Here is a 57,671-nt window from a genome sequence, read left to right as displayed (position 1 = left end):
GATCACGACGACGTTCGCGCCGTAGTCGGCGAGGTAGAGGAGGCCGTCCCCGGAGCACTTCATCAAGGGCGCGCCCTCACCAGTCATCCAGTCGCGTGCGATCTGGCGGACGGCCGGCGGGTTGGGCTCGTACTGGATGAAGCCTTCGTAGGCGATCATCGACCCCACTCGTGCGAACAGGTCGTTCCCGGTCTGCATGGCGACCTTCAGCATGTGGTCGCCGTGGTTCTCCATGCGGGCGGTGAGGGGTGCGGAGGCGTAGCCCGCGAGTGGCTGGTTCATGACGGGCTCCCTCTAGACCTCGTACGGCTGGACGACGATGAAGTTGCCGGGTGCGCCCCGGAACTGCAGGTTGATGCTCTCTCCGGTGTCGCCCGGGTAGGCGTTGCGGCGCATGCGGACCTGGCTGGAGACGATCACCTGGGAAGCGGCCGACCAGGCGACGACAGCGTTGCAGTCGGCGAAGGTGGTCGGCGTGACCGGCAGGACCACGGGCGTCCCGTGCGTCTTCACGACGATCGTGCCGGTGCCCTGGAACTGCATCGTGAACAGGGCCCCGCCCGGGATGCCATGGCCCTCGATGCGACGGACCTCGTACTGCAGGCTCTCGTCGAAGGCGAGGACGTTCTCGGCGGAGACGCAGATCGCGTCGCCCTGGAGCTCGACGGGGTGCAGGTAAGTGGCGTTCTCGGCGAGGAACACCTGGCCCTGGCCGGTGCAGCGCATCAGCTGCATCTCCTGACCGGTGGCGTTGCCGACGATCCGGCCCATGACACCGGCGCCCTTGTAGCCGAAGTCGACCTTGCCCTGGTAGAGCACCATGCTGCCCTGCTTGGCCAGCACCGGCTGGCCGCCGATGCCGAGGTCGACACGGACGAGTTTCTTGTTCTGCAGCGTCCAGCGCTGCCCGGTGGGTGTCTCCTTGAACACCTGGAGCGCGGCCGTCACGCCAGCAGCGCCCTGTGGCACGGCCCGCGGCGCAGCGTAGGGTGCCGCAGGCTGGCCGGGGACCTGACCGTAACCCGGGGGCATGGGCGGGGCCGGCTGACCAGCAGGGGCCGGCGGCCGACCATACCCGAGTGGTATCGGTGCCCCGGGCAGGTGCGACGGCTGTTGTGGCGGCTGACCGTAGGGCGCGGGGGTCGGGGGCGGGACGGTACCGCCCCCGGGCGGGGTCAGGGGGGCGATCAACGTCGGCGCGGCATGCACGTTCAACGCGGGGGCCGGCGGCGGGGTCTGGCCGGGAGGTACGGGGGGCGACGGGGCGAAGCCCTGGGGCACGGGAACCTGCGTGGGCGCAGGGGCGGGCGTGGGCGCAGGGGCGGAGGCTGGGGCCGGGGCGGACGGGACGCCGAAGGCGGGCGGCTCCGCGGCCTGGGCTGGCGGGGCGAAGCCCGGGACGGCAGCGGACTGCTGCTGCGGGGCGGGCGCCTCCTCCTCCAGTACTTCGCCGCCGAAGTTCTTCAGCAGCGCCTCCAGACCGCCGTCGAAGCCCTGTCCGACCGCGGCGAACCGCCAGCCGTCCTTGAAATAGACGTCGCCGAGCATCACGGCCCGCTCGGTGGAGAACTCCGAGCCGCTGAACGAATACCGGGCGACTTCCTCGCCACCCGCCACGATGCGCAGGTAGCCGGGGCCGATCTGCGCCATCTGCCCGGCGCCGTCGATGGTCGCCGTGAAGGACAGCTTGCGGATCTGCGACGGGATCCGGTCGAGCGTGACCCGGAACGACTCCGTGTCGCCCGCCTGGGCACCGAGCAGTTGGATCGACTCCTCCGGGGACTTCGGCTGGTTGAAGAAGACGAAGTACCGGTCGTCCGACAGACGCTCATCGGCGTCCAGACCAAAACAGCTGATGTCGAAGGTCAGTCCGGGGGCGGCGATCTGCACGCCTACATACAGATCCGTGCCCGCCGTGAGGTCGCTGATCCTGGCCTTGTGGCCGCGCTGGAATTCCCTGGCCATGCGTGACGACCGTCCCCCATCCCGAAACGTGAGTGCGTCGCGCCAGGCTAACGGCTGTGGCCGGCAGCGACTCCGATCGGCCCCGGTCGGTACAGACCCGGTACACAACCGCAGCCGCTCGCTCACCTGGACGGACACCGGGCTCAGGGTCCGGGCCGATCACCGGGGCCGCACGACCGGGCCGCAGGGCCCGGCCGCTCACTCACCGCGTGTGTCGGGAACGTGCGGCAGCCGTCCGGCGGCGACCACCCCTTCGAGGTAGCCACGGGCACGCTCGGTACGCGGATAGGCCTCCAGCAGACGCCAGAAGTCGGGCCCGTGCCCGGGGACCATCAGATGCGCCAGCTCGTGGCAGAGCACGTAGTCGACGACGTACTCGGGCATCCCCTGCAGCCGGTGCGAGAGCCGGATGCTGGCCTCGGCGGGGGTGCATGAGCCCCAGCGGGTGTTCTGGTTGGTGACCCAGCGCACGGAGGCAGGGCGGGCCCTGCCCTCGAAATACTGGGCCGACAGTCGCTCGGCGCGATCGACCAGCTCGGCATCGCCGAGCAGCCGCTTGCTCTCCTGGGCCGCGAGTTTGTCGAGCATGACCGTCACCCAGCGCTGCTCCTCCGCCTTGGACATCCGGGCGGGGATCAGCACGATGGTGCGATCGCCCTCGCGGTACGCGGACACCGTCCGGCGGCGCCGGGCACTCCTGCGTACCTCGATCGCGCTCGCCCTCGAACCGCCGGGCGGCTGGCTGGTCGTGCTGCGCTGCGGCTTTCCGGCGTGGTGAAGTGGGTCGGCGGGCACGCCCCGACGTTACCCGCTGGACACGGCCGAAGTCCCGGCTCCGGGCGGTTCGACGCCGATCCCCCCACCATGCGTTGGATTCGTACGACCAGTTCTCACATCCGCCGACCAGGCCTTACGTCCGTTGTCCAGCACTTCACCCCAAACCGCTTATACGACCAATATCCACCACCTGTGGATAACACCCGGCACTCGGCGCGCGGGCCGGGCATGCTGGCAGGCATCGGCGGAGCGTGACGGTTCCGCCGCCGAAGGGTAGTCCGGATGCCTTGGATGCTGTCTTGCTCTTGACATCCCGGTTACCCCGCGAATGTGCCGATGGATACGGGGGCCAGATATGCATCCGATGGTGAAGCCGGCGTTGCGGCGCGGTTGGCGCGATCTCCACACCGTGCAGTTCGGGATGACCCCGGCGCACGCACTGACGCTGGGGCCGATGGACATGGCGACGGGCAGCTTCCTGGAACTGCTCAACGGCACCCGTGGACTGCCGCTGCTCCGCGAGGAGGGCCGCCGCCTGGACCTGCCTGACGGCCATGTCGACGCGCTGGTGGATCGCCTGTCCCGCGCGGGCCTCGTCGACGACGCGCGCGGCGGGGGTCCGGCCGCGGACGCCCTGCGGGAAAAGGAGGACGTCCTGCAGCGGCTACGCCCCGACCTCGCCTCGCTGGCCCTGACCACGTCCGAGCCTGGCGGCGCGCTCGCCCGGCTGGCCGCCCGCGGCGCGCTGCGGGTGCAGGTGCGCGGCGCCGGGCGGGTCGGCACCCTCCTGGCGTCGGTGCTGTCGGGCGCCGGCGTGGGCGGGGTCGACGTGTGCGACGTGGGGCGTGTGCAGCCCTGGGACGTGGCGCCGGGCGGCCTGCCCGCCGAAGCCGTCGGTGAGCGCCGGGAAGCGGCGGCGCGGACGGCCGTTCGGCGCGCAGCACCGGACCGTCCCGCGCGCCGCCCCCGCTCACCGGGGTCTGAAGCCGAGACCACCGGCCTCTCCCTGGTGGTCCTCACCCCCCGCGACGACGTTGCCGTGCACGCTCCGGATCCGCTCACCGCCGAACCGCTCATGGCCTCTGGCACGCCCCACCTGTACGCCGGTGTCGTGGAGGGCACAGGCGTCGTCGGACCGCTCGTCCTGCCCGGTGAGTCGAGTTGCGCCGGCTGTCTTCACGAGGACCGCACGGACCGGGACGCGGCCTGGCCGCGGTTGATCGCCCAGTGGCGTTCCGGCAGGGCCCGACGGATCGGGGCCTGCGATCTGACGCTGGCCGCGGCCGTCGCCGGATTGGCTGCGGCGCACGCCCTGGCCTTCCTCGACGGGGAGCCTCCGTCCAGCGCGGGAGCCCGCTGGGAGGTGTCCCTGCCCGGACTGAACTGGCGTGCCCGACCTCTCCGGCCGCATCGGGCATGCACGTGCGGTGCAGCGGAGAGAGGTAAAGGGGAGCACTCCTCAACCGACAAGGGACCCCGCGAGACAATGGCAGTGCAACGGCCGTCGAAGGAGCGGCGACGCGAGGTAGGCGCGGCGCGGACGACTGGGACTTGGAGGACGCATGTCTGATCTTCCCCGGAAGGCGGTCACCCGTACCGCCAAGCTCGCCGCGCTCCCGCTCGGCTTCGCCGGCCGGGCGACCTGGGGGCTGGGCAAGCGGATCGTGGGCGAGTCCGCGGAGATCGTCGGCCGGGAACTGCAACAGCGCACGGCTGAACAATTGTTCAAGGTGCTCGGCGAGCTCAAGGGCGGTGCGATGAAGTTCGGGCAGGCCTTGTCCGTCTTCGAGTCCGCGTTGCCCGAGGAGATCGCCGGCCCCTACCGTGCGGCCCTCACCAAGCTCCAGGAGGCAGCACCGCCCATGCCGACCCGTACCGTGCACACGGTGCTTGAGGAACGGCTGGGGCCGGGCTGGCGCGACTTCTTCGAGGAGTTCGAAGACAAGCCGGCCGCTGCTGCCTCAATCGGCCAGGTGCACCGGGCCGTGTGGCACGACGGCCGCGAAGTGGCGGTCAAGGTGCAGTATCCGGGCGCCGGTGAGGCTCTGCTGTCCGATCTCGGACAACTGAGTCGCTTCGCCCGGTTGTTGGGTCCTCTCATTCCGGGCATGGACGTCAAGCCGCTCATCGCCGAGCTGAAGGACCGCGTTTCGGAGGAACTGGATTACGAACTGGAGGCCCGGGCCCAGACGGCACATGCAGAGGAGTTCGCCGGCGACCCGGACATGGTGGTCCCGGCGGTGGTCCACCAGTGCGAGCAGGTTCTGGTGACCGAGTGGATCGACGGCATCCCGCTGTCGGAGATCATCACGGACGGCACCCAGGAGCAGCGCGACCGGGCCGGTCAGCTCCTCGCCCGCTTCCTGTTCTCGGGCCCGGCCCGCACCGGCCTGCTGCACGCCGATCCCCATCCGGGCAACTTCCGTCTGCTGCCCGGCGGCCCGACCGGCAAGGAGGAGTGGCGTCTGGGCGTCCTGGACTTCGGCACGGTCGACCGGCTCCCCGGCGGACTGCCCCTGCCGATCGGCGTCTCCCTGCGGATGACACTGGGCGGCGATGCCGAGACGGTCTACGAACTCCTCTGCGCGGAAGGATTCGTGAAGGACTCCATAGAGCTCGACCCCGACGCGGTCCTCGACTACCTCCTGCCGATCATCGAGCCGGCTCGGGTCGACGCGTTCACCTTCACCCGCTCCTGGATGCGCAGCCAGGCCGCGCGGATCGCTGACCCGCGCTCCCCCGCCTATCAGCTGGGCAAGCGGCTCAATCTGCCGCCCGCCTATCTGCTGATCCACCGGGTGACGCTGAGCACGATCGGGGTGCTCTGCCAGCTGGGTGCCACGGTGCAGCTGCGGGAGGAACTCCAGGCGTGGCTGCCGGGATTCGCGCCGGAAGGCGACCCGCAGGAGGAGGAACCGGCTGCGGGGGCTTGATCCCGGCGGTGCCGGGCGAAGGAAGCCAGAGGAGGGCGCCTTCCCGGACTCCTCGGGTTTCCGGACGTGCCCGAGGAGCCCGCGACCGGCGGGTGACCACGCGCGGCGCGGGGGCCGGTCCGTTCGTACGGACCGGCCCCCGCGGGTACGTCTTCGCCCCCTTGGGTCGGGAGGCCGCCGCTGCTCAGGTGTGGCCGCTACTGCATGACGGCCATGGCAAGCGCGCGGCGGGCACGCAGCGAGGCGCGCTCGGCTCGCCGCTGCATCCTCTGAGCCACCATCAGGCGCAGGGCCCGTCGCTCGCTCGCGGCGCTGTCCAGCCGCTCGTGCATATGCGCACGGGCCAGGGCTTCTTGCATGAGTTGCATCTCTCGGGTCCTGTTCTGGCGCGCTTCGGTCGCGCTGGTGGTGGTGAAGTCTGTGGAGGTGGAGCCTGCGGGCTCGCTGGTGGAAGGCTTCATCGGGGCCTGCTTCTTGGGGTCGTGCGTGAGGGGACGGTCGATCGTTCCTGCGGTGTTCATGCCGTGACCGGGTTCTTCCGCGGGCGGCCACGCGGCCGCTTCCGGGCGACGACAACACCCTGGACGAACAGCTCGCCGCCCCAGACGCCCCAGGGCTCGCGCCGCTCCTTGGCACCGGCGAGGCAGGCCTCGACCAGCGGGCAGGTGCGGCACAGGGACTTGGCGTACTCAACGTCCGCGGGAGACTCGGCGAAGAAGACCTCCGGGTCGTAGGAGCGGCACGGGACGGGTACGCCGAGGTTCTCGATGGCGTCGTCGAGCGCGGTGAGCGCGGTGAGGGGGGTCAAGGTGCAGTCCTTCGTGAGGCCGGGCGGGGGGATCGTTTGGGAAGGCGGTACGGACGGGGCGTGCGCTTCGAGTTGCACGGTTGGTCTTCCTCGTCTGGTCGGTCCGGCCGGTTGACCGGGATTCGGCTTGGTACCGGGTTCTTTTCTTGTCCCGAGGCTCCTTCGCTCCGTGTCCCCGTTCGGGGAAACAGAAGGGCCGCGGATCCCGGATGGGGTTCCGCGGCCCTGAAGGCGCCGGCCTGATCGGCGATCAGGCTGGATCACTCCAGGGGTCTGGCCCGCGGAAGGCCCACATCAGGTGGTGCTGCGTCGTCTGCTTCCGGAATCCGGCACCGGCCGCCGCAAGGGCATAGGCATGTGCCTGTGCCGCTACCGCTTCCAGTGCCTGGGTCGGTCGCTCATTGCGCTCACAAGTGGGAAGACCTGCGAGGGCAGGGAAGGACACCGGGCGGACGGCACGAACGCCGGACAGACCGGTGGCCCTACGGGAGGCGCCGAGCATGCACGTGGAGACGGCCGAGCGATCGATCAGTTTGGCCGTGCTGATGGTGCTGGTGTTGATGCTGATCACTGGACTCGCCTCCTCTCGGCGTCTCATGGACTGGGGTGAGCCAGTCCGTCACGGATATGTAAGTACAGCACGGAACCAGTGCCTTGGAGAAGGCGACCGCTCCCGTGCGATAGAACCTATGGGGATTGCTGGGGCATGCGCAAACTATTTTTTCGATGAGTTCGTATCAGGCGTCCTCGACGTCTGCGTCGGCCTGTCGGCCTGCGCAGATGGCCAGTACGTCAGGTCCGTAGCTGCGCAGCTTGCGGCTGAGGACGCCGGGGATGCGTGAGAGTCCGGCGGAGTTCTCCGGTCGCGCCTCTGCGATGGCCATCAGGGTCCGGTCCGTGAAGACACAGAAGTCCGGCTGCCCACTGCGCTCGGCCTGGACCGCCCGCCATTCCCGGAGTCGCTCGTAGAGTCCTTCGTCCATGTCCGAGGGGCAGTCCTCGCAGCGCATCAGCTTCATCTCACCCGCGTCGGTGAGCGTGCGGCCGCAGACCCGACAACGGGCCGGGGTGCGCTGGGTGCGCTGCGTGCGCCGGGGAACGGCAGCGGCGCCTGCGGTTGCCCCCCGCTCGACGCCTCCGCCGGCGGACGCGCCGGTGTGGCCGACGGTGGCGGTGGTGCCGGGGCGCAGGCCGTCGAGGAACCGGCTGGGCCTGCGGCCCGGGCGGCCACCGGGTGCGCGGGAGAGCGCCCAGGAGATGTGGAGCCGTTCACGGGCGCGCGTCACGCCGACATAGAGGAGGCGGCGTTCTTCCTCGATCTGTTCGTCGGTCTTGGCGTAGGTGATGGGCAGCATGCCCTCGGCGATGCCGACCAGGAAGACGGCATCCCACTCCAGACCCTTGGCGGCGTGCAGGGAGGCGAGCGTGACGCCCTGCACGGTCGGGGCGTGCTGGGCGTTCGCCCGCTCATCCAGTTCCGCCACGAAGTCACCGAGGGTGGCGCCGGGTGTGGCGACGGCGAGGTCGTGGGCGAGGTTGACCAGGGCGGCCAGGGACTCCCAGCGCTCCCTGACGGCGCCCGACCCGGCCGGCGGCTCGCTACTCCACCCCTCCCCAGACAGGACGGCCCGCACCTGCGAGGGAAGGTCCACGGCGTCGTCCAGAAGGGAATCGTTGCCACCGAAGCGTGCCGCGCCACGCAGCGCGATACCGGCTTTGCGCACCTCGGGCCGTTCGAAGAAGCGCTCGGCACCGCGCAACTGGTAGGGAACCCCGGCATCGGCGAGGGCCTGCTCATAGGTCTCGGACTGGGAGTTCGTGCGGAACAGGACGGCGATCTCGGCGGCCGGAACGCCCGAATCGATCAGCTCACGAATGCGGCGGGCGGCTCCCTCCGCCTCGGCGGGCTCGTCGGTGTACTCGGTGTAGGCGGGTTCGGGTCCCGCGGGACGCTGGGAGAGCAGTTCCAGCCGGTGGCCGGCAGCGCGGCCACGGGCCTGGGTGAGCAGGCCGTTGGCAAGGTGGACGACCTGCGGGGTGGAACGGTAGTCGCGGACGAGTTTCACCACGGTGGCACCGGGGTGCCGGCCCTTGAAGTCGAGAAGATGGTCAGGCGTTGCACCTGTGAACGAGTAGATCGTCTGGCTGGCGTCGCCGACGACGCACAGGCTGTCCCGGTCGCCGAGCCACAGTTCCAGCAGCCGCTGTTGCAGCGGGCTGACGTCCTGGTACTCGTCGACGACGAAGTGCTGGTACTGCATGCGGACCTGTTCGGCGACATCGTGTCGGTCCTGCAGGATGGCGACGGTCAGCAGCAGCACGTCCTCGAAGTCGATGACCGCGCGGGCACGCTTGAGGTCTTCGTAGGCCGCGTAGAGGTGGGCGACCTCGGCCGGGTCACGCGGGATATCCCGGCCGGCTTTCGCAGCCGCGTAGGCGTAGTCGGCGGGGATGGTCTGGGTGACCTTGGACCATTCGATCTCAGCAGTGACATCCCGCAGCTCGCCCCGGTCGAGTCTGGTGCCCATGGCAGCGGCCGCATCTGCGACCAGTTTGACCTTCCGGTCGACGAGCCGGGGCATGGAGCCACCGATCGCTTTCGGCCAGAAATACTGGAGCTGGCGCAGGGCAGCGGAGTGGAAGGTGCGAGCCTGAACACCCTGGGCGCCGAGCTGGCGCAGCCGACCGCGCATCTCCCCAGCAGCACGGTTGGTGAAGGTGACGGCGAGCACGCTGGACGGCTGCAGGATCCCGGCGCGCACCCCGTAGGCGATGCGGTGCGTGATCGCCCGGGTCTTGCCGGTGCCCGCTCCGGCCAGCACGCACACCGGCCCGTGCAGGGCGGTGGCCACCTCGCGCTGCTCGGGATCGAGCCCTTCGAGCACCGCGTCGGCCGTGTCCGGTGCCTGCGGGAAGAGGGTGGAATGCGTTGCTGCTGTCACCCCGCCATGCTGCCAGGTCGCCCGGGACGGCTGTGTCGGTTGTCCACAGGCAGCGGCCCATAGTCGTATAACAGGGCAGGCCGATGCGGGGGGCGTCACAGCCGGGCACCGTGCCGCGGGTGGGAATGGCGGGCCGGTGGCTTATGTTCTTGCCCTGGACGACCTTTCCGAATTGCCTGAGGAGCGCAACAGACATGCAGGGCACTGTGACGATGTACAGCACGACGTGGTGCGGCTACTGCCGGCGGCTGAAGAGCCAGCTGGACCGGGAGGGGATCGCCTACACCGAGATCAACATCGAGCAGGACCCGGAGTCCGCCGCTTTCGTGGAGAAGGCGAACGGCGGAAACCAGACCGTCCCGACCGTTCGGGTACTTCCCACCAGCGGTGGCGACGAGGTCGTCATGACGAACCCGAGCCTTGCCCAGGTGAAGCAGGCTCTCGCGGTCTGACGCTTTCCGGCACTGCGCCCCCTCTGACCGAGGTCAGTAGGGGGCCGCTCTGTAGGAACGGTACGCACGGCCGGAGGGCGGCTCCCGGAGCCGGTTGGGGGTTCAGGAGCCGCCGTTCTGTGTCTTGTCCCACACGACGGTGTAGCGCCAGAGCAGTCGCCGCCGGAAGCGGCAACCGGGCAGCAGCAGCCGGACTGCCCCGCGGACCTCGCTCCAGTGCATGGGCGGATCTTCCACGGGCATGCCGACCGGATCGTGCTTGCCGCCGCGCAGGCGCGCGCACAGCAGGCTCGCGGGTAGCCCGCAGCCGCTGATCACCCGGTCCAGCGGCGTGTGGTTGTACGCCAGCCCGACGGCGATCAGTCGGCCCCCGGGTGCGACGAGCCGGGTCAGCGCGTTGATCGCGTCACCGAAGCGGGCATGGTGCACGACGGCGACCGCGCTGACGAAGTCGTAGGCGCAGGCCGGGAGCGAGGCGCCGTCGAGGTAGTCGGCCTCGACGTAGGTGACATTCCGCGGCTGGCCGTTCCCAGCCTGCCGCGCGCGGGCCTGCCGGATCATTTCCGGTGAGCGGTCCACGCCCGTCACCCGCTGCGCACGGGCCGCGAGCCGTCCGGCGAGGAGGCCGTCACCGCAGCCGACGTCCAGAGCCGTGCGGCAGCCGCTGGGCACGGCAGCCAGCACGGTCCGGTGGTAGTGGACGTTGTGGTTCCAGTAGGGGGCTCCGGTCACCGGTTGATCAGACTGGACTGCGCGTCGGCAGCGGCTTGCCGTACCACATCTCGATGAGGCGGGCCGCGATGGAGATCCCGTACGGCGGCAGCACCTCACCGGACTCGAAGGCCTCATGGAGCTCCTCACGGGAGAACCAACGGGCCTCGTGGATCTCGTCACCGTCGACGTTGATCTCGGTCGAGGTGGCGCGGGCCATGAAGCCGAGCATCAGGCTGGACGGGAAGGGCCAGGGCTGGCTGGCGACGTACTCGACCGGGCCGACGGAGACGCCCGCCTCTTCGTAGACCTCGCGGCGCACGGCCTGCTCGATCGACTCCCCGGGCTCGACGAAGCCGGCGAGGGTGGAGAAGCGGCCTTCGGGCCAGTGGACCTGGCGGCCCAGCAGGATGCGGTCGTCGGCATCGGTCACAGCCATGATCACTGCCGGGTCAGTGCGCGGGTAGTGCTCGGCACCGCAGGCCGGGCAGCGGCGGATGTGGCCAGCGGCGGCGATGACCGTGCGCTCGCCGCAGCGCGAGCAGAACCGGTGGGTGCGCTGCCAGTTCTCCAGGCCAACCGCGTGCACCATGAGTCCGGCATCGCGCGGGGACAGCAGCAGGCCCGCCTCGCGCAGGCCCGCGGGTCGGGCCGACTGGTCGATACGGCCGGGCAGCGAGTCCTTCTGCAACGCGAAGTAGCTGACGCTGTCCTCGTCGATACCGAGGAAGTAGCGGTGCGCCTCGGTGAGCGGGGCTTCGAACGAGGGGATCATGACGAGTTCGGTCCGGCCGTCCGGGGTCTCGTCGATGAGTACCTGGCCGCCAGAGACCACGAAGCAGCGGGTGGTGGGGTGACTCCACGCCGCCGCGAGCCAGGCCTCGTCCAGCCGGTGGTGGGCGGCGCGGTCGATACCGCTCGCGGCGGTCAGCGAGATGGGACGGTCGGCTGTGTGGTCGGTCCAGGTGGTCACGGGTGCTTCCAACTCCCCCAGTGCAGCGGTTCGTATCGGCGGGACGGTTCGGCGGGACGTAGAGCGGGAGGGGACCGGGCGGGGGCGGTACATGCGGGCGGTGCTGTCAGCGTGCCCCGCATCCGCTGCCCGTCCGCCCAGCGCGGCCCGTCAGGGCGCGGGACGCCAGTGGTCGGCCAGGTCACCCCACAGGTAGGCGCTGGTCTCGACGCCCTTGAGGAGGAGGTCGAGTTCGACCTTCTCGTTGGGGGCGTGCCAGCCGTCGGAAGGGACGGAGACGCCCAGGAAGAGCACGGGGGCTTCGAGGACCTCCTGGAGGTCGGCGGCAGGTCCGGACCCGCCCTCGCGGGTGAAGCGGACCGGGCCCTGGAAGGCGCGGCCCATGGCCCGGACCACGGACTGCAGTGCGGGGTGATCGAGCGGCGTCAGGCACGGTCGGGTGGCTGAGCCGAAGTCGATCTCGCAGCGGATGCCCGCGGGCACCTGCCGGGTGGTCCAGGCGCGGACGATCTTCTCGATGTGGTCGGGTTCCTGGCCGGCGACCAGCCGGAAGGACAGCTTCACCGTCGCCGAGGACGGGATGATCGTCTTGCTGCCGGGGCCCTGGTAGCCACCGCCGATTCCGTTGACCTCGGCGGTCGGACGGGCCCAGATGCGCTCCAGGGTGGTGTGCCCGGCCTCGCCATGGACAGCGTGCGACTTCGCGGTGCGCAGCCAGCGCTCTTCGTCGAAGGGCAGTTCGGCGAAGAGCTCGCGCTCGCGGTCGGTCAGCTCGACGATGCCGTCGTAGAACCCGGGGACTGCCACCCGGGCGCGCTCATCGTGCAGGGCCGTGACCAGGCGGGCGGCGACGCTGGCCGGATTGGGTACGGCACCGCCGAAGGACCCCGAGTGGATGTCTTGGTCGGGGCCGTACAGTCGGATCTCGCACTCGGCCAGGCCCCGCATACCCGTGCACACGGTCGGGGTGTCTTCGGACCACATCCCGGTGTCAGAGACGATCACGGCGTCGGCAGTGAGCCGCCTGGCGTGCTCTTCCACGAGGCCACGGAAGTGCGGGGAGCCGGACTCCTCCTCACCTTCGATCAGCAGTTTCAGGTGGACCGCCGGGGCGGTGCGGCCGGTGGCGGCCAGGTGGGCGCGGACACCGAGTGTGTGGAAGAAGACCTGGCCCTTGTCGTCGGCTGCCCCTCGCGCGTAGAGACGGTTCCCGCGGACGACGGGCTCGAAGGGGTCACTGTCCCAGCCGTCCTCACGGGCGGCGGGCTGGACGTCGTGGTGACCGTAGACGAGGACGGTGGGGGCCCCGGGGTCGCCCGAGGGCCACTCGGCGAAAACGGCCGGGGCGCCCGGAGTTTCCCAGATCTCGGCGGTCGGGAAGCCGGTTTCCTTCAGCTTGGCGGTGAGCCACTCGGCGCTGCGGCGTACGTCGGGCGCATGGTCGGGCTGGGCCGACACCGACGGGATGCGCAGCCACGCCGTGAGGTCGTCGAGGAAGGCGGCGCAGTGCTGCCCGATGTACGTGTGGACGGCGCTGTCCGGGGTCTGGCTCATGCTCACGAGCCTATCGGCCCGCACCGCCACCGTAGACGGGGGTTCGTCACACTCAGGACGTCTCCGTCACTGATTGCGTCCCGTCCGTGAGCAGCCGCTCCAGCGCCGCCCGGTCGGGCAGGTCCGGCGGGCGCACGACCTCACCGCTGCGTACGTACAGGAAGGCGGCTGTGACGGACTCGGGCGGTACGCGTTGTTGTTCGGCCCAGGCCAGCCGGTACACGGCGAGCTGGAGCGGGTCGGCGGTGCGGGTGCGGTTGGTCTTCCAGTCCACGATCTCGTAGGTCGCATCGGCCCCATCACCGTTCTTGTAGACGGCGTCGATGCGGCCCCGTACGACGCGGCCGGCAAGGCTGAGCTGGAAGGGAGTCTCGACCCGGTACGGAGTTCGCCGGGCGTACTCGGTGCGTTCGAACGCGTCCTTCAAGAGCTCCAGGTCGCGTTCGTCGGCGATCTCGGCATCGGCGCCGGGCAACTCGTCCGGTTCGAGCAGGGGCAGCGTCAGCTCCTCGAAGCGCGCTTCGACCCAGGCATGAAATCGGGTGCCCCGGCGCGCGGCCGGTTGCGGAGGGCGTGGCATAGGGCGCGCGAGTTCCTGTGCAAGCCGGTCCGGGTCCTCGGCCAGCAGCAACAGCTGGGAAGCGGTCAGCGTGACGGGCAGCGGGACGTCCGTGACGGTCCGCCGGGTGCGCAGCAGCTCTCCGGTGAGCGCGTCCAGGTCCCGGTCCCAGGAGGCGACGGTACGGGCCTCCTCCGGACTGAGGGCGGTGGGCTGCTGCGGCCCCTCGGGGAGGGGGCGGTCCTGCGGGGCGGTCGCCTGGTGGGGAAATCTCGGCCGGCCGGTGCCCTGGGCGCCCCGGTCGCCCAGACCGCCGTCCGGTACCGGCGCAGAAGCCCCGGCAGTGACTTGGTCGCGCGACTCCGCTTCGCCGTGGGGCTCTGCTTCGCCCTGGACATCGTCGTCCGGCGGCGGGGGCCAATCCGGGTCTTCGGCGACGGTCTCGTCGCCGGCCGGCGGTGGGCCGGCGTCCTGCGCGGTGATCGCCGTCAGGTGGGCGAGCACGGTCCCGGCCGCCTTCCGGCGGCGGGCCAGGGCGTCGGCGTCCAGCGGGAGCGGCCACACGTGGTCGGCAGCGGAACCGCGCACGGCCGGGTTCTCCTCACCCTCGGCGGGTTCCTCCGCCCAGACCTCGGTCTCGCCGTACCCGGCGGCGCAGTGGTCGTGCAGGGCCTGGAGGAAGTCGGACGGGCCTCGGGGCTTCTTCTGACTGGGTCCCCACCAGTGGCCGGAGCCGAGCAACAGGGATCGGGGCCGGGTGAAGGTGACGTAACCGAGGCGGAGCTCCTCGGTGTGCTGGTGGTCCTTCATGGCCTCGTGGAAGGCTTTCATACCGCGCGAGTCCCAGGTCTCGACGTCGGGCAGGGTGTCGGCGTCACCGCGCAGGGCGTGGGGGATCACCTTGGCCTGTGCGGTCCACTTCTCGCGGCCCTGGGCGCTGGGAAAGGTACCGTTCACCAGTCCAGGGACGGCCACGACGTCCCACTCCAGGCCCTTGGCCTTGTGCGCGGTGAGCACCTTGACGGTGTTCTCGCCGCCAGGCAGAGCGTTGTCGAGGCCCTTCTCGTACTGGGCGGCTGTGCGCAGGAAGCCGAGGAAGGCGAGCAGGGTGGCCTCACCGTCGCTCGCCGCGAAGGAGGCGGCGACGTCCAGGAAGTTCGACAGGGTTTCGCGGCGGCGCGCGGCCAGGGCCTGCGGGGAGGCGGACAGCTCCACCTCCAGACCGGTGACGGCGAGCACGCGGTGCAGCACGTCCATCAGCGGATCGGACAGGGAACGACGCAGTTCACGAAGTTCGGCGGCCAGCCGGGCGAAGCGCACGCGCGCCTCCGGGGAGAACGGCAGGCCGTCGTCGCCCCACTGCTCGAAGACGCCCTCCATCGGTGTCTCAAGGAAGGTGTCGAGGGCGTCCGCGAGCGATATCACCTCGGACGGGTCGACGCCCTCGACGGCGGCGGCGAGCCGGCGGTCCGGGTCGTCGGTGTCGGCCGCGACCGCGTGGGCGACGAGCATGCGGGCACGGCGGCCCAACAGGGCGAGGTCGCGGGGGCCGATGCGCCAGCGCGGGCCGGTGAGCAGGCGCACCAGGGCGGCGTTGGCGCCGGGATCCTGGAGGACTTCGCAGACGGCGACCAGGTCGGCGACCTCGGGCAGGTGCAGCAGTCCTGAGAGGCCCACCACCTCGACGGGGATGTCACGGGCGACGAGGGCACCCTGGATCTCGGCGAAGTCGGTCGCCGTGCGGCACAGAACCGCGACCTCACCGGGGGCCGTTCCGGTGCGCACCAAGTGAGCGAGGGAGTCGGCGAGCCAGTCGATCTCCTCGGTGTGCGTGCTCAGCAGGGCGCAACGGACCGTGCCGTCACGTTCGGCACCAGGGGCCGGGCGGAGGGCCTCCACGCCCGCGTGCAGGGCGCGCAGGGGCTCGGCGAGGCCGTTGGCCAGGTCGAGGAGCCGGCCACCGCTGCGGCGGTTCTCACTGAGCGCCTGCCGGGGGGCGGGGCGTCCGTCGGCCTGGGGGAAGTGCGTGGGGAAGTCGTCCAGGTTGGCGACGGATGCGCCGCGCCAGCCGTAGATGGCCTGGCAGGGATCGCCGACGGCGGTCACGGGGTGACCGGTGCCCGCGCCGAACAGCCCGGCCAGCAGGACGCGCTGGGCCACGGAGGTGTCCTGGTACTCGTCCAGGAGCACCACGCGGAACTCCTCGCGCAGCATGCGGCCCACTTCGGGGATGCGGGCGAGCCGGGCGGACAGGGCGATCTGGTCGCCGAAGTCGAGCAGGTCCCGTTCGCGCTTGGCGGCCCGGTAGCGCTGCACGAGGTCGGCGAGCTCCCGGCGGGCCGCGGCCGTCTCGGGGACCTTGCGCAGGTCGGCGTTGGTGAGCCTGGCGCTCTGGAGGGTGTGCAGCAGGTCGGCGTCCCAGGCGCGCAGTTCCTCCGGGTCGACGAGGTGTTCGGCGAGTTCGGAGTCGAGGTTGAGCAGGTCGCCGACGAGGTCGGCGAAGGAGCGGGTCAGTGCCGGGTAGGGTCCGGGGGCCTCGCGCAGTACACGTGCTGCGAGCTGGTAGCGGGTGGCATCGGCCAGCAGCCGGGAGGTGGGTTCCAGGCCGATGCGCAGGCCGTGGTCGGTCAGCAGCCGGCCGGCGAAGGCGTGGTACGTCGAGATGACCGGCTCACCCGGCAGGTCGTCCGGGTCCGGCCAGAGGGTGTCGGCACCACATGCTGTCGTCGAGGGGGGCCGGCCGGGTGACGGGAGGGGGCCCGGGGCGCTGACACCGGCCTTGACCAGTGCCTTTCGGACGCGTTCGGCCAGTTCACCGGCGGCCTTGTTGGTGAAGGTCAGACCGAGGACCTGTTCGGGAGCGACCTGCCCGGTGCCGACCAGCCAGACCACACGGGCCGCCATGACGGTGGTCTTGCCCGACCCCGCTCCGGCCACGATCACCTGGGGGGCCGGGGGCGCGGTGATGCAGGCCGTCTGCTCCGCGGTGAAGGGGATACCGAGGAGCTCCTTGAGCTGCTCGGCGTCGGTGATTCGGGCAGGCATGTCGCAAGAGGCTAGCGGCGCGTACTGACAGCCGAGCTCGAATCTGCTGCCGGGGAAGGAAAAGGCCAGGTCAGCGACTATGGTGCCGTACGTCACGTGGGCCGTGCATCACTCGACCACGTGGCGTCCCTCGGGACGGGCGCTGCACGAGGCGCGGAATGCGCAGTGCGTGCAGTGCTGGCCGGTGCTCGGTGTGAACCGCTCGTCGAGGACCCTTCCGGCGGCGTTGGCCAGCAGCTCACCGGCCCACTCCCCGGTCAGCGGCTGCTGGCTCTGCACCTTGGGCAGACTGTCGCCACCGTCGCGTTTGGCGGCCCCCTGCCTGAGGTGCACCAGTTCGGCGCCGCCCGGTTCGGGGCGCACGCCGTCGAAGGCCGGGTCGACGGCGCCTTCCCGGACGGCCAGCTGGTAGACGGCGAGCTGCGGGTAGTGGGCCACCTCGGCAGCGCTGGGCACCTGTTTGCCGGTCTTGAAATCGACCACGTAGGCCCGCCCGTCCGCGTCCGTCTCCACCCGGTCCACCTGGCCACGGATGCGGACCTGGTAGTCGCCCGCGTCGAGGGTGACGTCGAAGTCCTGCTCGCTGGCGACGGGGGCACGGCCGGCGCGGTCCAGTACATGCCAGTTGAGGAAGCGTTCGAGCGCCGCGCGCGCGTTGTCCTTCTCCTGCTGCGACTTCCAGGGCGCGTCGAAGGCGAGCGCGTTCCACACCGAGTCCAGGCGTTCCATGAGGACATCGAGGTCGGCCGGGGTGTGGCCGGAGGCGACCTCGTCGGCGAGGACGTGCACCACGTTGCCGAAACCCTGAGCGGTGGTGGCGGGGGTGTCGGCGCGCACCTCACGCCCGAGGAACCACTGCAGCGCGCACGTGTTGGCGAGCTGGTCGAGGGCGCTGCCGGAGAGCGCCACGGGACGGTCCCGGTGGCGCAGCGGCACCTTGCTCTCGGTCGGTTCGGACATGCCCCACCAACGGTAGGGATGTGCGGACGGCACCAGTGGGCGGCCGTCCTCGTCGGTGAGTGCGGCGAGCCGGGCCAGACGGTGGGCGGCGGCCTCCCGCAGGACGGCGGACGCGCGCGGGTCGACGGTGGTGGCACGCAGCTCGGCGACGAGAGCGGCCACGGACAGCGGGCGGCGGGGGCGGCCGGAGATGTCCCGGGGTTCGACGCCCAGCTCGTTGAGGAACCGGGAGGGCTGGTCCCCGTCGTCGGCCGGTGCCCGCACGGCGGTGACGACGAGGCGTTCACGCGCGCGCGTGGCGGCCACGTAGAACAGGCGGCGTTCCTCGGCGAGCAGCGCGCCGGGGGTGAGCGGTTCGGCCAGTCCGTCGCGTCCGATGCGGTCGGCCTCCAGCAGGGAGCCGCGGCGGCGCAGGTCGGGCCACAGCCCCTCCTGGACTCCGGCCACGACGACCAGCCGCCACTCCAGGCCTTTGGCGCGGTGCGCGGTCATCAGACGGACCGCGTCGGGGCGCACCGCACGGCGCGTGATCGTGTCGGCCGCGATGTCCTCGGCCCCGGTCTCCGCAAGGAAGTTCAGGGCGCCACGACCCCCGGTGCGCTGCTCCGCGCGCGCGGCGGTGGCGAACAGTGCGCACACGGCATCCAGGTCCCGGTCGGCGTTGCGGCCGGCTGCGCCGCCGCGCCGGGCGGCCCGTTCCAGACGGGCGGGCCACGGCGTGCCCTCCCACAGGTCCCACAACGCCTCCTCGGCCGTGCCTCCGCCCGCCAAGCGTCCACGGGCCTTGCGGAGCAGTGCGCCGAGGCGCTGGGCCCCGCGCGCGTACGCGGGATCGTGTACGGCCAGGCGCTCGGGCTCGGCGAGCGCTCGCGCGAGCAGTTCATCGGACGGAGGCGGCAGGGGGTTCCCCGCGGCCCGTTCCTCCTCGCGCAAGGCCCGTCCGAGGCGGCGCAGGTCGGCGGTGTCCATGCCGGCGAGCGGGGAGGTGAGCAGGGTGAGGGCGGTCTCGGTGTCGAGCCAGGCGGTGTCCGGTTCCGCCGCTTCGGAAGGTTCGTCTCCGCCGGGCACCGGTACGACCGCGTCCCGCTCCCCGGGGCGCTCCAGCTCGCTTTCGCGCCCCGTCTCCTCCGCTGCGTGCGCCTTCTCGACGCGCCCCGCCTCCGCCCGGGCCACCACGCGCAGGGCTGTCAGCAGCGGTGCCACCGCCGGCTCATGGCGCAGCGGCAGGTCGTCTCCGTCGATGTCGAGTGGGACGCCGGACGCGGTGAGGGCGCGGCGGAGGACGGGGAGGCTACGGGCTCCAGCGCGTACCAGGACGGCCATGTCGCTCCAGGGGACGCCGTCCTCCAAGTGCGCACGGCGCAGGATGTCGGCGACGTTGTCGAGTTCCGCGCCTGCCGTCGGGTACGTGTAGACCTCGATGCGGCCGCCGTCCCGTACGGCGGTCGGCTCCCGGTGGGCGCGCACCTTGCCGGCGGGCAGTCGGGAAAGGGGCATGCGCTGGGTGATCAGCCTGGTCGCGGCCAGCAGGGTGGCGCCGGAGCGTCGGGCGGTGCGCAGCACCTCGACCGGTGCCGGCCCGCCGTCCACGCGCGAGAAGGCCTCGGGGAAGTCGATGATGCCGTTCACATCAGCGCCCCGGAAGGTGTAGATCGACTGGTCGGGGTCCCCAAAGGCGACCAGGGTGCGCCCGGCGCCGGCCAGCGCGTGCAGCAGCCGTACTTGGGCGGGGTCGGTGTCTTGGTACTCGTCGACGTACACGGCGTCGTACGGGGCGGCGAGCCGTGCTGCGACCTCGGGGCGGCGGGCGAGCAGGACCGCGCGGTGCACGAGTTCCGCGTAGTCGATCACGCCCTGCAGGTCGAGCACGTCGAGGTACTCGGCGAGGAATGCTGCGGCCGCCTGCCAATCGGGGCGGCCGATGCGGCGGGCGAAGGCATCCAGGGTGCCCGGACCGAGGCCCAGTTCGCGGCTGCGGGCGAGGACCGCGCGGACCTCGTCGGCGAAGCCGCGCGTGGTCAGGCAGGCACGCAACTCGTCGGGCCAGCGCACATGGGCCAGCCCGAGCCGCTGTAGCTCCGGCTGGCCGGCGAGCAGCTCACGGACGGTGACGTCCTGCTCGGGGCCGGAGAGAAGACGCAGCGGCTCGGCGAACAGGGTGCTGTCCTGGTGGGCGCGCACCAGGGCGTAGCAGTACGAGTGGAAGGTGGTCGCCCGGGGGACGCGCGTGGCACCCATGCGCAGTGCCATCCGGTCGCGCAGGTCGACGGCTGCCTTGCGGCTGAAGGTCAGCACCAGGATTCGTTCGGGGTCCCCGCCCCGGGCGATCCGTGCGGCCACGGATTCGACCAGAGTGGCGGTCTTTCCGGTGCCGGGGCCCGCAAGGACGAGCAGCGGACCGGACCGGTGATCAACCACGGCGCGCTGTGCCGCGTCCAGAGAAGGGGGATCCACCTTGGCCGGCGGAGTACGGACCAGTCGGTAAGCGCCATGGCTCCCCTGCCGCAACTGAACGTGCGGCGGGCGCCTGGTGGAGGAAGAGGAGCTCACGTGGTTGGCCGGTCCTGGTGGTTGTGCTGGCGGTCAGGCGGTCACTCGCGCAAGGCGGTGGCCGCGGGGTGAGGAGGGCATGCGCAGCAGACGTTACGCCGCCACCGGGAACGGAAGCAGAAATTCCGATTCTTCCCTTGCGGCACTCGGGCCGCACGTGCCCCACACCTCACGAACGTACGTCATGCCACAGGCGTCCCCCATGTCCCCCGTATGGACCACGAGCCCTCCCAGAGGGCCTCCGATGGCGGAAGCTGTCAGGTGTGACCCTCCGCGTCCGCGCCACCGTCCCATCGTGCCCGCCGCAGGTCGAGCCGCGGCAGATGGCCCTCGGCTTGCCTGCTCGCCTCCCTCAGCGGTGTGTCCTCCTCGCGGTAGTGCGCGAGCGCGCGCAGCGCGTGTCCGGGCAGCAGCACTCCGTCGGCACGCACGACGCGCCACCACGGGACAGCGCCTCCGTAGAGAGCCATCACCCGGCCCACCTGACGCGGTCCGCCCTCACCAAGCCACTCGGCGACGTCGCCGTACGTCATGACCCACCCCGGCGGAATCCGCTCGGCGACCTGAAGGACCCGCTCCGCGTACTCCGGCAGCGCGTCCTCATATGCGTCGCCTTCCTCACGGATCTCCCCGGCAGACCTCTGCTCGCTCATTCGTCCCATCCTGCCGCACCCGGCCGACACGGCGGCGTGGCGCGCACACCCTGCTCCCCTCGCCCCCGGAGTGCACTTCCGGCAGACTGTGCGCCCGCGCATCCGCACCCTGATGGCCGCGCGTGTCGGTGGGACGTGCCACCATCATGCGGGCGGTGACTGGTGATACGAGACCAAGAAGAGACCATGGAGCAGCAGGGCGTGCACCCCGAGGACGCGGCGGGCACACCTGACGCCGCCGCACACCCCAACGCCGCCCACACGGGCGAGGACAGCGCCGAGGCGCACCGGGAGAAGGCCGGTCCGCACGCGGACGACCGCCCCGATGCGCGTGGGGACGGCACCGGGGCGCGCGAGAACGCGGTCGACGCCACGCGCGCGCACCGGGACGACAGTGACCTCGGCGAGGGGGCGCAAGTGCCGGAGAACAGGCTCCCCGACCGGGGCAGGGGCAGCGGAGACGGCTCTCACGACCCTCACTCGGACGAGGTCGAGGGGGACGAACCGCTGCTCCCCGCGCGCGTGCACCGCCCCTCCGACCTCATGCGGCTGCTGGTGGGCGTGCTCGCCATCGTGGTGGTTCTCGCGATCGCCGCGTTCGCGCACGGCACCACCTCAGGTCTCGAACAGGACATCAACAAGGGCACCGGCCAGGCCCCCGATCTCCTCATCAAGATCGCGGGACTGGCGTCCAGCATCGCGATCCTCCTCGTCCCGGTCGCCTTCGCGATCGAGCGGCTGATCAAGCGGGACGGGCTGCGCATCGCCGACGGTGTTCTCGCGGCCGTACTCGCCCACGGAGTGACCCTCGCCGCCGACCTGTGGGTCGCCCAGGCCGCCCCGAACTCGATCCAGGAGGCGCTCACCCAGCCCGCACCGGGCGACGTGCACGCCCTGACCGACCCCGTGCACGGCTACCTGGCGCCCGTGATCGCATACATGACGGCCGTCGGCATGTCCCGCAGACCCAGATGGCGCGCGGTGCTGTGGGTGGTGCTGCTGCTCGACGCGTTCTCGATGCTCGTCACCGGCTACACGACCCCCTTCTCGATCATCCTGACGGTGCTGATCGGCTGGACCGTCGCCTACGGCACCCTCTACGCGGTCGGCTCCCCCAACGTGCGGCCCACCGGCCAGACCCTGATGGCGGGCCTTCGGCACGTGGGCTTCCGCCCCGTCAGCGCGGCCCGCGAAGAAGCCGCCGAGTCCGAAAACGGCGACCGCGGCCGACGCTACTTCGTCACCCTGGAGGACGGTCCGCCACTCGACGTCACGGTCGTCGACCGGGAACAGCAGGCGCAGGGCTTCTTCTACCGCACGTGGCGCAACCTGACCCTGCGCGGCTACGCCACCCGTTCCAGCTTCCAGTCGCTGCGTCAGGCGCTGGAGCAGGAGGCACTGCTGGCATACGCGGCGATCGCAGCCGGCGCCAACGCGCCCAAGCTGATCGCCACCTCCGAACTCGGCCCCGACGCGGTCATGCTCGTCTACGAGCACATCGGCGGACGCATGCTGGACTCGCTGGCCGACGAGGAGATCACCGACGCGTTGTTGCGCAACACCTGGCACCAGGTCCAAGCGTTGCAGTCACGACGCATCGCGCACCGCCGGCTGGCTGGTGACGCGATTCTGGTGGATCGTTCCGGCAGGGTCATCCTCACCGAACTGCGCGGCGGCGAGATCGCGGCCGGCGAACTCCTGCTGCGCGTGGACGTCGCCCAGCTGGTCACCACGCTGGCACTGCGGGTCGGCGCCGAGCGGGCCGTGGCCTCGGCGGTGGGCGTACTCGGCCCGGACGCGGTCGCCGACTGCCTGCCGATGCTCCAGCCGATCGCGCTGACACGCTCCACGCGCGCGACGCTGCGCCGACTGGCCCGGGAACGGTCCCAGCGAGAACGCGAGGCCATGCTCGAAGCGTCCAGGCAGGCCAAACTGGCCCGCCTGGAGGAGACCTCCGGAACCAGCCCGGCCGCCCTCGAAAGGCCCGACAAGAAGACGGTCCGCGCCGCACAGCGTGCGGAGAAGCGGGCCATGGACGAAGCCCTCGAAGAGGCCCGCGAGGAGGATCTGCTCACCCAGATCCGGCACGAGGTGCTGCGGATCAGGCCCCAGGCGCCCGTGGAGCCGGCCCGCCTGGAGAGGGTGCGGCCACGCACGCTGATCAGCTTCATCGCCGGCGCGATCGGCGCGTACTACCTGCTGACGCAGCTCACCCACATCGAGTTCGGCACGCTGTTCGCGCAGGCGCAGTGGATCTGGGTGGCCGCCGCGGTGCTGTTCTCCGCACTCAGTTACGTGGCCGCGGCGATGTCCCTGCTCGGCTTCGTTCCGGAGCGGGTGCCGTTCCTGCGGACCATCGCGGCGCAGGTCGCCGGCTCCTTCGTGAAGATCGTGGCACCGGCCGCGGTCGGGGGCGTGGCGCTCAACACACGCTTCCTGCAGCGTCAGGGCGTGCGCCCCGGGCTCGCGGTGGCGAGCGTCGGCGCGTCCCAGCTGTTCGGGCTCGGCGCCCACATCCTGATGCTGCTGTCGTTCGGCTACCTGACCGGCACCGAGAAGACACCCTCCCTGTCTCCGTCCCGCACGGTCATCGCGGGCCTGCTGACCGTGGCGGTGCTCGTCCTCGTGGTCACGTCCGTACCGTTCCTGCGGAAATTCGTCGTCACACGTGTGAGGTCGTTGTTCGCCGGTGTCGTACCCCGCATGCTCGACGTGCTGCAGCGGCCCCAGAAACTCATCACGGGCATCGGTGGCATGCTCCTGCTGACCGCCTGCTTCGTGATGTGCCTGGACGCCTCCATCCGGGCCTTCGGCGACAACTCGGCCTCGCTGAGCATCGCCAGCGTCGCCGTCGTCTTCCTCGCCGGCAACGCCCTCGGCTCCGCGGCGCCCACCCCTGGCGGCGTGGGCGCGGTGGAGGCGACCCTCACCGTGGGACTGATCGCCGTCGGCCTGCCCAAGGAGGTCGCCGCCCCTGCCGTCCTGCTGTACCGACTGCTGACGCTGTGGCTGCCGGTGCTGCCGGGCTGGCTGGCCTTCAACCACCTGACCCGTAAGGGCGCGCTGTAACCCGGCCCGCGCGGCTGGGCAGTCCGGTGCAAGCGGGCTGCGCGGGACGTACCTCGTACGGCCCGTGCCCCGCGCGTTACGGTGCGCACGGCCCCAGGATGGGATCATGGCGAACCCTTCCCGACTGCGTGCCGTCGCCCTGACCACCACCGCCGTGCTGCTGTCCGCCCTGCTGGCCGGCTGCGGCGACAGCACCGACGACGGGGACCTCACGGCGCAGAAGCTGGATTGGAAGGACTGCCCGGCCCCGTCAGAGGCGGAGGGCGGCGGCAGTGCCCCGTCCCCGCTGCCGAACGGCACTTCGTGGCAGTGCGCCACCTTGAAAGCTCCGCTGGACTGGAGCGAGCCCCAGGGTGACACGATCGGCATCGCCCTGATCCGGGCCGGGACCAGTGGTCCGGCAAGCGAACGGATCGGTTCGCTCGTGTTCAACTTCGGCGGCCCCGGCGGCAGCGGCGTCAGCACGCTACCCGCGTTCGGCGAGGACTACGCCGCCCTGCGCACCCGCTACGACCTGGTCAGCTTCGATCCGCGCGGGGTGGGCCGCAGTGAACCGGTGAAGTGCGAGAGCGACCCCCAACTGGACGAGTACTTCCAGCAGGACGCCACCCCCGACGACAGCGCCGAGCGCGCCCAGCTCCTGAACCGCACCAAACAGTTCAACGCAGCCTGCGAGAAGCACTCCCAGAAGATCCTTCCACATGTGCGCACCACGGATGTGGCCCGTGACATGGATCTGATGCGCCAGGTCCTCGGCGACGACAAACTGCATTACTTCGGCATCTCATACGGCACCGAACTCGGCGGCGTCTACGCCCATCTGTTCCCCCAGCACGTCGGCCGGGCCGTCCTCGACGCCGTGATCGACCCCACGCAAACCCCCGAACAGGGCGCACTCGGTCAGGCCAGGGGCTTTCAGCTCGCGCTCGACAACTTCGCCGAGGACTGCACGTCGAAGGCGTCGGGATGCCCGATCGGGGACACCCCGCAGGATGTGAAGGACCGCATCGCGAAACTGCTGAACGACCTGGAGCAGAACCCGATCCCCGGCATCTTCCCGCGCCGCCTCACCCAGACCGACGCGACCAACGGCATCGCCCAGTCCTTGTACTCGAAGGACTTCTGGGAGTACCTCACCCAGGGGCTGGAACAGGCCTACGCCGGTGACGGCCAGATCCTGATGCTGCTCTCCGACTCGATGAACGGCCGCAGCGAGAACGGCGAGTACAGCAACATCGCCGCAGCGAACATCGCGATCAACTGCGCCGACGAGAAGCCGCGGTACACCGAGCACTACGTCCAGCGGAAACTGCCCGAGTTCCGTGCCGCCTCCCCGGTCTTCGGGGACTACCTGGCCTGGGGCATGGTCAGCTGTACCGACTGGCCCGTGCCGGGTGCGGCTGACCATCCCGACGTCAGCGCCCCCGGATCGGCGCCCATCCTCGTCGTCGGCAACACCGGGGACCCGGCGACCCCGTACGAAGGCGCGCAGAAAATGGTGAACGCACTCGGCAAGGGCGTCGCCGTCAAGCTGACGTACAAGGGGCAGGGACACGGCGCGTACGACAGCAAGAACAGATGTGTGCAGAGCACGGTGAACGCCTATCTGCTGGACGGGAAGGTACCGAAGCCGGGTACGGTCTGTTCTTGACCCGCCGGGGACGACCGGAGAAATCCGCAGGTCGGAGGGTTTTCCACAGGCTTCCACGGGCGGTGCCCGGTGCGCCTACCATGGCCTGAACGCCCGCCGCGGCACGACGCGAAGGGCCTTGCCAGGGGGTGCGTATGGGGCGAATGCCGCGCTGGACCGTCGCCGTGACCGCGGCGTTGCTGGTGGCCGGCTGTGGCAGCGGCTCGCCGGACGGGGCCGGAGGCAAGGGCCAGGCCACGGATACGGCCGCCCCGTCAGCGTCGCGGCCCTCGGCGCCATCGGCCCCGGTGGCTCTTCCGGCCTCCCTCACCTCGCAACATCTCGACTGGCACCACTGCACAGCCACCGAGGACAGCCCAGCACCGGGTGACGACTGGCGGTGTGCCACGCTCAAGGTGCCGTTGGACTGGTCCGAACCGGACGGCGCGACGATCGGCCTGGCCCTCATCCGGGCGCGGGCCACCGGCGCCGACCGCATCGGGTCGTTGCTGTTCAACTTCGGCGGCCCGGGCGGTTCGGGCGTGTCGACGATGCCGTTCTACGCTCCCACCGTCGCCCGGCTCCGGGAGCGCTACGACCTGGTGAGCTGGGATCCGCGGGGGGTCGGAGAGAGTGAGGGGATCCGCTGCCGCGGCGACCGGGCGATCGAGGCGGCCGAGGACGTGGACACCACCCCGGACACCCCGGCCGAGGAAAAGGCCTACCTGCAGGACGCGGCCGACTTCGCCAAGGGTTGCCAGAAGGCCGCCGGCCGGTTGTTGTCCCATGTGTCCACCACTGACACCGCTCGCGACATGGATCTGATGCGCCAGGTCCTCGGCGACGCACGGATGCACTACTTCGGCATCTCGTACGGCACCGAACTCGGCGGCGTCTACGCCCACTTGTTCCCGAAACAGGTGGGACGCGTCATCCTCGACGCGGTGGTCGATCCGACCGCCGACGCAGTGGGTCACGCCAAGAACCAGACCCGCGGCTTCCAACGGGCGCTGGACGACTACCTGAAGTCCACCGGCCAGGACCCCGCACAGGGAACACGGAAGATCGCCGACTTGCTCCGGCAGATCGATGCCAGGCCGCTGCCGACGTCGTCCGAGCGGAAGTTGACCCAGACACTCGCGCTCACCGGAATAGTCCTGCCGCTCTACAGCAAGTCCAGCTGGCCACGGCTGACCAGCGCGCTCCAGTCGGCACAGCAGGGGGACGGTTCGCAGTTGCTGGCGCTGGCCGACGATTACGACGAGCGGGATTCCTCGGGCCACTACGGCACGATGTCCCACTCCCAGCGGGTCATATCCTGCCTGGACGACAGGCAACGGCCGACGCCCGCCGAAACGAAGAAGCGATTGGCTGCGTTCGAGCGGCTCTCACCGGTGTTCGGGGACTTCTTGGGATGGGACACGGCCGGCTGGTGCCATGACTGGCCGGTGGCGGGCCAATTCGACACTCCTGAGGTCAGCGCAACGGGCGCAGCACCCATACTGCTGGTAGGCAACACCGGGGACCCGGCGACCCCCTACGAGGGTGCCCGCAAGATGGCCGACGCACTGGGCAAGGGGGTCGGCGTTGAACTGACCTGGAAGGGCGAGGGTCACGGGGCGTACGGCAGAGGCAGTGACTGTGTCGACTCGGCGGTGAACTCCTACTTGCTGAACGGGACGGTGCCGAAAGACGGCACGGTCTGCGAATGACAGCGGCGGGGGCGGGGGCGTCGACCGTCCTGGCTCATTGCGTCCATGAGCACGGACAGCGGGTGTTCACCGCTCCGGGAGGCACCACTGCCGTTTCAGCTCCCGGCGCGTGCCATCGGCGCGAGTTCCAGGCCGCCCCTGGGCCGTGCGAGGTGCCCCGACACCAACCGACAACAGCAGAAGCCCACGGCACCTGCACTGGTCAGAGCCGTGGGCTTCTTCTGTCCCGCTGGTCAGCGGAGCCGACTAGTAGACCGGTTTGTGCGGTTCGATCTGGTTCACCCAGCCGATGACGCCGCCGCCGACGTGCACGGCGTCGGAGAAGCCCGCGGACTTCAAGACCGCGAGGACTTCCGCACTGCGGACACCCGTCTTGCAATGCAAGACGATCTTCTTGTCCTGGGGGAGGGCCTCCAGAGCGGCCCCCATGAGGAATTCGTTCTTCGGGACCAGCGTGGCGCCCGGGATGGAGACGATCTCGTACTCGTTCGGCTCGCGAACGTCGATGATCTCGATGTTCTCGCCGCCGTCGATCCACTCCTTGAGTTGCTTGGGAGTGATCGTGGAGGCTGCGGCGGCCGCCTGGGCCTCCTCGGAGACGACACCGCAGAAGGCCTCGTAGTCAATGAGTTCGGTGACGGTCGGCTTCTCGCCGCAGACCGCGCAGTCCGGGTCCTTGCGGACCTTGACCTGGCGGTACTGCATCTCCAGGGCGTCGTAGATCATCAGTCGGCCGACCAGCGGCTCGCCGATGCCCGCGAGAAGCTTGATCGCCTCGTTGACCTGGATGGAGCCGATGGACGCGCACAGCACGCCCAGGACACCGCCCTCGGCGCAGGAGGGGACCATGCCGGGGGGCGGGGGCTCCGGGTACAGGCAGCGGTAGCAGGGACCGTGCTCGGACCAGAAGACGGAGGCCTGGCCGTCGAAGCGGTAGATCGAACCCCACACGTACGGCTTGTTCAGCAGCACGCACGCATCGTTGACCAGGTAACGGGTCGCAAAGTTGTCCGTGCCGTCGACGATCAGGTCGTACTGGCTGAAGATGGCCATCACGTTGTCGGCTTCCAGCCGCTCCTCGTGCAGGACCACGTTCACGTACGGGTTGATGCCCTTGACGGTGTCACGCGCGGACTCGGCCTTGGAACGACCGATGTCGGACTGGCTGTGGATGATCTGGCGCTGCAGGTTCGACTCGTCGACCTCGTCGAACTCCACAATGCCGAGGGTGCCCACGCCCGCGGCGGCCAGGTACATCAGCGCCGGCGAGCCCAGGCCACCGGCCCCCACACAGAGCACCTTGGCGTTCTTCAGCCGCTTCTGCCCGTCCATGCCCACGTCGGGGATGATCAGGTGGCGGGAGTACCTGCGGACCTCGTCTACGGTGAGCTCGGAAGCCGGCTCGACCAGGGGTGGCAGCGACACGGGGACTCCGTTGGTCGGTCGATCACTACGGTTGTTCTTGTCGTAACACTGCCACGCCCTTCTTCATTCCGAGACACCTGTTCCGATACGCGAGACAATTTCGTCCCAGTAGCCGGGCACCGTCTCCCAGGGGTCGACACGACCGCCGCAGTCCGTGCGATCGGTGAAGTAGATCGTTGCCGCGCCCTGCCAGCGCGCGATGCGCAGCGCTTCCTCCAGGTGTCCGCGGGGCAGGCCGTGCACGAAATGGCAGAAACGGTCGGGCGGGTACTCGGCGGTCCACTCGGCAGCCTGCGACCAGCGGTAGTCGGCCCAGGGACCGGAAAAGGTCACCAGCTGATTGGCGTCCTCCGCGTACCCGGGATGCGGATGGCCCGCATGGCCGAGGACAACGTGGGCATTGTCACTGATCGTCCGGAGCGTGGTGATCGTGCGGCGGACCTCGGGCAGCAGGGTCCGCTCGCCGGGACAGCGGTCCAGCAGGAAGCCGTCGACCTGGTACCAGTCAAGGTAGCGGTGCGCGTCGCGGAGGAGGTTGCCGAGAGCTCGGGCCCCGTGGACGAGATCCAGGTGGCCCAGGACCCGGACACCGGCGCCGCGCAGCAGGCTGGTGGCCTCCAGACAGCGCGGGTCGGACCGGATGCCGGGCCCTGCTGCAACGTTCAGCACCACCCAGTTCAGCGGGGTGCCAGGACGCGCGAGTTCCACCCATTGGGCCGGCGCGACCAAAGGGTGGGCATAGCCGGGAACGCCGAGGGCGGTATGGACGCCGGTGCTCGTGGTGTCCGCTGCGGTGCTGGTCAGATGCGGCATGCCGCCTCCATCCAGATGTCGGCGAGGGATTCCTCAAGGTTGATCCGCGGTCGCCAGCCCAGCCGGTCACGGGCGGTGCGCACATCGGCCTGCTGCCAGCTGCCGCAGCCGTCCGGATAGGGGTAGGCCACCGGCGCCACGTGATCGGAGTCGGCGCGCGGATGCCCGAGGGCACTGCGCAGGGGGCCGGGCGGGGCGTCGAGTTCGTGCAGCGCGCCACCGTACCCGGCCACGCGGGCGAGGATGGCGGCGGCGTCCCGGAGCCGGACGGCACGACCGGAACCGATGTTGATGACGCCCTGCGCGGCGGAGAGCGAGGCAGCGTGCACGGCGCGCGCCACGTCGCGTACGTCGACGAAGTCGCGCTGGGCTCCGAGTCCGCCGAGTTTGAGTTCACCGTCGCCGGACTGCATGGCCCGGCGCATGGCCTCGGCCAGCCGGCCGAGCGGGGAGCCCGCCGGGGTGCCGGGGCCAGCGGGCGAGAAGACGCGCAGCACGACGGCGTCCAGGCCGGAACCGAGGACCAGTTCGGTCGCCGCGAGTTTGCTGACGCCGTACGGGCCGCCCGGGCGGGGCACCGCGTCCTCGGCGGTGGACGAACCCGGTTGGCTGGGGCCGTACTCGGAACCGCACCCGATCTGCACCAGGCGCGCGCCACAGCTGCTGCGGCGCAGGGCCTCACAGACGGTGGCGACGGCGACGGTGTTGTGCCGGGTGAGGTCGCGGGCGCCGCCACGGGTGGCACCTGCGCAGTTGACGACGACTCCGGGGTGGACCGCATCGAGGAAGCGGGTGAGCGCTCCTGGACTGCCGGTGGCGAGGTCGAAGCGGACGTCGGCGTCGTCGCCGCGGCCGAGTGCGGTGAGCTGGACGGCCGGGTCGGCGAGCAGGCGGTCGGCGACGAAGCGGCCAAGGTATCCGTTGGCTCCGATCAGCAGGACCCTCATCGAACGGCTCCCGGGGTGTGCGTGCCGGCGGCGCTGGCGGGGGCTGCGGTGGCTGCTCCGGGCGTGTCGGCCGTTCCGGTGGTGCCGAAGGCTCTGGGGCGGGAGATGGTCATCTGGCGTTCTCCTTCAAGAAATGGGGGTGTACGGGTACCTCCGCCCACGGCATCGGGCGCCGGTGGCCGCCGCCCGGTGCCGTGGGCGGAGGACGGAGGGCGAAGGGCGGGGGACGAGGTCTCGGGTCAAGTCGGTGGCGGAAGATTCATTCGGGCGCTCCGGTGGGCGCGTGGGCCGAAGCCCGGGTGAGCGTGCGGGTGGCGTGCAGGAACAGGGCCAGGGCCGCGGCGCCGCAGGCGAGTGTCGGCATGGCGGCCTCTCCCCAGGAATCCGTCAGGGTCTGCACGGGGACCGCCAGAAAGGCGCAGCCGGGCAGCCGGCCGGCGAGCGGCAGGACCAGGGCCGCGGCCTCGACGGCCACGGCGGCGCTGAGAGCCAGGGCGGCGGCATACCGGTGGTGGTGCACGGTGAGCAGACGGGCGAGTAGGAGCAAGGCGCCCAGGGCGAGGGCTTGCGGGTAGGCCGCGGGTTCGCGCAGAACGGCGCCGCACAGCAGGAGCAGACCGGTGAGCGCGCCCAGGAACAGCACGAACGCACCGAACAGCAGCGGCTTCGCGGCGGTCGCGAAGTCCTCAAGGCCCCGGCTGCCGGCGAGTCTGCGACGGGCGCCGACGGTGAGGAGATGGGCGCACCAGGCCGCCGGGGCGCAGGACAGGGCGAGGGCCAGGACGGGCGCGGTGGCCGTGGGCCACGGTCCGTGGGGGGCTCCGGCGGGCAGGCCGTCGGAGCCCCCGGCCAGCGCCGCGCGGAGGAGACCGTCGCCGAGAAGGACGTACCCGAGCAGCCAGCACGTGCACGCGTACGCACCGCCCGCCACCCACCGTGCACGGGTGGCGGGAGAGCCGGCCAGCGGGCCGCGGCGCAGTGCCGTGCGGGTGGAGAGCGCGGCGGCGAAGATGCCGCCGAGGGCCACCAGCAGGCGGGGGTGTCCATGGGTGAGGCGCAGTCCGGCCACGGTTGCCGCGCCGAGGGCACCCGGCAGGAGGGTGAGCAGCACCCAGCCGGCGTGAACGCGGGGCACGGGCAGTGGATCGGTCTCCGGGCGCGGATCGGCATCCCGCGGCACGCGCGCGTACAACTCCTCTGCGAGCGAGAAGACGTCACGGTGGCGGAAGCGGGCGGCGGTCCGGTCCGTCACCCCGTGCGCTTCGAGTCCGGCGGCGATCTCCAACGGGTCCACGGCCCGTCGGCACAGCTCACGGTGCCGGTGGAGCAGGACTTTCACCGGGTCGACGGCCCCGCTTCGCGGGGTGGCGGCGCGCCACCTCCGGTCCGGCCCCGCACTGGTCTCGGTGTCGGCGGCTGCGGGGTCGCGCCGACCGGCCCGCCCGGCGGGCCCGGCAACCCGCGGCGTTCGGGGGCCAGTCCCGTCCCCGAGGACCTCGGCAGACCGCGCGTCCTCACCACTTGGCCGTTCCTCCGGCCACTTTGCCGGCGGCCAGCTCCCCGACCGCACGCCCCACGGTTCGGCGCCGCTTGGCATCCCCGGTCGGTCCAGTGATCCCGTGCGGCTTGCGGTACGACCGGCGACACCGCAGGGTTCCTCGCCGCCCAGGCCGTGGGCCTCGGAGCCCATCGGCGCGTCCGGCGCGCCAGAATCCGGTCCTGGGTCCGGCTCGACCGGCTCGTTCACGACGCTGCCGCCCTGGCCACCGAAGCGGCCGTCCGCTGTGCCCATCACGCTCCCTCCGCAACCGCCACCGGCGTCGCGCGTACCGGTATGTCCATGGCCCATTCAGGGATGCCCCGCGGCATGATGCGGGCCGTGGGGCCGGTCCAACGGCCCGGGACGTGGGACTCGGCGGGGGTGGCGAACGGCAGGGGCTCACCGGTCTCGTCGAGCACGACCCGGTGGACCGGGCAGTGCGACACGATCTCCAGGTAGATGCTGTGAAATGCCGCGATGTTCTGCTCGACGGTGAACAGTTCGAGTGCTCGGGCGCGCGCAGCGGCTCCAAGACGCGCACGGCGCTCGGGGTCGCGCAACAGCGCCACGCACGCCTCGGCGAACGCCCGCGGGTTGCGCGGGGGCACGACGAGGCCCGTGCCGCCGATGATCTCCACCACCGCGCCGACGTCCGTGGACACCGTGGCCCGGCCGCAGAACATGGCCTCGATCAGACTGGTCGGGAAGCCTTCCACCACGCTGGACAGCACGACCACGGCGCCGGCCGCGTACGCGTCGGGCAGGGTCGGTGCCTCGGGGCCGCCAATCTCCTCGAAGGAGACGGGGTTGTCGCCGATGGCGTGCGCGCCTTCCGCTTCGTCCGGGAAGAGCTGCGCGGCAAGGGCCCGGCAGTGGCCGAGGTAGGAGGCTCCCTCGGGGCCAGAGGCCGCCCCGACGATCCGCAGGCGCACCGCGGGCTCGACCTTGCGGACTTCGGCGAAGGCGTGCAGCAGCGAGACCAGGTCCTTGGCGGGTTCGATGCGCCCGACCCAGACCAGCGTGCCGGGGTCGGCGCGGTCCGGTGACTCCCCGACCTCGGTGAAGCGGCCGGCCTCCATGCCGGGGTGAACCGTGCGGATCCTGCTCCGGTCGGCCCCACACCGTTCCTGCCAGCGGCGGGTGTGCGCATTTCCGGGGGTGAGGATCTCGGCCCGGCGGTACACCTCGGCGGCGAGCCGCCCGTGGAAGGCGGCGAGCAGCGCGCGTACGGCGGGAGCAGCGGAGTCGGGTCCGAGGGTCAGATAGTGCGAGCGGAGCTGCACGCCGTACTCGGTGACGAGCAGCGGTATGCCGAAGAAGTGCCGGGCGAGCAACCCGGGGAGGGCCGTGGGCCCGCCGGCGGTTGCGTGGCACAGGTCTGCGGCGCCGAGTCCAGCGTCGTCGTACCAGTCGAGGGAGAGGGGGCGCAGGGCGCGTTCGAGATGCGCGGCAACGGTGAGCAGATCCGGTACGCGCGCCTCACGCGCCGCACGGAGCGCCCCAGGAGCACGGCAAGCACGTTCCAGGGTGCGTGCCGCGGTGTCAGAGCGCAGGGCCCCGACCAGTCCGCCCTCCTCCCGGGCGAGTTCAGCGAGTCCGTACAGCGCATTGGCGAAACGGTCCGCCAGGTCATCGGACGCGGAATTCGATCCGGCGCCTGCACCCACCTCGGCGCACACCGACCCGACCAGTTCCCCGTAGCACTCGGTGAAGCGCCGGCGCGCACGCCGCCCGTACACGACCCCGTCGTCCTCGGCCCTCCACAACGGAGCCGTACGCACGCGGCAGACCTGCGGCGGAAGCGGGACCCAGCCCTCGTCCTCCTGGCGCCGGCTGCGGCTGAGTGCATGGACGTCGAACTCGTGCTGGTCGAGCCCGCGCACGAGCCGGTCGCACCAGAGTCCGGCGTCACCCCTCACGTACGGGTAGCCACCCTCCGTCAGCAGTCCGATGCGCACGTATACACCCCCGATCTCCCGTTAGGGGAGCCGCCGTTGTCCCGACGGCTCGCAGCGGGACGAACGTAAGCGGACAAGGCGGTGGCGCGACGGACGGTTGTCCGTCGCGCCACCGGAAGGGGTGAACGGTCGTAACTTTCGCCTGCGGGTGACGTTCTACCGCGCTAAGAGATCATAGGGTGATCAATCATTCACGCAACGTTACCGTCATGCTGGCCGGGACTGCCTGCCTCAGGGCTCACAGGGACCGCCCCGCACCCCCCGGCGCCCCGCCCGTCCTCACCGAGCCGGGCCGGCGCTTCCCCTCGACGCAACTGCTTGCCCATGGACCCGGCTTACCCCGCTTGCGAGCCCATTCAGCCTGGTCGGCCAGAGGGTCGCGATCAGGCAGTCCAGTGCCTCCACCCGGACCGGCCCCGGCCCGGGCGCCGCCGGGACGCCCGCGGTAACCCGTCAGCCCTTGGGATAGGGCCACGGGTTGAGCAGACAGTGGATACCGTCGTGGTCAAGGAATTTGGTCTGCTGCTGCATAACGGGGGCGAGCTCGCCGTTCTTCTGGCAGGTGACGTGCCCGTGGCCGAGCCGGTGGCCGATTTCGTGGTTGATCAGCATCTGCCGGTAGGCACGGATCTTGTCCCCGTACGTCTTGCTGCCCTGAGCCCAACGGTACGCATTGATCATCACCCGCTCGGTGGCGGCCGAGTCACAGGAGACGTTCTCCTCCAGGGTGTCCAGTCCGGACTTCGCGCACCATACGGCGGTGGTGGCGGGGCTGGCCAGCGTGATCACGAAGTCGGGCTTGCCGGAGGAAACCCGCTCGAAGGTGCGGGCCCCGCCGTGGGCCCAACTACGGTCGTCGTTCAGGGTCTTCTGCACCGCCTCGGCGAAGAGCGTGCCGTCCAACCCCAGCCCCCGCTCGATGTCCACGCGGTACCGGTACGTCCGCCCTGTACCGGGAGCCTTGTCGGAACCGGGCACGGTGTCGAATTTCCCCGGGCCCTTCAGAGTGGCACTGATCGGGAACTTGCTGTCCATCTTCTGGTCGTACGTCAGTGCCACGGTGCTCGGCGGGGCGGACGGCGTCGACGCGTCGGCGGTACGCGCGTCACGCGCCTGGCCACTGGCGGACCGCGACCGTCCCGCGCCACCGTCCTGCCCCGCTGTCACCTGTCCGGCGACGACCACAGCGAGCACGGTGGTGACGGCCGCGGCGGCGATGCCGGTGAAGGCCCGGCCCTTGCCGCCGCCCCGTTGCACGGGCACACGAACGCCGTCCGCCCCGGAGGCGTAGGCGTGCCGCGCCCTGGCCGGCCGTCCCTCGGTAGGGTGCGCCTGGTCCGAGCCCGCTGCGGGGGCGCCGGCGTCCTCGGCGTCCTCGCTGATGTCCGTGAAGGCGTCGAGGTAGTCCTGCCGCGGTCCGGCTCCGCGCCCCGGCCGGCTCGGCTCCGGCTGCCGCTGCCGTGGAAACACGACACCGGGCCCCGCGCCGCCGGATCCGACGGACTCCCCCCAACCGCCACCCGCTTCGTGCTGTTCGGGATGCCCTCCCCGGACGGAACCGACGTCGTCGAGCCGGGGCAGCCCGCGTGCCGGGGCGTCCTCGGCAGCACGTGGCGCACCACGCCCCGGGGTCCCATCGGGGAACCTCTGCACACCGTGCGCGGGAGTGCCGTCAGCACACCTCGGCGCCCCTTGCTCAACGGACCGGCCCGCCGGCGCCTGCCGCTGCCTTGGCGGCTCCGGCGGTACCAGGTGCGGGACACCGGGATCCTCCGGAGTGCCCGGCCCTCCCGGAACCCCCGCCTGACGGGGGGCCGCGTCCGTCCCCTCCCTCTGGTCCGGCGTGTTCCGGCGGTCGCCGAAGCGTGTGCCCGGCCGCCTCCCCCGCCGTGCGGTCATGTCGGCGGAGCCGTCCTTCGGGGCCGGTCCGCGTCGGCTATGGCGTCCCACCCCGGCCCTCAGCTCCCCGCGCCCTTGGTGGCGGCACCCCGCGGGCGGTCGGCGACCGTACGCGCTCCCGAGTCACCCACCTCCGCCAAGAGCTCACGGAACGCCCTGGCGACCACGTCCGGGTACTCCATCATCGCCACGTGCCCGGCGTCCGGCAGCGACAGCAACCGGGAGTTACGGAAGGAACGGGCGGCCTTGCGGGCCATCCGAAAGCCGACCAACTGGTCGCGACCGCCGTAGATCAGCAGGGTCGGCGCCAGTACGCGTTCGGCCTGGCGCCACAGCCCGTGCTGTCCGCCGAGCGTATAGGCGTTCACGATCCCGCGCGCGGAGTGGGCCATCGCGTCCCAGAAGTACGGCAGCCGCAACCGTCGCTCCAGCTCCTCAACGGCCTGCTGAAACGATTCCTGCGACACCCGCGCGGGGTCGCCGTAACAGAGTGCGGTGACCCCGCGCACCCGCTGCTCGGCGGTCCACCGCCTGGTGAGCCGGGTGAAGAGGACCGCGACTCCGGGCACGCCGAGCAGCCCCGTCGGCACCGCGCCGCGCTGGATACGCAGCTCCGGCAGGGCCGGGGAGACGAGCGTGAGCGAGCGGACGAGGTCGGGGCGCACCGCCGCCACGCGCGTGGCCACCGCTCCGCCGAGCGAGTTGCCGAAGAGGTGGACGGGACCGCGGTCGGCCGCATCGAGATAGCGGATCACCGCGCGTGCGTGTCCGGTGACGGAGTAGTCACCGTCGTCCGGGGGCGGGGATTCACCGAAGCCCGGTAGGTCGACGGCCTCACCGTCGACGACTCCGTCCAGCGCAGCCATCAGCGCCGACCAGTTCTGCGAGGAACCACCGAGCCCGTGAACGAACAGCGTGGGCGGCAGACCCCGGCTCGCAGGGCGCCGGGAACGGATCGACAGAGTGACTCCGGGCAAGCACACGGACCGCAGCCGTTCGCCCTCGGCGACCCGGGCGGGTGCGGCCTCGGGAGGCACACTGGCGGTCGGCACGGTCGGCGACTCGGTCGAAGACATGCGGCAATGTTACGAGGTGATCACGCCGGGGTTCGTGTGGGTTCGTGTGTTCGCCGTCACAGCCTGGCCATGGGTGAAGCAGTGGATCCGGCCGGCGAAAGGCCCCCATGGCATGGCGTCCGGACCAGGTGTCTCCTAGGCTCGTAGCAGAGAGCAGCCACGTGTGGCCCCTGCTGCTCCCAGGGACGTTCCAGGAAGGGGGGCCCACCATGGCCTATGACCCCACCGAGCCCGACACGATCGAGGAGATCGAGGACCTGGAGGCCGACGTGGCCCCCGAAGTCGACGTCGAGGCCCCCGAGGTGGATGCTGCCGAGCAGCATGCGGACGTCACGCCGGACCACGACGAACCGTTGACAGACGTGCACCCAGACCGCGGAAACGAGGCCGATCTCATCGAACAGGCGCGTGTGGTCTCGCTCGACGAGGACGACTACCGCTGAGCCCGCAGACTGCCGTCAGCCGCTGACCTCGTACGTCCTCCGGTGGCGGCGTACGGCGCCCGGCGGGCGCACCAGACCCGGCTCCGCGGCTTTCCCCACCGTCCGCTCCATGAAATTCTGCGCTCGCACCGCGCACACCACGGTTACCGAAAAGTACGATAGGTGTGCGGCCGACACCGCATGTGGACGACTCTGGGAGGCGGCGTGACAGCCATCGAGCAAACTGAGGCGGCGCGCCCGCGTGGCACCCGTCTGCCACGCCGAGCCCGACGGAACCAGCTCCTGGGGGCCGCTCAGGAGGTTTTCGTCGCGCAGGGCTACCACGCGGCGGCAATGGACGACATCGCCGAACGGGCCGGGGTGAGCAAGCCAGTGCTCTACCAGCACTTCCCCGGCAAGCTCGACCTGTATCTCGCGCTGCTGGACCAGCACTGCGAGTCGCTGATCCAGGCGGTACGCAGCGCACTCGCCTCGACGACCGACAACAAGCAGCGTGTGCGGGCGACGATGGACGCCTACTTCGCGTACGTGGAGGACGACGGCGGCGCCTTCCGGTTGGTGTTCGAATCCGACCTCACGAACGAGCCCGCCGTACGGGAGCGCGTCGACAAGGTCACCAACGAGTGCGCCGAGGCGATCTGCGACGTCATCGCCGAGGACACCGGCCTCTCGCGCGCGGAATCGATGCTGCTCGCCTCCGGCCTCGGCGGTCTCGCCCAGGTGGTCGCGCGCTCCTGGCTGCACAGCGACCGCAGCGTTCCGCGCGACCAGGCGGTGCAACTGCTGGCCTCCCTGGCCTGGCGGGGCATCGCGGGTTTCCCGCTGCACAACACCGAACAGCACTGAGGCTCGCTCGTTCCCGGGGCTGTTCGCTCTTGGCGTTCCGGGGCGCAGCGTGTACGTCCCCTCACCGGGCTAATGTGTGCTGCGTACAGCGCGGAAGATCGCGCACATCACTGACCGTCGGAGGGACATAGCCGTGGAGGTCAAGATCGGCGTGCAGCACGCGCCCCGCGAGATCGTTCTGGAGAGCGGTCAGAGCGTCGAGGAGGTCGAGCGGCTGGTGTCCGAGGCGCTGGCCGGCAAGACGCAGTTGCTCAGCCTGGAGGACGAGAAGGGCCGCAAGGTCCTGGTGCCGACGGACCGTCTGGCGTACGTGGAGATCGGCGAGCCGACCGTGCGCAAGGTGGGGTTCGGCACGCTGTAGGCCGAAGTCGTGAGAAGGGCCCGGCGGCCGCGTGCCGCAGGGCCCTTCTGCATGGGGCGTGCACACGTATGGCGCACAGCTCCTCCCCAGCGAGGATTGCTCTCCGCAGGTCACGGGTATGACGGGCTACGACCGCCGAGGCACACCGGCCCTGGGAGGACCCCCGACATGATCCTGGAAGCACTCGGTTCCGCAGTGCTCGGTCTGATCCTCGCCTGGACGGCGGCTCACCGCCTGTCCCATCGACTCCCCGCCCGTCCGCTGGTGTATGCGACGGGCGTGGCCGGGGCCCTCTTCGGTGACTTCGTCACGCACAGCGCGCTGGACCTCGGCAGCGTCCTGCCGAGCCTGCTGGGCGCCGCGATCGTTTCAGCGGCGTCCCTGTCCCTCCTGCTCCGTCCGGCTGGTCGGCTGCGCCGACGATCGGCGCCGGCGTAGACCGGCGCCTTCATGGGAGGTCCGGGCGGCGGCACGGCAGGGACGGGGACGCTCAGGGTGCGTGGAACTGCCGGGCAGTCGCGGCGCACCCCCGGTCACGCCGCTCGTCCCCCGCTGAGCCCCACCGCGCTCAGGCCGCGAGACCCAGCGCGGCCATCCGCTTCGTGTGCGCCTCGGTGATCCGCGAGAACATCTTCCCGACCTCCGCGAGGTCGAAGCCGTCGGCGACACCGCCCACGAGCATCGTGGACAGTGCGTCCCGGTCGGCGACCACCCGCTGGGACTGCGACAGCGCCTCACCCATCAGCCGCCGCGCCCACAGCGCAAGCCGGCCGCCGACCCGCGGGTCGGCGTCGATGGCCGCGCGCACCTTCTCCACCGCGAAGCCGGCGTGGCCGGTGTCGTCGAGGACGGCCAGCACCAGTTCGCGCGTGTCGGAGTCGAGGCGGGCCGCGACCTCCCGATAGAAGTCGCTCGCGATCGAGTCGCCGACGTACGCCTTGACCAGGCCCTCCAGCCAGTCCGAGGGAGCCGTCTGGCGGTGGAAGCCGTCGAGTGCGGCAACGAACGGGTCCATGGCGGCCGTCGGTTCCTCGCCCATCTCGGTCAGCCGGTTCCGCAGCCGTTCGAAGTGGTGGAACTCGGCCGACGCCATCTTCGCCAGCTCCGCCTTGTCCGCGAGGGTCGGCGCCAGCTTGGCGTCCTCCGCGAGCCGCTCGAACGCCGCGAGCTCCCCGTACGCGAGGGCGCCGAGCAGGTCCACGACGGCGGCGCGGTACTGCGGTTCGGCGGAGGCCTGCGCCCAGTCCTGGGCGGCGACGCCGATGGGTCCGGTGGGTGCGGCGGACGCCTTCTCGGGCTTGTCAGAGCTAGTCATGAGGCGCACAATAGTCCGCTTGCCGTCCCCGGGAAGCCCCAGGTCAACGACTGTGACCACGACTACGTGACCAATTCGGCCATCACATGTGCGCGATTCCGGGGTATGGTGGTAATGCGCCTGCTGAGTGCGTCGACGGTATGCGACGTATTTCGACAGGCCGCAGGTATGAGGATGCCCGGTCGGTGGCCCGATCGGCTCCGACCCGACAGCCCTCCGTGGCCGTACGGCTCTGTACGTACGACGACCGAGGGACCCCTCAGCGGTACGAACGCTAGAGCGTCGGCAGAGGTCCCGTGTCATACGGCTTGCCCGAGTGGTTCGCCCGTACGGCAGCCGACGTCCCCGGCACGGTCAGACATGACCCCCGCGCTCGCCTCGCACCGCGCACACAGAAGAGGCATGACCCTGACTACCACGTTTCGAGAACTCGGCATCCTTCCCGAGACCGCCGAGGCCCTGGAAGCCGTCGGCATCATCACTCCCTTCCCCATTCAGGAGATGACGCTCCCCGTCGCCCTCTCCGGTACGGACGTCATCGGCCAAGCCAAGACCGGCACCGGAAAGACGCTGGGATTCGGCCTTCCGCTCCTGGAGCGCGTCACCGTCCCCGCCGACGTGGAGGCCGGCCGCGCCGCCCCCGAAGCCCTCACGAACGCTCCGCAGGCACTCGTCGTCGTCCCCACGCGCGAGCTGTGCACACAGGTCACCAACGACCTCCTGACCGCCGGCAAGGTCCGTAACGTGCGCGTGACGGCCATCTACGGCGGTCGGGCCTACGAGCCCCAGGTCGAGGCCCTGAAGAAGGGCGTCGACGTGGTCGTCGGCACCCCGGGCCGTCTGCTCGACCTCGCGGGCCAGAAGAAGCTGGACCTGAAGCACATCAGGTGCCTTGTCCTGGACGAGGCCGACGAGATGCTCGACCTGGGCTTCCTGCCCGATGTCGAGAAGATCATCAACATGCTGCCGGTCACGCGCCAGACCATGCTGTTCTCGGCCACCATGCCAGGGGCGGTCATCGGCCTCGCGCGCCGCTACATGTCCCAGCCGACGCACATCCGTGCCACCGCCCCGGATGACGAGGGCGCCACGGTCGCGAACATCAAGCAGTTCGTCTACCGCGCGCACTCCATGGACAAGCCGGAAATGGTCGCCCGCATCCTGCAGGCAGAGGGCCGCGGACTCGCGATGATCTTCTGCCGTACGAAGCGCACGGCCGCCGATATCGCCGATCAGCTGCAGCGTCGCGGTTTCGCCTCCGGTGCCGTCCACGGCGACCTCGGCCAGGGCGCCCGCGAGCAGGCCCTGCGGGCCTTCCGCAACGGCAAGGTCGACGTCCTCGTCTGCACCGATGTCGCCGCCCGTGGCATCGACGTCGAAGGTGTGACCCACGTCATCAACTACCAGTCGCCCGAGGACGAGAAGACGTACCTGCACCGCATCGGCCGCACCGGCCGCGCGGGTGCCAAGGGCACGGCGATCACGTTCGTCGACTGGGACGACATCCCGCGCTGGCAACTGATCAACAAGACGCTGGACCTGGACTTCAACGACCCGGTGGAGACGTACTCGACGTCCCCCCACCTGTTCTCCGACCTCGACATCCCCGAGGGCACCAAGGGCGTCCTGCCGCGCTCGGAGCGGACCCGTGCCGGTCTGGCCGCGGAGGAACTGGAGGACCTGGGCGAGACCGGCGGGCGTGGGGCCCGCGGCCGCCACGGCCGGCCTGCGGACTCCACCACGGCCGACCGTGAACGCCCGGCCCGTACGCCCCGCCGTCGCCGCCGCACACGCAGCGGCGCCCCGGTGGACGCCTCCACCGCTACGACCGCCCCCGCACCGGCCACCGGGTCCGTCGCTGAGGAGCCCGAGACGGCTCCCCGCACCCCGCGCCGTCGCCGGCGCACACGTGGCGGAGCGACGGCGGAGCCGCTGACGGCCGAGACCGCCTCGACGATGACCGAAACCACCGAAACCACCGTCGAGGCGGTGGACGCTGCGGAGGTCCCGGCCGTGCCGGAAGCTCCGGAGAAGCCGCGCCGCCGCCGGACCCGCAAGACCGCGGAGCGCCCTGCGACGGACACCGTGGTGACGGATGTCGCCGCGGCCGAGCCCGTGACGGTGGACGGCCCGGCGACCGTCCCGGCCGTCGTTGCCAGTGCGGTGGCAGAGGCCACGCCGGCTGCGGAGACCAAGCCGCGGCGCCGCACCCGCAAGACCGCAGAGTCGGCCATCCAGGTGGAAGCCGCGGTGGACACCGCCGAGGCAACCCCGGCCAAGCCGCGCCGCACCAAGAAGGCCACCACCGTGGAACCGGCCACCACGGACGACCACAGCGACGCAGCCAACGAAGCCAACAAGGCCGACGAACCCCAACCAGCCACACCCAAGGCACGCCGCACCCGCAAGACCGCCACCGCCACGGCCACCACCGACACACCCGAAGCCGAGGCCAAGCCGCGCCGCACCCGCAAGACCACCACCGCCAAGGCCGCAACGGACACCGCCGAGGCAACCCCGGCCAAGCCGCGCCGCACCAAGAAGGCCACCACCGTGGAACCGGCCACCACGGACGACCACAGCGACGCAGCCAACGAAGCCAACAAGGCCGACGAACCCCAACCAGCCACACCCAAGGCACGCCGCACCCGCAAGACCACCACCGCCACGGCCACCACCGACACACCCGAAGCCGAGGCCAAGCCGCGCCGCACCCGCAAGACCACCACCGCCAAGGCCGCAACGGACACCGCCGAGGCAACCCCGGCCAAGCCGCGCCGCACCAAGAAGGCCACCACCGTGGAACCGGCCAACACGGACGACCACAGCGACGCAGCCAACGAAGCCAACAAGGCCGACGAACCCCAACCAGCCACACCCAAGGCACGCCGCACCCGCAAGACCGTCGCCAAGAAGGCCGCTCCGGAGATTCCGGCGCAGACCACCGAGGAGCCGGAGGTCAAGCCGCGGCGCCGCACCCGTAAGACTGCGGCGGCCGTGGAGGCCCCCGAGGCCTGATCCGGCGTCGTTCGCGACAGCACCACCGACCGCCGATGGCCCGGTCCGCTTCTGTGGACCGGGCCATCGGCGTTCCTGTAGGCACCCTCACCTGCGCAGTCCCATCCCCGCGCCCGATAGTCTCGTCTCATGAGCAGGCCCGACACCTTCATCCCGCCCCCCGGCGCCCGTGCGTACTCCCTGCGGACGGCGCGTGGTGAGTTCGCCGTCGTCGACGCTCCTGTGGCCGCCGGGGTCGAGCCCCGTGGCACCGCGCTGCTGCTGCCGGGGTTCACCGGGAGCAAGGAGGACTTCAATCCGCTGCACGTGCCTCTCGCGGAGCGCGGGTATCGAACCGTGTCCGTGGACGGACGCGGGCAATACGAGTCCGACGGCCCCGAGGCGGACGGTCCCGCCTACGCACAGGAGGAGTTGGCACGGGACGTACTGGCCCAGGTGGAGGCGCTCGGGCAGCCGGTGCATCTTCTGGGGCACTCCCTCGGCGGGTTGGTCTCGCGTGCGGCGGTGCTGGTCGATCACGCGCCCTTCCTGTCACTCACCCTGATGGCCTCCGGTCCGGCGCACATCTCGGTGTCCCAGCAGGAACGTGTGAAGCTACTGCGGGACGCACTCACCGTGATGAACATGGCGGAGGTGTGGGACACGATCCAGGCGATGGAGGCGTCCGAGGAGGCAGGGACGGCCGCGCTGGACAGCGGACTGGACGAGCGGCACGATCTGCGGGACCGCTGGCTGCGCACCAAGCCGGGTCAACTCCTCGCCACGGGGCAGCAGTTGTGCATGGAGCCGGATCGCGTTGCCGAACTGGCCGCCGTACCGCTGCGGTTCCATGTCCTGTCGGGGGCGCAGGACGACGCCTGGCCGCTGCCTCTGCTCGATGACATGGCGGTGCGGCTGAAGGCACGGCGGACGGTGATCGAGGGCGCTGAGCACTCCCCCAACACCGACCGTCCGTTTGCCACGGCCCGGGCGATCGCCGACTTCTGGGACGACCGAACCGCCGGGGCGTAGGGCCGCCGTGCACGCTGGTGCGGGGTCTACTCTCGGGTCGGGCCCCGGGCCGGCCAGTAGCACTGAGCGCTCTGCCGGAAGCACCGCACGGTAGTGCAGCAGCGTGTACCACCACGTGACCGCGGCACTGTCGTGGCTGGTCGCGTAGTTCCCCGCAGCCCTACAGGAGGCTTTGTTCAACCACGGTGGGCTTCGCCCGACCTGCCTAGGGGGTTTCGCAAGTCCCGCACAGCACCCGCAGTGTCGGACACCGCACAGGATTTTCGAAACCCCCTAGTACTGCACCTGGAGGTGATCCCAGAAGCCGTCCCGCAGGGCGCGGCGCAAGTCCGCCTGGCCCCGCAGGGAGTACTGCAGCAGGCCCTCGGCCTCCACCAGGAGCTCCTGGTCGACGGAGCCGGGGAGATAAGGGTGGCCGGGGAGCAGCTCGACCAGTGCCTCGCGCCCCCGGGAGACTAGCCACTTCGCGGCGATCTGGGCCCCGACGAAGCGGACGTCCTCGCGGGTCGGGCGGGCCCCGGTGCCCGCCTCGTAGGCGGCGGCCGTACGGCGGGAGACGTACGGCTTGATGAACTCCAGGTCTAGGGTGCGCTGGCTGTCGACCTCCCAGAGCAGCGGCTCGGCCTGGTTGCGGCCCTCCGGCGCCTCGATGCCCCACAGATGGACGCGGGCACCGTAGCCCTGGGCCGCCTCAACCGCCGAGACCAGGTCCTCGTCGCCGCCGAGCAGGGCCGCGTCGCTGATCGCGCGGTGCCGGGCGAGGGACTCCAGGTCGGAGCGGATGAGTGAATCGACGCCCTTCTGCTGGTTGTTGGCGTTGAGGTTGCCGAGGCGGACCTTGACGTCGGGCAGCTCGGCGATGGACTGCTGCTCGGCGGTGTGGATGCGACGGCGGGCGCCGTCGTACCAGTAGACGCGCAACAACCGGCTGTCCGCGAAGATGGTGCGGGCCCTGTCGATCAATGCCTCGATCAGGCCTTCGGCGTCGAGGTCGAACGCCCGGCGATCCTCGGTGCCGGCGACCAGTCGGCCCGCGGCCGCGTACAGGTAGCCCGCGTCGACGAAGATCGCATGGGTGGAGGGCGTCTTCGCCACCTCGGCGAGCATGCGCTCCAGCAGCTCGTTCGTGCGGTCGATGCGGGCACCCAGGGCCGCAAGGTCGTTGTTCATCGGCTCCATTGTCCTGGTCGTCACACTGCGAACACAACCGGTCCCGTTCAGTTCCGCCCACGCCCTACCTACTCGATAGTAGTTAGGTGTTCGAAAAATTTCTTTAGCGTAGGGAATGTTTGTAACAAGCGGCACGTTGACTCACTACGACGCCGGCCATTCATCCGGCGCACCAAGTAGTTCTCCGCAGGAGGATGACCAGACGAAGGGAGAAGCCGTGCGCTTCGAGATCATGCGACTCGACGAGGTCGACGGCACCACCGTGGACAGCACCGTCGTAGACGCGGCCTCCGTCAACAGGATCGTTCAGCAGGCCGCCGCCGTCGGGCAGCGCCTGTGGATCCGCCCGGCCGAAGTCCCGGCCTCGTAAGCGGGCACCGCCGCTCAAGCTTTCCGGGGGAGCCGAGCCGACACCGGGTCAGCTCCCCCGGATCACCTGAGTGATCCCGTTGATGATCTGCTGCACGGCGATCGCGGAAAGCATCATGCCCGCGAGCCTCGTCACCAGGACCACGCCGCCGTCCTTGATGACCCGGATGATCAGCAGCGAATAGCGCATCACCAGCCACAGCACGACGTGGATCGCGAGGATCGCGGACCACACCGAGACCTGGGTCGCCACGCTGTCGGCCTTCTGCACAGCCAGGATCACGGACACGATGGCACCGGGCCCCGCCAGCAGCGGCATGCCCAGTGGCACCAGGGCCACGTTCACGTCCTTGGTCTGCTTCGGCTCATCGGTCTTGCCGGTGAGCAGATCCAACGCGATCAACAGCAGCAACAGACCACCCGCAATCATCAGGGCGGGCACGGACACGTGCAGATAGTTGAGGATCTGGTGGCCCAGGACGCCGAATACGGCGATGACCCCGCCCGCCACGCAGACGGCCTGGAGGGCCATCCGCTTCTGCACCTTGGACGGCCGCCCGGCCGTCAGGGCGAGGAAGATCGGGGTGATCCCGGGGGGATCCATGATGACAAAAAGGGTCAGGAACAGGGAGCCGAAGACGGCGATGTCGAACATGGTGAGCCTTGCAGGGTGAAGCCGCGGCCGTCAGCTGCTCGTCCGGCGACACGGACAGGCGGCACGACGGAGGTGCGGAGTGAAGAGTGAGAGGTGAGACGGGTAACGGGGCAGAGGAAGAAAGAGGGCGTGGAGCAGGGAGGCGCGCCTAGCCCAAGAGGCGGGGGCCGTCAGATCCCGCCGGCCCCCGGAACGGGGAATGCCCCGGTCGCCCGCCGCGTGATTTCCCCGTACACGTCGGGGTCGGTCGTGTAGGCGCCCAGCGACACGGCCTTGCGGCTGCCGTGATAGTCCGAGGAGCCGGTGACCAGCAGATCCAGTTCCTTCGCGAGACCACGGAGCCGGTCCCGGGCCTCCGGGTCGTGGTCCACATGATCGACCTCGATACCGTCGAGCCCGGCCTCGGCCATCTCGGCGATCCGGTCCTCCGGTACCGTACGGCCGCGCTTGACCGCGGCTGGATGCGCGAAAACAATCACGCCACCCGCGCTCTTGACAAGCCGGATCGCCTCGAAGGGGTTCGTCTCGTGCTTCTCGACGAAGGCCCGCCCGCCGTCGGCCAACCACTCCTCGGTGAACGCGTCGCCCACCGTCGGCACGACACCCAGCTCGACCAGCGCGGTGGCGACATGCGGGCGCCCCACGGAGCCACCGTCGGCGATCCGCTCAACCTGCTCCCAGGTGACCGGCACGCCCAGCGCGTTCAGCTTGGCGACCACGCCCTTGGCTCGCGGGATCCGGTCGTCCCGAACCAGCTCACGCTCGGCGAGCAGGGCAGGCTCCTCGGGGTCGAAGAGGTAGGCCAGCATGTGCATCGACACGCCGTCGACGCGGCAGGACAGCTCGGCGCCGGTGACCAGAGTGAGTCCCTCGGGAAGCGCGGCAACGGCCTCGGGGTAGCCACGGGTGGTGTCGTGGTCGGTCAGCGCGACGACGTCCAGTCCGGCAGCGCCGGCCTTGCGCATCAGCTCAGCCGGGGTGTCCGTACCGTCGGAGGCCGTGGAGTGACAGTGCAGATCGATACGCACACGGGCTCCAGGCGGGACGGACGGACGGGGACACACCAAGGATAGCCGGAAGAACGGCATGCCCTGTCACACCCGCAGCAGCAGTGCACCCCCTACACACCTCACCCCGCCCACCCAGGCACTACACCGCCGACCGCCGCGCGAACAGCGCGAGCCAGGAAGACTGGGGAAGGGCGGGGCGCCGCCCCTACGGCCGGAGCAGGCGCGGCGACAGCGCCCCGCACGGCACCAGGTCCAGCTCCGCTCCCGCGTCCCGCAGATCGGTCAGCACCAGTTCGTCGTACATCATCAGCCCCGACTGTTCGGGCCACACCACCGCCCACAACCACAGCCCCAGCGCCTCACCAGCGAAGACGGCCCGATCGTCCGGGGTGGCCGAGACGTGCCAGAGCGGAGTCGGCCGACCGGCGGCCAACAGCTTGGCCTGGGGTGGCTTCTCGACACTGATGTACGGGCCCGGATCCGGGCCGTCAATGCCCGCGTACCGCGCACCGAGGCCGACGCCGAGTTCCTCGGCGACCAGGATCAGCTCCCCCGGCCCACCGAGCGGAGCGGGACCGGAACAGGCCACAACGGCGGCTCGACCACCACTGCGCTCGTCACCCGCATAAGCCACACCCGTGAAGAGCCAGCCGACCGGCAGCGGCCACGGCATCCACACCGGGACACGGGTGCGCTGCACGATGGCAGCAAGAGCCTCGACACTGGGCGGGATCACGGGCTGCAGCGGAAACACCGTGCCGTGCACATCGCACTGCCACGAATCGGCGAAGAGGCCGGGAGCCCTGACCCGGCCACCGCACCTCGGGCAACTGGGTTCGCCCCTCATAGGGCTCCACGCTCCTACCCCTGCTCGCTCACGTCAAGGACGATCACCCGTCCGGACGGAACAGCTGCCCGTCCCCCACTAAATGCACAATGCACTCATTGGAGGCGCCAACCCCGTGCGCGCATGAACCAACCACGTCACCCCCGCGCGTGCAGAACGTGCGGAAGCGGTTCGGCTCGGTGAAGGTGAAGGTGCTGTCGGTCACCGCCTTGCCGGGTGCGGCGGTGGTCGCCCGTACGGCGCCGGGCCCTCACACCCCGAGGCGGAGGAACGGAACGCGGAGGTGCCGCCGAGGACGGCATCGGCGCCTCGACCAACTGACCTTTCAGGGAATGGACTTGGTGAGCTTGCTCACCTTGGGTCAGTCGAGCGGGACGGACCGGCGGGAGGGATCCCTCAGATCCGTCCCCTGCGCGAGCCAGCGCTCCTGGAGGGCCTGAGCACCGTGCACCCGCTTCCACGCGGCCTCGTTCGGTGTCATCGGCAACAGCGGCAGGAACCGTACGGGGTCCATCGGTGCGTCCAGTTCCAGATCCTCCACGAGCCCCCCTGATTCGCCCACCAGGACCGAGGTGAAGGGGGCGTCGGGCCACAACGGCTCACCCACGTCCAATGACGCGCCGGGGACCACCACCAGGCCCTCCACCTGGGGGGATGCCGCGAGGACGGCAAGCGGGCGGAGCACCTTGGCCGTGTCGGCGACGCCCGCACGGACGGACAGAACCAGTTCGGCCCTGGGACCCTCGACCGGGTCCGCGACCATCGCCGTGGGGTCCGTCATGGGGTGCCGGGACATACCAAGGGTGGCGTACCTGAGGACGTCTGCCTCCTGGAAGCGGAGCACTTCGATGCGGTCCGCACCGAGGAAGGTGACCGCGGCACGCGCGTCCGGTTCGCCCAGCGCGGTGTGCAACCGTGCCTCGACCAGAGGAAGAACATCAACCATGCGGCGAGCATAGAACTCGTCAGCTGCGGGCAAAGCGGCACCTTGACAGTACGGGCGGCTGGTACGGTGAGCCGGTGGTTTCGGGGCAGCACGCAGAAGCGGCGCTATCGGGTCCCGACACCGACGAGACTCCCTTACGAGGGACCGGCCGGAGGAGGTGGGGCTGTCATGGATCGAAGTCGACCGTGCAGTACCACCCGCTCTTCCGCCCGCTGATGTAGTTACCGGCTGGCTACCGCCTCTCCGCGCGCGTCGCCGTTCGGAAGAGCACTTCGTTTCGCTTCACCTGATCTGTCCGGCGCGACTGGTCCCTCGGATCCGTCTGGTTCGGGTCAGTTCTGCGTCAGTTCTGCATCAGCAGCGCAGTCGCCACCGCGATGGTGCGGTGCTCCCCGCTTTGCGGACGTGCCAAACCTCCTTCTCTGCCCGAAGGGCAGGAAGACCTCTCCAGGACCGTCCCCATTCCGGGAAGTTCCAACCGTCGTCGGCGCGCTGTCGTTGCCCGCCTGCGAAGGAGCCTGCCCATGTCGATGATCCGCGACCTGCGCGCCGTGGTCCGCCCGTCGTCCCGCGTCTCGCTACGGGGGGACGCCGGCGTCTCGTACGACACCACCCGCGCCCCCGGAACGCCGTCGGCCGTCGTGGACTGCGCCGTGTACCGCGACGGGGCCCGAGTGGCAAGCGACAAGCCACTGACCCCACAGGAGGCGATGCGGCTGGTACGGCGCGACGGCGGCTTCGTGTGGATCGGACTGCACGAGCCGACCGAGGCCGAATTCGCGGGTATCGCAAGCGAGTTCGGGCTACACCCGCTGGCCGTCGAGGACGCGGTGCAAGCGCACCAACGGCCGAAGTTGGAGCGGTACGACGACTCACTGTTCACCGTCTTCAAGACCATTCACTACGTTGAGCACGACCAGCTCACCGCCAACAGCGAAGTCGTCGAGACGGGCGAAGTCATGTGCTTCACCGGCGGGAACTTCTTCATCACCGTCCGGCACGGCGGCCAGGGTTCGCTCCGAGCGCTGCGGCACCGGCTCCAGGACGACCCCGAACTCCTGGCCAAGGGCCCCTCGGCGGTGCTGCACGCGATCGCCGACCACGTCGTGGACGGCTACATCGCGGTCGCGGACGCAGTGCAGGACGACATCGACGAGGTCGAGACCGAGGTCTTCTCTCCTGGCCGCAAGGGTGGCGTCTCGCGTGGTGTGGACTCGGCGCGCATCTACCAGCTCAAGCGCGAGGTGCTGGCGTTCAAGCGCGCGGTGGCCCCACTGCTACGCCCCATGCAGCTGCTGAGTGAACGGCCGATGCGGCTGGTCGACCCGGACATCCAGAAGTACTTCCGGGACGTCGCCGACCACCTGGCCCGGGTCCAGGAGCAGGTCATGAGCTTCGACGAGCTCCTCAACTCCATCCTCCAGGCCAACCTCGCGCAGGCGTCCGTCGCGCAGAACGAGGACATGCGCAAGATCACCGCGTGGGCAGCCATCATCGCCGTACCCACGATGGTATGCGGGGTCTACGGTATGAACTTCGACTACATGCCCGAATTGCACTGGAAGTACGGCTATCCGGTGATCATGGGCGTCACGGTCGCCCTGTGTCTGGGCATCCACCGCACGCTCAAGCGCAACGGCTGGCTGTGAGCCGGCCTGGTTAGGCTGGACGCATGACAAGCGAGCTGCTCGACCGGTCCCTCATCGAGGAAGCCTCGAAGAAGTCCGGCCTCCTCTGGGTCAGAGGCGCCGGGGCCCCCGCCGCACGCGCGCTGTGGCACGTGTGGCACGAGGGTGCGGTGTGTCTGGTCGGTGACGGACCCGGTGAACAGCCGCTGCCCGCGCTCATGGACGGGGGCGTGGCCGAGGTGACCGTGCGCAGCAAGGACAAGGGGGGCCGGCTGGTGTCGTTTCCGGTGGCCGTGTCTGAACTGGTTTCCGGGTCCCCGGAGTGGGAGGCGGTGGTCGCCGAGCTGAAGGGGAAGCGGTTGAACGCCCCCGACGGCGAAGGGATGCTGGGCCGCTGGTCCCGCGAGTGCCGGGTGCTCCGCCTGGTGCCCGACGGTGATGTGGCACCGATGCCCTCCGGAAGTCTGACCGAGCCGCCACTGCCGTCGCCTGCGACGACGCGTCGGCCGGTCCCCGCGGGCCTGCCGAAATTGCTGGCCAAACGTCGCAGGAAGTGACGCCCGGGCGGCGGAGGGCGGCGGACGACCAGCCTCGCCGCCCCAAAGCCCTCCAAGGCCCCCAAGCGCTCCAAGGCCTCCAAGGCCTCCAAGGCCTCCAAGGCTAGGAAGCCGGCAACTTCTTGCCGTAGTCCACCGTCTCCGATTTCGCGGGTTCGGTGACGGCGAAGTCCTTGCCCCAGTCCGAGAAGCGGAGGGTGCCCGCGTCACCGGCGCGCACCAGGCGCAACGGATACGGCTTGCCCTGGAGGGAGACGTCCAGGGTGCCCCCGGAGCCACGGTCGCCGGTGATGCGGATCGTGCGGGTGCCCGACTGGTCGTGGTGACCGTCCGTGGCCAGCGTGCCATGGAGTGTCAGCAGCCCGTGGAGGAGGACGTTCTTGTCCGTGAAGCCGCTGAACTTCTGGTAGGCGGGATCCCCCTGAGGCACCTTCACGTACTTGCCGTTCAGCTTGCCCGCGGCGCCGTCGCTGCCGTCGGTGTGGTTCCAGAAGTCCGCGCCGGCCTTCAGATACAGCTGCTTGCCGACCCTGAGCAGTCTGAAGGTGGTGCCCCGTGACGTCACCGACCCCGTCCCACCGGCAGCCTTGAGTCGCATGTCCAGTGTGTACGTACGGCCGCTGGTGACCACGGTCCCGGACAGCCGTACCGCCGGTGCCGCGTCAGCCGCCGCCCGGGTCTGCGCCTGGATCTTGTCGGCGGGCAGCCTGCCCACACCGTTCGTCCCCGCGTCCGGGTCGTCACCACCGCACCCCGTCAGCACAGCTGCCCCCGTCACGGCCAGGGCACACATCGCGGTCACCGGCGCGGCCCGCCGGGTTCGGCCGTGGGGAGTCGCAGTCACGGGTGGGGACACCTTTCTGACGATTCCTACTACCGGCCCCTGCCGCCGGCGGTCGTCGCGTGTCCTCGTCACCGGTTCCGGAGCGGCGTACGGCAGCGTACCGGTGCCGCGCCCACCTAGCGGAGTCAGTCCGTCCGGACCCCCCACCAGGGCGTATCCGACCGGCACGGGCTAGCCTGAAGCGCACCCGTGCGGGCAATTCCGAGCAATTCACGAACAACCGGAGGACCGAAACGACAAAGCGGTTCCAGGCCACGCAAGCAGCGACAACAGAGAAAGCAGAGCCATGGCAGCCGGCGCCCCCCGGATCTTCGTCTCGCACCTCGCCGGGGTCCCCGTCTTCGACCCGGCCGGCGACCAGGTGGGCCGCGTCCGCGATCTGGTCGTCATGCTGCGCGTCGGGCGCCGGCCCCCACGCGTCCTCGGGCTGGTCGTCGAGCTGTCCACCCGGCGCCGCATCTTCCTGCCCATGACCAGGGTCACCGGCATCGAATCCGGACAGGTCATCACCACGGGGGTCCTGAACGTACGACGCTTCGAGCAGCGCCCCACCGAGCGACTGGTCTTCGGCGAACTGCTGGACCGGCGCGTGACCCTGGTGGAGACCGGCGAGGAGGTCACCGTCCTGGACGTGTCCGTGCAGCAGCTGCCCGCACGCCGGGACTGGGAGGTCGACCGCGTCTTCGTCCGCAAGGGGAAGAAGACCGGTGCCTTCCGGCGGGCCAAGGGGGAAACGTTGACCGCAGAGTGGTCGGCCGTCACCGGGTTCTCCCTGGAGGAGCACGGGCAGGGCGCCGAGAGCCTGCTCGCCACCTTCGAGCAACTGCGCCCTGCCGACCTCGCCAATGTGCTGCACCACCTCTCCCCCAAGCGGCGCGCCGAGGTCGCCGCAGCCCTGGACGACGACCGGCTCGCCGACGTGCTGGAGGAACTGCCCGAGGACGACCAGATCGAGGTCCTCGGCAAACTGAAGGAGGAACGCGCGGCGGACGTCCTGGAGGCCATGGACCCCGACGACGCGGCCGACCTGCTCTCCGAGCTGCCCGAGGAGGACAAGGAACGGCTGCTGAGCCTCATGAAGCCCGCGGACGCCGCCGACATGCGACGCCTGATGTCGTACGAGGAACACGCGGCCGGCGGTCTGATGACCACCGAGCCGATCGTGCTGCGCCCGGACGCCACGGTCGCCGACGCGCTCGCCCGGGTCCGCAACCCGGACCTCTCCCCGGCCCTCGCCGCACAGGTCTACGTCTGCCGCCCACCGGACGAGACCCCGACCGGCAAGTACCTGGGCACGGTGCACTTCCAGCGGCTGCTCCGTGACCCCCCGTACACGCTGGTCAGCTCACTGGTGGACGATGATCTGCAGCCCTTGGCCCCGGATGCCGCACTGCCGGTGATCGCCGGGTTCTTCGCCACCTACGACATGGTGGCGGCGCCCGTGGTGGACGAGGCCGGGTCCTTGCTGGGCGCGGTGACCGTGGACGACGTGCTGGACCACATGCTGCCCGAGGACTGGCGGGAGACGGAGTTCCACCTGAACGAGGCGACCGAGGCGGACGAGGGAGCTGGTTCCCATGGCCCCTGAGCGGGAGGCCACCCGGGAACGTGCCCCATCGGGTGCCACGGCAGCGTCCCGGCGTGCACACCGGCTGGACCAACCGCGGCCGCCGCGTCGGCGCGTCCTGCCGGAGTGGGACCCTGAGGCCTTCGGCCGGCTCTCGGAGAGGATCGCCCGGTTCCTGGGCACGGGACGTTTCATCGTCTGGATGACGGTCGTGATCGTCATGTGGGTGCTGTGGAACATCGCGGCGCCCCGCGAGCTGCGCTTCGACCAGTACCCGTTCATCTTCCTGACCCTGGTGCTGTCCCTGCAGGCCTCCTACGCGGCCCCGCTGATCCTGCTCGCACAGAACAGGCAGGACGACCGCGACCGGGTGAATCTGGAACAGGATCGCAAGCAGAACGAGCGGTCCATCGCCGACACCGAGTACCTGACCAGGGAGATCGCCGCACTGCGCATGGGACTGGGTGAGGTGGCCACTCGCGACTGGATCCGCTCCGAGTTGCAGGACTTGGTCAAGGAGCTGGAGCACCACAGGCGCCACGACGGGCAGGTGGTATTCCCGGCAGAGCAGACAGAACGGTCGCCGGGACGTGACACAGACGACCGCTGAGGGGCTACCCGGAGGCCCCTCAGCGCGCCGTACCATCGTCCTTATGGCTACGGAAGACGCGGTGCGCGAGGCACTGGCGACGGTGAACGACCCCGAGATCAACCGACCCATCACCGAACTCGGGATGGTGAAATCGGTGGAGACCGGCACGGACGGAGCAGTCGCCGTCACCGTCTCTCTGACGGTCTCCGGCTGCCCCATGCGCGACACGATCACCCAGCGCGTCACCGAGGCGGTCTCCAGGGTCGAGGGCGTCACCCGCGTCGACGTAACCCTCGATGTCATGAGCGATGAGCAGCGCAAGGAGCTGGCGGCGGCCCTCCGCGGCGGCCAGGCCGAACGCGAGGTCCCCTTCGCCAAGCCCGGCAGCCTCACCCGGGTCTACGCGGTCGCCTCCGGCAAGGGCGGCGTCGGCAAGTCCTCGGTGACCGTGAACCTCGCCGCGGCCATGGCCGCCGACGGCCTCAAGGTGGGCGTTGTCGACGCCGACATCTACGGTCACAGCGTGCCGCGCATGCTGGGCGCGGACGGCCGCCCCACCCAGGTCGAGAACATGATCATGCCGCCGTCCGCGAACGGCGTGAAGGTCATCTCCATCGGCATGTTCACCCCGGGCAACGCCCCGGTCGTCTGGCGCGGTCCGATGCTCCACCGCGCGCTCCAGCAGTTCCTCGCGGACGTCTACTGGGGCGACCTGGATGTCCTGCTCCTGGACCTCCCGCCCGGCACCGGCGACATCGCGATCTCCGTGGCCCAGTTGGTCCCGAACGCGGAGATCCTGGTCGTGACGACCCCGCAGCAGGCGGCTGCCGAGGTGGCCGAGCGTGCTGGTTCCATCGCGGTGCAAACCCACCAGAAGATCGTCGGCGTGGTCGAGAACATGTCCGGCCTGCCGTGTCCGCACTGCGGCGAGATGGTCGATGTCTTCGGCACGGGCGGTGGCCAGGTGGTCGCCGACGGCCTGACCCGCACCACGGGTACGACGGTCCCGGTCCTCGGCAACATCCCGATCGACGTCCGCCTCCGCGAGGGGGGCGACGAGGGCAAGCCGGTGGTGCTGAGCGACCCGGACTCGCCGGCGGGCTCGGCGCTGCGGGCCATCGCCGGAAAGCTCGGAGGCCGGCAGCGAGGCCTGTCGGGCCTGTCGCTGGGCATCACACCGAAGAACAAGTTCTGAGGAACGTCACCGCAGCCGAAAGGGGCGCCGGAAACCATCGGCGCCCCTCTTGCCGCCCCTGGCCGGCCCTCGCACGAGGGCGGCCCTCACCGGCGGGCGACTTTCCTGCGCGAGGCGGCCTTCACCGGTGCGCGGACAACCGTCACGCACGGGCAACCGTCACGCACGGGCAACCGTCACGCACGGGCAACCGTCACGCATAGGCGCCGATGTCCTTCACCACCGCGAACCCCAGCCCGTACGCGCTCATCCCCCGCCCATAGGCCCCCAGATGCACCCCCGCCTCGGTGGAACCGGCCAGCACCCAGCCGAACTCCGACTCCCGGTAATGGAACGGTACGGCGATCCCATCCACCGGCAGGGAGAGGCGGGACCACTCCGGCCCGTCGAGATCGTCGGCCAGAGCCCATGCGGCCTCCGTCTGCTGTTCCAGCCAGTCGTCCCGCAGGCTGTGATCCATCTGCCCGGGCCAGGTGAAGGACAGCAGGCCCACTCCCGCCAGCCACGCCGACGAGGAGACCGAAGTCGCCTCCAGCAGTCCCGTGCCGTCGGCGCTCCTCCTGGAGGGGTGCGCGGCAACGGTGATCACGACCGCGAACTTCTCCCGCGGCTCACCGACCGAACCGGCCTCGATCCGCACGGAGGGCTCGTCGCCGTGTCCGATCGAACCGTGTTCGACGGCTCCGTCGGCCGCGGTGCCGACCTGCATGAGCCAACGTGGCCCGGTGAATGCCTCGTCAAGGCCGTACCACGGAAATGGCGCCCGCAGGTAGCCGTCGACCGTGCACCGGGCGGAGGGGAGTTGCTGTTCGCCCTCCGCGGCCGGCGCCTGCGCGCCCACCCGACTCGTCGTCTCCATCTACCCGGACGCCTCCTCGCTCTCGTCGGACCGGGGTGGCCCGCCCCCCTTCGGGCGTACGCTCCGGTCCGCACAACAACTTGGCAGCATATCCACACTGCTGAGACCAGCAGGGCAGGCTCTGGATGCGTGGGCCGCGCAAACGGCCTGTTCAAGCCGTGTGCGCCGGTCCCGCTCTATGAAACACGTCACGTGCACGGCGTGCACCCGCGCCCGCGTGTCGGGGTCGGACCAGTTGTCTAGTGCGGCACTAGGTGGCGTCGGCGTCGAACAGCGGCCGGTCGTCCGTGCTGGATTCCCCGGGCTTCTTCGTCATGTCGACGCGCCCACCGGTCGAGGAGGAGGACGGCAACTGCGCGGAAGAGGCGGCCGACGCCCCGCGGTCACGGCCGTTGACGGCATCCGTGACCTCGGCCATCTCCTCCTTCAGGTCGAAGCTGCTGCGGATCTCCTTCAGCCCCAGCTCGTCGCTGTCCAACTGCTTGCGGATGAACGCCTTGGGGTTGAGGTCGTCGAACTCGAAGTCCTTGAACTCGGGCCCCAGCTCACTGCGGATGTCCTGCTTGGCGCTCTCCGAGAACTCTCGGATCTTCCGGATCGTCCGCGTGACGTCCTGGATGACCTTGGGGAGCTTGTCCGGACCGAACACGAGCACGGCGAGCACGATGATGGTCACCAGCTCCAGTGGTCCTATGTCATTGAACACCTGACGCTCCTTGCGATGTCCTCGGTCGCTCAACGGTACCGGGCGTTCCCGCCCGACCGGTACCGCCCCGAGGTGAGACTTCTGTCAGTTCTGCGCCGAGGCTCCTAACACGAGTAGGACCTCCCGGTCGATGCCGTCGCGTCGGACCGTCAGCCGTAGCCGGTCGCCGGGCCGGTGGGCACGGACCTTGACGATCAGCTCCGCACCGGTGTGGACACGCCCGCCGTCGACCTCGGTGATCACCTCACCCGCTCTGAGACCGGCCCGCTCACCGGGGCCGCCCTTGACGACGGCTGGGCCGCCGCTCACGCTCGCGTCGTCGATGCGGGCGCCGTCGCCGGGGTAACCCATGTCGAGCGTGACGCCCATCACCGGGTGCGTGGCGTGACCGTGGTTGATCAGCTCCTCGGCGACGCGCTTGGCCTGGTTGATCGGGATGGCGAAACCGAGGCCGATGGACCCGGACTGGCTGCCGTCCAGGTCGGAGGCGCCGGCGGCGGAGCGGATGGCGGAGTTGATGCCAATGACCTCGGCCCGGGAGTCGAGAAGGGGGCCGCCGGAATTGCCCGGGTTGATGGCGGCATCCGTCTGCAGGGCGTCCACATACGACACGTCGCTGCCGTCGCCCTTCGTCCCGCCACTGGTGAGGGGGCGTTCCTTGGCGCTGATGATGCCAGCGGTGACGGTGTTGGCCAGATCGAAGGGGCCCCGATGGCGACGACGGGGTCGCCGACCCGAACGTCGTCGGAATTACCCAGAGGGAGCGGGGTCAGCCCGTGGA

At 70.4% G+C, this 57,671-nt stretch carries 47 protein-coding genes and 1 pseudogene (2 of these 48 cut by a window edge); 18 read left to right on the top strand and 30 right to left on the bottom strand.

Features of this window, described 5'->3' with window-relative positions; translation table 11 throughout:
- From LK06_RS22270 to LK06_RS22260, 3 genes are all read right to left on the bottom strand, one after another.
- Positions 1-282 carry the 5' end (the start) of an AIM24 family protein gene (locus LK06_RS22270; protein ID WP_039651340.1) on the bottom strand. Its footprint begins 399 nt before the window's first position, so only the first 282 of its 681 coding nucleotides appear in the window; its start codon is at positions 280-282; the stop codon falls past the left edge of the window.
- 12 nt (positions 283-294) lie between these two features.
- A complete protein-coding gene (locus tag LK06_RS22265; RefSeq protein WP_043433565.1) occupies positions 295-1,965 on the bottom strand; it encodes a TerD family protein in 1,671 nt (556 codons plus the stop codon).
- 198 nt (positions 1,966-2,163) lie between these two features.
- A complete protein-coding gene (locus tag LK06_RS22260; RefSeq protein ID WP_039651336.1) occupies positions 2,164-2,760 on the bottom strand; it encodes a M48 metallopeptidase family protein in 597 nt (198 codons plus the stop codon).
- 337 nt (positions 2,761-3,097) lie between these two features.
- Between LK06_RS22260 and LK06_RS22255 the strand changes: the two genes are divergently transcribed.
- Positions 3,098-4,312, top strand: coding sequence for a TOMM precursor leader peptide-binding protein (locus LK06_RS22255; RefSeq protein ID WP_039651334.1), 1,215 nt, complete (start codon positions 3,098-3,100; stop codon positions 4,310-4,312).
- On the top strand, positions 4,305-5,675 hold the full coding sequence (locus LK06_RS22250) for an ABC1 kinase family protein (RefSeq protein ID WP_039651332.1): 1,371 nt from the start codon (positions 4,305-4,307) through the stop codon (positions 5,673-5,675). The genes LK06_RS22255 and LK06_RS22250 overlap by 8 nt, the downstream gene beginning before the upstream one ends.
- Before the next feature lie 197 nt (positions 5,676-5,872).
- Here the strand turns inward: LK06_RS22250 and LK06_RS22245 are convergent, their stop codons facing one another.
- The 4 genes from LK06_RS22245 to LK06_RS22230 all read right to left on the bottom strand — a co-directional run bounded on the left by LK06_RS22245 (position 5,873) and on the right by LK06_RS22230 (position 9,425).
- Positions 5,873-6,196: a hypothetical protein gene (locus LK06_RS22245; protein ID WP_039651330.1), complete on the bottom strand. Its 324-nt coding sequence runs from the start codon at positions 6,194-6,196 to the stop codon at positions 5,873-5,875.
- Complete coding sequence (locus LK06_RS22240; protein WP_039651328.1) at positions 6,193-6,561, bottom strand: WhiB family transcriptional regulator; 369 nt, start codon at positions 6,559-6,561, stop codon at positions 6,193-6,195. The genes LK06_RS22245 and LK06_RS22240 overlap by 4 nt, the downstream gene beginning before the upstream one ends.
- 172 nt (positions 6,562-6,733) lie before the next feature.
- Positions 6,734-7,054: a hypothetical protein gene (locus tag LK06_RS22235; protein WP_039651326.1), complete on the bottom strand. Its 321-nt coding sequence runs from the start codon at positions 7,052-7,054 to the stop codon at positions 6,734-6,736.
- Between the two features lie 166 nt (positions 7,055-7,220).
- The gene (locus tag LK06_RS22230; RefSeq protein WP_174673915.1) at positions 7,221-9,425 is read right to left on the bottom strand and encodes an ATP-dependent DNA helicase UvrD2; all 2,205 of its coding nucleotides are present in this window, start codon (positions 9,423-9,425) and stop codon (positions 7,221-7,223) included.
- 194 nt (positions 9,426-9,619) lie between these two features.
- On the opposite strand from LK06_RS22230, the gene LK06_RS22225 reads away from it, so the two are divergent.
- The gene (locus LK06_RS22225) at positions 9,620-9,877 is read left to right on the top strand and encodes a mycoredoxin (RefSeq protein ID WP_039651325.1); all 258 of its coding nucleotides are present in this window, start codon (positions 9,620-9,622) and stop codon (positions 9,875-9,877) included.
- Positions 9,878-9,979: 102 nt separating this feature from the next.
- On the opposite strand, the gene LK06_RS22220 is transcribed toward LK06_RS22225, so the two are convergent.
- From LK06_RS22220 to LK06_RS22195, 6 genes are all read right to left on the bottom strand, one after another.
- Positions 9,980-10,609 (bottom strand): class I SAM-dependent methyltransferase, encoded by a 630-nt coding sequence (locus tag LK06_RS22220; protein ID WP_039651323.1) that lies wholly within the window; start codon positions 10,607-10,609, stop codon positions 9,980-9,982.
- A 7-nt stretch (positions 10,610-10,616) separates the two neighbouring features.
- Entirely contained in the window at positions 10,617-11,561 is a 945-nt protein-coding gene (gene nudC / locus LK06_RS22215) for an NAD(+) diphosphatase (RefSeq protein WP_039651322.1), read from the bottom strand.
- 150 nt (positions 11,562-11,711) lie between these two features.
- Positions 11,712-13,115 (bottom strand): dipeptidase, encoded by a 1,404-nt coding sequence (locus LK06_RS22210; RefSeq protein ID WP_039651577.1) that lies wholly within the window; start codon positions 13,113-13,115, stop codon positions 11,712-11,714.
- 52 nt (positions 13,116-13,167) lie between these two features.
- On the bottom strand, positions 13,168-16,719 hold the full coding sequence (locus LK06_RS22205) for an ATP-dependent helicase (RefSeq protein ID WP_043433570.1): 3,552 nt from the start codon (positions 16,717-16,719) through the stop codon (positions 13,168-13,170).
- A 108-nt stretch (positions 16,720-16,827) separates the two neighbouring features.
- Positions 16,828-20,229, bottom strand: a complete 3,402-nt coding sequence (locus LK06_RS22200) for an ATP-dependent helicase (RefSeq protein ID WP_078858851.1) — start codon at positions 20,227-20,229, stop codon at positions 16,828-16,830.
- 257 nt (positions 20,230-20,486) lie between these two features.
- Positions 20,487-20,882: an MGMT family protein gene (locus LK06_RS22195; RefSeq protein ID WP_039651319.1), complete on the bottom strand. Its 396-nt coding sequence runs from the start codon at positions 20,880-20,882 to the stop codon at positions 20,487-20,489.
- A 186-nt stretch (positions 20,883-21,068) separates the two neighbouring features.
- Here LK06_RS22195 and LK06_RS22190 point away from each other — a divergent pair, with 186 nt between their 5' ends.
- The 3 genes from LK06_RS22190 to LK06_RS22180 all read left to right on the top strand — a co-directional run bounded on the left by LK06_RS22190 (position 21,069) and on the right by LK06_RS22180 (position 27,293).
- The gene (locus LK06_RS22190; protein ID WP_039651317.1) at positions 21,069-23,951 is read left to right on the top strand and encodes a lysylphosphatidylglycerol synthase domain-containing protein; all 2,883 of its coding nucleotides are present in this window, start codon (positions 21,069-21,071) and stop codon (positions 23,949-23,951) included.
- A gap of 106 nt (positions 23,952-24,057) precedes the next feature.
- On the top strand, positions 24,058-25,602 hold the full coding sequence (locus tag LK06_RS22185; RefSeq protein WP_043407127.1) for an alpha/beta hydrolase: 1,545 nt from the start codon (positions 24,058-24,060) through the stop codon (positions 25,600-25,602).
- Positions 25,603-25,736: 134 nt separating this feature from the next.
- On the top strand, positions 25,737-27,293 hold the full coding sequence (locus tag LK06_RS22180; RefSeq protein ID WP_039651313.1) for an alpha/beta hydrolase: 1,557 nt from the start codon (positions 25,737-25,739) through the stop codon (positions 27,291-27,293).
- A gap of 246 nt (positions 27,294-27,539) precedes the next feature.
- Here LK06_RS22180 and moeZ read toward each other — a convergent pair whose 3' ends face one another.
- The 7 genes from moeZ to LK06_RS22145 all read right to left on the bottom strand — a co-directional run bounded on the left by moeZ (position 27,540) and on the right by LK06_RS22145 (position 36,951).
- Positions 27,540-28,718, bottom strand: coding sequence for an adenylyltransferase/sulfurtransferase MoeZ (gene moeZ, locus LK06_RS22175; RefSeq protein ID WP_043407129.1), 1,179 nt, complete (start codon positions 28,716-28,718; stop codon positions 27,540-27,542).
- 63 nt (positions 28,719-28,781) lie between these two features.
- Entirely contained in the window at positions 28,782-29,531 is a 750-nt protein-coding gene (locus LK06_RS22170) for a spherulation-specific family 4 protein (protein WP_039651309.1), read from the bottom strand.
- Positions 29,519-30,478, bottom strand: coding sequence for an NAD-dependent epimerase/dehydratase family protein (locus LK06_RS22165; protein ID WP_039651308.1), 960 nt, complete (start codon positions 30,476-30,478; stop codon positions 29,519-29,521). Before LK06_RS22165 ends, LK06_RS22170 begins: the two co-directional genes overlap by 13 nt.
- A 259-nt stretch (positions 30,479-30,737) precedes the next feature.
- A complete protein-coding gene (locus LK06_RS22160; RefSeq protein ID WP_234367626.1) occupies positions 30,738-32,075 on the bottom strand; it encodes a hypothetical protein in 1,338 nt (445 codons plus the stop codon).
- Between the two features lie 194 nt (positions 32,076-32,269).
- The gene (locus LK06_RS22155; RefSeq protein WP_071659263.1) at positions 32,270-33,976 is read right to left on the bottom strand and encodes a DUF3492 domain-containing protein; all 1,707 of its coding nucleotides are present in this window, start codon (positions 33,974-33,976) and stop codon (positions 32,270-32,272) included.
- Positions 33,977-34,429: 453 nt separating this feature from the next.
- The gene (locus tag LK06_RS22150; protein WP_078858853.1) at positions 34,430-35,926 is read right to left on the bottom strand and encodes a DUF3152 domain-containing protein; all 1,497 of its coding nucleotides are present in this window, start codon (positions 35,924-35,926) and stop codon (positions 34,430-34,432) included.
- An 8-nt stretch (positions 35,927-35,934) separates the two neighbouring features.
- Positions 35,935-36,951, bottom strand: coding sequence for an alpha/beta fold hydrolase (locus LK06_RS22145; protein WP_043407134.1), 1,017 nt, complete (start codon positions 36,949-36,951; stop codon positions 35,935-35,937).
- 209 nt (positions 36,952-37,160) lie between these two features.
- Between LK06_RS22145 and LK06_RS22140 the strand changes: the two genes are divergently transcribed.
- From LK06_RS22140 to LK06_RS22125, 4 genes are all read left to right on the top strand, one after another.
- Positions 37,161-37,394 carry a hypothetical protein gene (locus LK06_RS22140; RefSeq protein ID WP_039651302.1) on the top strand — a complete coding sequence of 78 codons (234 nt, stop codon included), beginning with the start codon at positions 37,161-37,163 and terminating at the stop codon, positions 37,392-37,394.
- Between the two features lie 204 nt (positions 37,395-37,598).
- Positions 37,599-38,240, top strand: coding sequence for a TetR/AcrR family transcriptional regulator (locus tag LK06_RS22135; protein WP_039651300.1), 642 nt, complete (start codon positions 37,599-37,601; stop codon positions 38,238-38,240).
- A 133-nt stretch (positions 38,241-38,373) separates the two neighbouring features.
- Positions 38,374-38,601: a DUF3107 domain-containing protein gene (locus LK06_RS22130; RefSeq protein ID WP_043432337.1), complete on the top strand. Its 228-nt coding sequence runs from the start codon at positions 38,374-38,376 to the stop codon at positions 38,599-38,601.
- A gap of 168 nt (positions 38,602-38,769) precedes the next feature.
- Positions 38,770-39,039: a hypothetical protein gene (locus tag LK06_RS22125; protein ID WP_039651297.1), complete on the top strand. Its 270-nt coding sequence runs from the start codon at positions 38,770-38,772 to the stop codon at positions 39,037-39,039.
- Positions 39,040-39,169: 130 nt separating this feature from the next.
- Here the strand turns inward: LK06_RS22125 and LK06_RS22120 are convergent, their stop codons facing one another.
- The gene (locus tag LK06_RS22120; RefSeq protein ID WP_039651296.1) at positions 39,170-39,916 is read right to left on the bottom strand and encodes a ferritin-like fold-containing protein; all 747 of its coding nucleotides are present in this window, start codon (positions 39,914-39,916) and stop codon (positions 39,170-39,172) included.
- 402 nt (positions 39,917-40,318) lie between these two features.
- Here LK06_RS22120 and LK06_RS22115 point away from each other — a divergent pair, with 402 nt between their 5' ends.
- Positions 40,319-42,934, top strand: a complete 2,616-nt coding sequence (locus tag LK06_RS22115; RefSeq protein WP_107430821.1) for a DEAD/DEAH box helicase — start codon at positions 40,319-40,321, stop codon at positions 42,932-42,934.
- Between the two features lie 129 nt (positions 42,935-43,063).
- Positions 43,064-43,945 carry an alpha/beta fold hydrolase gene (locus LK06_RS22110; RefSeq protein ID WP_078858887.1) on the top strand — a complete coding sequence of 294 codons (882 nt, stop codon included), beginning with the start codon at positions 43,064-43,066 and terminating at the stop codon, positions 43,943-43,945.
- A gap of 273 nt (positions 43,946-44,218) precedes the next feature.
- Here the strand turns inward: LK06_RS22110 and LK06_RS22105 are convergent, their stop codons facing one another.
- The gene (locus LK06_RS22105) at positions 44,219-45,115 is read right to left on the bottom strand and encodes an NYN domain-containing protein (RefSeq protein WP_039658040.1); all 897 of its coding nucleotides are present in this window, start codon (positions 45,113-45,115) and stop codon (positions 44,219-44,221) included.
- Positions 45,116-45,332: 217 nt separating this feature from the next.
- Here LK06_RS22105 and LK06_RS33830 point away from each other — a divergent pair, with 217 nt between their 5' ends.
- Positions 45,333-45,485: a hypothetical protein gene (locus LK06_RS33830; protein ID WP_086083458.1), complete on the top strand. Its 153-nt coding sequence runs from the start codon at positions 45,333-45,335 to the stop codon at positions 45,483-45,485.
- 48 nt (positions 45,486-45,533) lie between these two features.
- Here LK06_RS33830 and LK06_RS22095 read toward each other — a convergent pair whose 3' ends face one another.
- From LK06_RS22095 to LK06_RS22080, 4 genes are all read right to left on the bottom strand, one after another.
- On the bottom strand, positions 45,534-46,139 hold the full coding sequence (locus LK06_RS22095) for a MarC family protein (protein WP_039658038.1): 606 nt from the start codon (positions 46,137-46,139) through the stop codon (positions 45,534-45,536).
- 170 nt (positions 46,140-46,309) lie between these two features.
- The gene (locus LK06_RS22090; protein ID WP_039658036.1) at positions 46,310-47,167 is read right to left on the bottom strand and encodes a PHP domain-containing protein; all 858 of its coding nucleotides are present in this window, start codon (positions 47,165-47,167) and stop codon (positions 46,310-46,312) included.
- Between the two features lie 187 nt (positions 47,168-47,354).
- Entirely contained in the window at positions 47,355-47,996 is a 642-nt protein-coding gene (locus tag LK06_RS22085) for a DUF6758 family protein (RefSeq protein ID WP_039658035.1), read from the bottom strand.
- A gap of 361 nt (positions 47,997-48,357) precedes the next feature.
- Entirely contained in the window at positions 48,358-48,942 is a 585-nt protein-coding gene (locus LK06_RS22080) for a suppressor of fused domain protein (protein WP_039658033.1), read from the bottom strand.
- A gap of 524 nt (positions 48,943-49,466) precedes the next feature.
- On the opposite strand from LK06_RS22080, the gene LK06_RS22075 reads away from it, so the two are divergent.
- Together LK06_RS22075 and LK06_RS22070 are read left to right on the top strand one after the other, a co-directional pair.
- Positions 49,467-50,591, top strand: coding sequence for a magnesium and cobalt transport protein CorA (locus LK06_RS22075; protein ID WP_039658031.1), 1,125 nt, complete (start codon positions 49,467-49,469; stop codon positions 50,589-50,591).
- Between the two features lie 23 nt (positions 50,592-50,614).
- Positions 50,615-51,127, top strand: coding sequence for a hypothetical protein (locus LK06_RS22070; protein WP_039658029.1), 513 nt, complete (start codon positions 50,615-50,617; stop codon positions 51,125-51,127).
- A gap of 103 nt (positions 51,128-51,230) precedes the next feature.
- Here the strand turns inward: LK06_RS22070 and LK06_RS22065 are convergent, their stop codons facing one another.
- Entirely contained in the window at positions 51,231-51,971 is a 741-nt protein-coding gene (locus LK06_RS22065; protein WP_039658027.1) for a hypothetical protein, read from the bottom strand.
- Between the two features lie 286 nt (positions 51,972-52,257).
- Between LK06_RS22065 and LK06_RS22060 the strand changes: the two genes are divergently transcribed.
- The 3 genes from LK06_RS22060 to LK06_RS22050 are packed head-to-tail and all read left to right on the top strand — an operon-like array spanning position 52,258 to position 55,325.
- The gene (locus tag LK06_RS22060; RefSeq protein WP_039658025.1) at positions 52,258-53,559 is read left to right on the top strand and encodes a magnesium transporter MgtE N-terminal domain-containing protein; all 1,302 of its coding nucleotides are present in this window, start codon (positions 52,258-52,260) and stop codon (positions 53,557-53,559) included.
- Positions 53,549-54,148, top strand: coding sequence for a DUF1003 domain-containing protein (locus tag LK06_RS22055; protein ID WP_039658024.1), 600 nt, complete (start codon positions 53,549-53,551; stop codon positions 54,146-54,148). The genes LK06_RS22060 and LK06_RS22055 overlap by 11 nt, the downstream gene beginning before the upstream one ends.
- A 43-nt stretch (positions 54,149-54,191) precedes the next feature.
- A complete protein-coding gene (locus LK06_RS22050; protein WP_039658022.1) occupies positions 54,192-55,325 on the top strand; it encodes an Mrp/NBP35 family ATP-binding protein in 1,134 nt (377 codons plus the stop codon).
- A 193-nt stretch (positions 55,326-55,518) separates the two neighbouring features.
- On the opposite strand, the gene LK06_RS22045 is transcribed toward LK06_RS22050, so the two are convergent.
- The 3 genes and pseudogenes from LK06_RS22045 to LK06_RS22035 form a co-directional block, all read right to left on the bottom strand.
- Positions 55,519-56,184, bottom strand: a complete 666-nt coding sequence (locus LK06_RS22045) for a hypothetical protein (RefSeq protein ID WP_039658019.1) — start codon at positions 56,182-56,184, stop codon at positions 55,519-55,521.
- A gap of 250 nt (positions 56,185-56,434) precedes the next feature.
- The gene (locus LK06_RS22040; RefSeq protein ID WP_039658018.1) at positions 56,435-56,890 is read right to left on the bottom strand and encodes a sec-independent translocase; all 456 of its coding nucleotides are present in this window, start codon (positions 56,888-56,890) and stop codon (positions 56,435-56,437) included.
- An 84-nt stretch (positions 56,891-56,974) separates the two neighbouring features.
- Positions 56,975-57,671 (bottom strand): annotated as a pseudogene (locus LK06_RS22035) (S1C family serine protease) (it continues 1,195 nt past the right edge of the window).

The organism is Streptomyces pluripotens (assembly GCF_000802245.2).
Classification (GTDB): Bacteria; Actinomycetota; Actinomycetes; order Streptomycetales; family Streptomycetaceae; genus Streptomyces; species Streptomyces pluripotens.
This window is presented reverse-complemented; position numbering and strand designations above follow the sequence as displayed.

Bases quoted from the DNA above. Each gene is read 5' to 3' on its own strand.
- LK06_RS22265 (WP_043433565.1), bottom strand. From the start codon at position 1,965: ATGGCCAGGGAATTCCAGCGCGGCCACAAGGCCAGGATCAGCGACCTC.
- LK06_RS22255 (WP_039651334.1), top strand. From the start codon at position 3,098: ATGCATCCGATGGTGAAGCCGGCGTTGCGGCGCGGTTGGCGCGATCTC.
- LK06_RS22250 (WP_039651332.1), top strand. From the start codon at position 4,305: ATGTCTGATCTTCCCCGGAAGGCGGTCACCCGTACCGCCAAGCTCGCC.
- LK06_RS22245 (WP_039651330.1), bottom strand. From the start codon at position 6,196: ATGAACACCGCAGGAACGATCGACCGTCCCCTCACGCACGACCCCAAG.
- LK06_RS22225 (WP_039651325.1), top strand. From the start codon at position 9,620: ATGCAGGGCACTGTGACGATGTACAGCACGACGTGGTGCGGCTACTGC.
- LK06_RS22210 (WP_039651577.1), bottom strand. From the start codon at position 13,115: ATGAGCCAGACCCCGGACAGCGCCGTCCACACGTACATCGGGCAGCAC.
- LK06_RS22205 (WP_043433570.1), bottom strand. From the start codon at position 16,719: ATGCCTGCCCGAATCACCGACGCCGAGCAGCTCAAGGAGCTCCTCGGT.
- LK06_RS22195 (WP_039651319.1), bottom strand. From the start codon at position 20,882: ATGAGCGAGCAGAGGTCTGCCGGGGAGATCCGTGAGGAAGGCGACGCA.
- LK06_RS22190 (WP_039651317.1), top strand. From the start codon at position 21,069: ATGGAGCAGCAGGGCGTGCACCCCGAGGACGCGGCGGGCACACCTGAC.
- LK06_RS22185 (WP_043407127.1), top strand. From the start codon at position 24,058: ATGGCGAACCCTTCCCGACTGCGTGCCGTCGCCCTGACCACCACCGCC.
- LK06_RS22180 (WP_039651313.1), top strand. From the start codon at position 25,737: ATGGGGCGAATGCCGCGCTGGACCGTCGCCGTGACCGCGGCGTTGCTG.
- LK06_RS22170 (WP_039651309.1), bottom strand. From the start codon at position 29,531: ATGCCGCATCTGACCAGCACCGCAGCGGACACCACGAGCACCGGCGTC.
- LK06_RS22165 (WP_039651308.1), bottom strand. From the start codon at position 30,478: ATGAGGGTCCTGCTGATCGGAGCCAACGGATACCTTGGCCGCTTCGTC.
- LK06_RS22160 (WP_234367626.1), bottom strand. From the start codon at position 32,075: ATGCCAAGCGGCGCCGAACCGTGGGGCGTGCGGTCGGGGAGCTGGCCG.
- LK06_RS22145 (WP_043407134.1), bottom strand. From the start codon at position 36,951: ATGTCTTCGACCGAGTCGCCGACCGTGCCGACCGCCAGTGTGCCTCCC.
- LK06_RS22140 (WP_039651302.1), top strand. From the start codon at position 37,161: ATGGCCTATGACCCCACCGAGCCCGACACGATCGAGGAGATCGAGGAC.
- LK06_RS22125 (WP_039651297.1), top strand. From the start codon at position 38,770: ATGATCCTGGAAGCACTCGGTTCCGCAGTGCTCGGTCTGATCCTCGCC.
- LK06_RS22120 (WP_039651296.1), bottom strand. From the start codon at position 39,916: ATGACTAGCTCTGACAAGCCCGAGAAGGCGTCCGCCGCACCCACCGGA.
- LK06_RS22115 (WP_107430821.1), top strand. From the start codon at position 40,319: ATGACCCTGACTACCACGTTTCGAGAACTCGGCATCCTTCCCGAGACC.
- LK06_RS22110 (WP_078858887.1), top strand. From the start codon at position 43,064: ATGAGCAGGCCCGACACCTTCATCCCGCCCCCCGGCGCCCGTGCGTAC.
- LK06_RS22105 (WP_039658040.1), bottom strand. From the start codon at position 45,115: ATGAACAACGACCTTGCGGCCCTGGGTGCCCGCATCGACCGCACGAAC.
- LK06_RS22095 (WP_039658038.1), bottom strand. From the start codon at position 46,139: ATGTTCGACATCGCCGTCTTCGGCTCCCTGTTCCTGACCCTTTTTGTC.
- LK06_RS22085 (WP_039658035.1), bottom strand. From the start codon at position 47,996: ATGAGGGGCGAACCCAGTTGCCCGAGGTGCGGTGGCCGGGTCAGGGCT.
- LK06_RS22080 (WP_039658033.1), bottom strand. From the start codon at position 48,942: ATGGTTGATGTTCTTCCTCTGGTCGAGGCACGGTTGCACACCGCGCTG.
- LK06_RS22075 (WP_039658031.1), top strand. From the start codon at position 49,467: ATGTCGATGATCCGCGACCTGCGCGCCGTGGTCCGCCCGTCGTCCCGC.
- LK06_RS22070 (WP_039658029.1), top strand. From the start codon at position 50,615: ATGACAAGCGAGCTGCTCGACCGGTCCCTCATCGAGGAAGCCTCGAAG.
- LK06_RS22060 (WP_039658025.1), top strand. From the start codon at position 52,258: ATGGCAGCCGGCGCCCCCCGGATCTTCGTCTCGCACCTCGCCGGGGTC.
- LK06_RS22055 (WP_039658024.1), top strand. From the start codon at position 53,549: ATGGCCCCTGAGCGGGAGGCCACCCGGGAACGTGCCCCATCGGGTGCC.
- LK06_RS22050 (WP_039658022.1), top strand. From the start codon at position 54,192: ATGGCTACGGAAGACGCGGTGCGCGAGGCACTGGCGACGGTGAACGAC.
- LK06_RS22045 (WP_039658019.1), bottom strand. From the start codon at position 56,184: ATGGAGACGACGAGTCGGGTGGGCGCGCAGGCGCCGGCCGCGGAGGGC.